Annotated in this window: 54 protein-coding genes (2 of these 54 cut by a window edge); 24 read left to right on the forward strand and 30 right to left on the reverse strand. The window is 60.0% G+C overall.

Annotated elements, in window-relative coordinates:
- The 3 genes in view from AB4Z20_RS08810 to AB4Z20_RS08820 are tightly spaced (each overlapping or abutting the next) and all read right to left on the reverse strand, a layout consistent with a single transcriptional unit that may run on beyond the window.
- Positions 1-186, reverse strand: partial view of an aromatic ring-hydroxylating dioxygenase subunit alpha gene (locus AB4Z20_RS08810; protein ID WP_320388925.1) — the start only. 900 nt of this gene lie to the left of the window's left edge; 186 of the gene's 1,086 nt are visible here — the first part of the coding sequence; the start codon lies at positions 184-186; the stop codon falls past the left edge of the window.
- Positions 171-1,772 carry a GH3 family domain-containing protein gene (locus AB4Z20_RS08815; RefSeq protein WP_442089741.1) on the reverse strand — a complete coding sequence of 534 codons (1,602 nt, stop codon included), beginning with the start codon at positions 1,770-1,772 and terminating at the stop codon, positions 171-173. Before AB4Z20_RS08815 ends, AB4Z20_RS08810 begins: the two co-directional genes overlap by 16 nt.
- Positions 1,772-2,701: a fatty acid desaturase family protein gene (locus AB4Z20_RS08820; protein WP_442089742.1), complete on the reverse strand. Its 930-nt coding sequence runs from the start codon at positions 2,699-2,701 to the stop codon at positions 1,772-1,774. Before AB4Z20_RS08820 ends, AB4Z20_RS08815 begins: the two co-directional genes overlap by 1 nt.
- A gap of 89 nt (positions 2,702-2,790) precedes the next feature.
- Here AB4Z20_RS08820 and AB4Z20_RS08825 point away from each other — a divergent pair, with 89 nt between their 5' ends.
- Positions 2,791-3,669 carry a metal-dependent hydrolase gene (locus tag AB4Z20_RS08825; RefSeq protein WP_442089743.1) on the forward strand — a complete coding sequence of 293 codons (879 nt, stop codon included), beginning with the start codon at positions 2,791-2,793 and terminating at the stop codon, positions 3,667-3,669.
- Positions 3,666-4,592 (forward strand): hypothetical protein, encoded by a 927-nt coding sequence (locus tag AB4Z20_RS08830; protein WP_442089744.1) that lies wholly within the window; start codon positions 3,666-3,668, stop codon positions 4,590-4,592. Before AB4Z20_RS08825 ends, AB4Z20_RS08830 begins: the two co-directional genes overlap by 4 nt.
- Here the strand turns inward: AB4Z20_RS08830 and AB4Z20_RS08835 are convergent.
- Positions 4,580-5,695 (reverse strand): hypothetical protein, encoded by a 1,116-nt coding sequence (locus AB4Z20_RS08835; protein ID WP_442089745.1) that lies wholly within the window; start codon positions 5,693-5,695, stop codon positions 4,580-4,582. The two genes, AB4Z20_RS08830 and AB4Z20_RS08835, sit on opposite strands and share 13 nt — an antisense overlap.
- Entirely contained in the window at positions 5,689-6,354 is a 666-nt protein-coding gene (locus AB4Z20_RS08840) for a hypothetical protein (RefSeq protein WP_442089768.1), read from the reverse strand. The genes AB4Z20_RS08835 and AB4Z20_RS08840 overlap by 7 nt, the downstream gene beginning before the upstream one ends.
- Before the next feature lie 171 nt (positions 6,355-6,525).
- Here AB4Z20_RS08840 and AB4Z20_RS08845 point away from each other — a divergent pair, with 171 nt between their 5' ends.
- The 4 genes from AB4Z20_RS08845 to AB4Z20_RS08860 all read left to right on the forward strand — a co-directional run bounded on the left by AB4Z20_RS08845 (position 6,526) and on the right by AB4Z20_RS08860 (position 10,731).
- Positions 6,526-7,986: a fatty acid desaturase gene (locus AB4Z20_RS08845; protein ID WP_442089746.1), complete on the forward strand. Its 1,461-nt coding sequence runs from the start codon at positions 6,526-6,528 to the stop codon at positions 7,984-7,986.
- A 900-nt stretch (positions 7,987-8,886) separates the two neighbouring features.
- Complete coding sequence (locus tag AB4Z20_RS08850; protein WP_320390537.1) at positions 8,887-9,201, forward strand: type II toxin-antitoxin system RelE/ParE family toxin; 315 nt, start codon at positions 8,887-8,889, stop codon at positions 9,199-9,201.
- Between the two features lies 1 nt (position 9,202).
- On the forward strand, positions 9,203-9,697 hold the full coding sequence (locus AB4Z20_RS08855; protein WP_442089747.1) for an addiction module antidote protein: 495 nt from the start codon (positions 9,203-9,205) through the stop codon (positions 9,695-9,697).
- Positions 9,698-10,479: 782 nt separating this feature from the next.
- The gene (locus AB4Z20_RS08860; RefSeq protein WP_442089748.1) at positions 10,480-10,731 is read left to right on the forward strand and encodes a hypothetical protein; all 252 of its coding nucleotides are present in this window, start codon (positions 10,480-10,482) and stop codon (positions 10,729-10,731) included.
- Positions 10,732-10,791: 60 nt separating this feature from the next.
- Here the strand turns inward: AB4Z20_RS08860 and AB4Z20_RS08865 are convergent, their stop codons facing one another.
- Together AB4Z20_RS08865 and AB4Z20_RS08870 are read right to left on the reverse strand one after the other, a co-directional pair.
- Positions 10,792-13,491, reverse strand: a complete 2,700-nt coding sequence (locus AB4Z20_RS08865) for a bifunctional diguanylate cyclase/phosphodiesterase (RefSeq protein WP_442089749.1) — start codon at positions 13,489-13,491, stop codon at positions 10,792-10,794.
- A gap of 114 nt (positions 13,492-13,605) precedes the next feature.
- A complete protein-coding gene (locus AB4Z20_RS08870) occupies positions 13,606-14,355 on the reverse strand; it encodes a substrate-binding periplasmic protein (RefSeq protein WP_320388937.1) in 750 nt (249 codons plus the stop codon).
- 217 nt (positions 14,356-14,572) lie between these two features.
- On the opposite strand from AB4Z20_RS08870, the gene AB4Z20_RS08875 reads away from it, so the two are divergent.
- The 4 genes from AB4Z20_RS08875 (at position 14,573) to AB4Z20_RS08890 (ending at position 17,540) form a co-directional block, all read left to right on the forward strand.
- Complete coding sequence (locus tag AB4Z20_RS08875) at positions 14,573-15,373, forward strand: DUF6630 family protein (RefSeq protein ID WP_253476067.1); 801 nt, start codon at positions 14,573-14,575, stop codon at positions 15,371-15,373.
- Between the two features lie 161 nt (positions 15,374-15,534).
- Positions 15,535-15,687 carry a hypothetical protein gene (locus AB4Z20_RS08880; protein ID WP_320388939.1) on the forward strand — a complete coding sequence of 51 codons (153 nt, stop codon included), beginning with the start codon at positions 15,535-15,537 and terminating at the stop codon, positions 15,685-15,687.
- 39 nt (positions 15,688-15,726) lie between these two features.
- Positions 15,727-16,374, forward strand: a complete 648-nt coding sequence (locus AB4Z20_RS08885) for a VOC family protein (protein ID WP_442089751.1) — start codon at positions 15,727-15,729, stop codon at positions 16,372-16,374.
- 212 nt (positions 16,375-16,586) lie between these two features.
- Positions 16,587-17,540: an alpha/beta fold hydrolase gene (locus AB4Z20_RS08890; protein ID WP_253476076.1), complete on the forward strand. Its 954-nt coding sequence runs from the start codon at positions 16,587-16,589 to the stop codon at positions 17,538-17,540.
- 263 nt (positions 17,541-17,803) lie between these two features.
- Here AB4Z20_RS08890 and AB4Z20_RS08895 read toward each other — a convergent pair whose 3' ends face one another.
- From AB4Z20_RS08895 to gabT, 3 genes are all read right to left on the reverse strand, one after another.
- The gene (locus AB4Z20_RS08895; protein ID WP_003203167.1) at positions 17,804-18,292 is read right to left on the reverse strand and encodes an Lrp/AsnC family transcriptional regulator; all 489 of its coding nucleotides are present in this window, start codon (positions 18,290-18,292) and stop codon (positions 17,804-17,806) included.
- Between the two features lie 45 nt (positions 18,293-18,337).
- The gene (locus AB4Z20_RS08900; protein ID WP_018601222.1) at positions 18,338-18,994 is read right to left on the reverse strand and encodes a hypothetical protein; all 657 of its coding nucleotides are present in this window, start codon (positions 18,992-18,994) and stop codon (positions 18,338-18,340) included.
- A gap of 87 nt (positions 18,995-19,081) precedes the next feature.
- On the reverse strand, positions 19,082-20,374 hold the full coding sequence (gene gabT / locus AB4Z20_RS08905) for a 4-aminobutyrate--2-oxoglutarate transaminase (RefSeq protein WP_253476082.1): 1,293 nt from the start codon (positions 20,372-20,374) through the stop codon (positions 19,082-19,084).
- Positions 20,375-20,662: 288 nt separating this feature from the next.
- On the opposite strand from gabT, the gene AB4Z20_RS08910 reads away from it, so the two are divergent.
- From AB4Z20_RS08910 to AB4Z20_RS08930, 5 genes are all read left to right on the forward strand, one after another.
- Entirely contained in the window at positions 20,663-21,589 is a 927-nt protein-coding gene (locus tag AB4Z20_RS08910; RefSeq protein WP_258688695.1) for a 2-hydroxyacid dehydrogenase, read from the forward strand.
- A gap of 131 nt (positions 21,590-21,720) precedes the next feature.
- The gene (locus AB4Z20_RS08915) at positions 21,721-22,827 is read left to right on the forward strand and encodes a hypothetical protein (RefSeq protein WP_258688697.1); all 1,107 of its coding nucleotides are present in this window, start codon (positions 21,721-21,723) and stop codon (positions 22,825-22,827) included.
- Positions 22,824-23,912, forward strand: coding sequence for a DUF6161 domain-containing protein (locus AB4Z20_RS08920; protein WP_053177693.1), 1,089 nt, complete (start codon positions 22,824-22,826; stop codon positions 23,910-23,912). The genes AB4Z20_RS08915 and AB4Z20_RS08920 overlap by 4 nt, the downstream gene beginning before the upstream one ends.
- A gap of 260 nt (positions 23,913-24,172) precedes the next feature.
- Entirely contained in the window at positions 24,173-25,030 is an 858-nt protein-coding gene (locus AB4Z20_RS08925) for a GNAT family N-acetyltransferase (protein WP_258688701.1), read from the forward strand.
- Positions 25,031-25,073: 43 nt separating this feature from the next.
- Positions 25,074-25,781 carry a cupin domain-containing protein gene (locus tag AB4Z20_RS08930; protein ID WP_258688704.1) on the forward strand — a complete coding sequence of 236 codons (708 nt, stop codon included), beginning with the start codon at positions 25,074-25,076 and terminating at the stop codon, positions 25,779-25,781.
- Between the two features lie 269 nt (positions 25,782-26,050).
- On the opposite strand, the gene AB4Z20_RS08935 is transcribed toward AB4Z20_RS08930, so the two are convergent.
- The 13 genes from AB4Z20_RS08935 to AB4Z20_RS08995 form a co-directional block, all read right to left on the reverse strand.
- Entirely contained in the window at positions 26,051-27,130 is a 1,080-nt protein-coding gene (locus AB4Z20_RS08935) for a tartrate dehydrogenase (protein WP_253476096.1), read from the reverse strand.
- 40 nt (positions 27,131-27,170) lie between these two features.
- Positions 27,171-28,628 carry an NAD-dependent succinate-semialdehyde dehydrogenase gene (locus AB4Z20_RS08940; RefSeq protein WP_253476099.1) on the reverse strand — a complete coding sequence of 486 codons (1,458 nt, stop codon included), beginning with the start codon at positions 28,626-28,628 and terminating at the stop codon, positions 27,171-27,173.
- Positions 28,629-29,034: 406 nt separating this feature from the next.
- Entirely contained in the window at positions 29,035-30,192 is a 1,158-nt protein-coding gene (argE, locus tag AB4Z20_RS08945) for an acetylornithine deacetylase (protein ID WP_024617427.1), read from the reverse strand.
- Positions 30,189-31,343 carry an NAD(P)/FAD-dependent oxidoreductase gene (locus tag AB4Z20_RS08950; RefSeq protein ID WP_258688707.1) on the reverse strand — a complete coding sequence of 385 codons (1,155 nt, stop codon included), beginning with the start codon at positions 31,341-31,343 and terminating at the stop codon, positions 30,189-30,191. The genes argE and AB4Z20_RS08950 overlap by 4 nt, the downstream gene beginning before the upstream one ends.
- Positions 31,340-32,716, reverse strand: a complete 1,377-nt coding sequence (locus AB4Z20_RS08955) for an FAD/NAD(P)-dependent oxidoreductase (RefSeq protein ID WP_258688709.1) — start codon at positions 32,714-32,716, stop codon at positions 31,340-31,342. Before AB4Z20_RS08955 ends, AB4Z20_RS08950 begins: the two co-directional genes overlap by 4 nt.
- Positions 32,698-33,006 carry a (2Fe-2S)-binding protein gene (locus tag AB4Z20_RS08960; RefSeq protein ID WP_258688710.1) on the reverse strand — a complete coding sequence of 103 codons (309 nt, stop codon included), beginning with the start codon at positions 33,004-33,006 and terminating at the stop codon, positions 32,698-32,700. Before AB4Z20_RS08960 ends, AB4Z20_RS08955 begins: the two co-directional genes overlap by 19 nt.
- Positions 33,003-34,847, reverse strand: coding sequence for an ABC transporter ATP-binding protein (locus AB4Z20_RS08965; RefSeq protein WP_214511900.1), 1,845 nt, complete (start codon positions 34,845-34,847; stop codon positions 33,003-33,005). Before AB4Z20_RS08965 ends, AB4Z20_RS08960 begins: the two co-directional genes overlap by 4 nt.
- 1 nt (position 34,848) lies before the next feature.
- Positions 34,849-35,724, reverse strand: a complete 876-nt coding sequence (locus AB4Z20_RS08970; RefSeq protein ID WP_442089752.1) for an ABC transporter permease — start codon at positions 35,722-35,724, stop codon at positions 34,849-34,851.
- Positions 35,721-36,677 carry an ABC transporter permease gene (locus AB4Z20_RS08975; protein WP_003203201.1) on the reverse strand — a complete coding sequence of 319 codons (957 nt, stop codon included), beginning with the start codon at positions 36,675-36,677 and terminating at the stop codon, positions 35,721-35,723. The genes AB4Z20_RS08970 and AB4Z20_RS08975 overlap by 4 nt, the downstream gene beginning before the upstream one ends.
- Positions 36,678-36,720: 43 nt before the next feature.
- On the reverse strand, positions 36,721-38,364 hold the full coding sequence (locus tag AB4Z20_RS08980) for an ABC transporter substrate-binding protein (protein WP_442089753.1): 1,644 nt from the start codon (positions 38,362-38,364) through the stop codon (positions 36,721-36,723).
- Between the two features lie 85 nt (positions 38,365-38,449).
- Entirely contained in the window at positions 38,450-39,724 is a 1,275-nt protein-coding gene (locus tag AB4Z20_RS08985; protein WP_442089754.1) for an NAD(P)/FAD-dependent oxidoreductase, read from the reverse strand.
- Positions 39,725-39,760: 36 nt separating this feature from the next.
- A complete protein-coding gene (locus AB4Z20_RS08990; protein WP_003203206.1) occupies positions 39,761-40,429 on the reverse strand; it encodes a haloacid dehalogenase type II in 669 nt (222 codons plus the stop codon).
- Positions 40,430-41,018: 589 nt separating this feature from the next.
- The gene (locus tag AB4Z20_RS08995; RefSeq protein WP_442089755.1) at positions 41,019-41,903 is read right to left on the reverse strand and encodes a LysR family transcriptional regulator; all 885 of its coding nucleotides are present in this window, start codon (positions 41,901-41,903) and stop codon (positions 41,019-41,021) included.
- Positions 41,904-41,998: 95 nt separating this feature from the next.
- Between AB4Z20_RS08995 and AB4Z20_RS09000 the strand changes: the two genes are divergently transcribed.
- The 4 genes from AB4Z20_RS09000 to AB4Z20_RS09015 all read left to right on the forward strand — a co-directional run bounded on the left by AB4Z20_RS09000 (position 41,999) and on the right by AB4Z20_RS09015 (position 46,530).
- Positions 41,999-43,135, forward strand: a complete 1,137-nt coding sequence (locus tag AB4Z20_RS09000) for a DSD1 family PLP-dependent enzyme (protein ID WP_442089756.1) — start codon at positions 41,999-42,001, stop codon at positions 43,133-43,135.
- A complete protein-coding gene (locus AB4Z20_RS09005) occupies positions 43,125-43,529 on the forward strand; it encodes a RidA family protein (RefSeq protein WP_258688720.1) in 405 nt (134 codons plus the stop codon). The genes AB4Z20_RS09000 and AB4Z20_RS09005 overlap by 11 nt, the downstream gene beginning before the upstream one ends.
- A 166-nt stretch (positions 43,530-43,695) precedes the next feature.
- Entirely contained in the window at positions 43,696-44,877 is a 1,182-nt protein-coding gene (locus AB4Z20_RS09010) for an NAD(P)/FAD-dependent oxidoreductase (protein WP_258688721.1), read from the forward strand.
- Positions 44,878-45,081: 204 nt separating this feature from the next.
- Positions 45,082-46,530, forward strand: coding sequence for an aldehyde dehydrogenase family protein (locus AB4Z20_RS09015; protein ID WP_442089757.1), 1,449 nt, complete (start codon positions 45,082-45,084; stop codon positions 46,528-46,530).
- Positions 46,531-46,535: 5 nt separating this feature from the next.
- Here AB4Z20_RS09015 and AB4Z20_RS09020 read toward each other — a convergent pair whose 3' ends face one another.
- The 3 genes from AB4Z20_RS09020 to AB4Z20_RS09030 form a co-directional block, all read right to left on the reverse strand.
- On the reverse strand, positions 46,536-46,928 hold the full coding sequence (locus AB4Z20_RS09020; protein WP_442089758.1) for a GFA family protein: 393 nt from the start codon (positions 46,926-46,928) through the stop codon (positions 46,536-46,538).
- A gap of 74 nt (positions 46,929-47,002) precedes the next feature.
- On the reverse strand, positions 47,003-47,737 hold the full coding sequence (locus AB4Z20_RS09025; RefSeq protein ID WP_253476135.1) for a CPBP family intramembrane glutamic endopeptidase: 735 nt from the start codon (positions 47,735-47,737) through the stop codon (positions 47,003-47,005).
- Positions 47,734-48,663 (reverse strand): LysR family transcriptional regulator, encoded by a 930-nt coding sequence (locus AB4Z20_RS09030; RefSeq protein ID WP_253476137.1) that lies wholly within the window; start codon positions 48,661-48,663, stop codon positions 47,734-47,736. Before AB4Z20_RS09030 ends, AB4Z20_RS09025 begins: the two co-directional genes overlap by 4 nt.
- Positions 48,664-48,795: 132 nt before the next feature.
- On the opposite strand from AB4Z20_RS09030, the gene AB4Z20_RS09035 reads away from it, so the two are divergent.
- Positions 48,796-49,197: a RidA family protein gene (locus tag AB4Z20_RS09035; protein WP_253476139.1), complete on the forward strand. Its 402-nt coding sequence runs from the start codon at positions 48,796-48,798 to the stop codon at positions 49,195-49,197.
- Positions 49,198-49,414: 217 nt separating this feature from the next.
- Here the strand turns inward: AB4Z20_RS09035 and AB4Z20_RS09040 are convergent, their stop codons facing one another.
- From AB4Z20_RS09040 to AB4Z20_RS09055, 4 genes are all read right to left on the reverse strand, one after another.
- Complete coding sequence (locus AB4Z20_RS09040; RefSeq protein WP_253476141.1) at positions 49,415-49,894, reverse strand: VOC family protein; 480 nt, start codon at positions 49,892-49,894, stop codon at positions 49,415-49,417.
- A 69-nt stretch (positions 49,895-49,963) separates the two neighbouring features.
- Entirely contained in the window at positions 49,964-51,265 is a 1,302-nt protein-coding gene (locus AB4Z20_RS09045) for an Nramp family divalent metal transporter (protein WP_442089759.1), read from the reverse strand.
- A gap of 153 nt (positions 51,266-51,418) precedes the next feature.
- Positions 51,419-51,655 carry a hypothetical protein gene (locus AB4Z20_RS09050; RefSeq protein WP_253476145.1) on the reverse strand — a complete coding sequence of 79 codons (237 nt, stop codon included), beginning with the start codon at positions 51,653-51,655 and terminating at the stop codon, positions 51,419-51,421.
- Entirely contained in the window at positions 51,648-52,436 is a 789-nt protein-coding gene (locus AB4Z20_RS09055) for an MlaA family lipoprotein (protein WP_442089760.1), read from the reverse strand. The genes AB4Z20_RS09050 and AB4Z20_RS09055 overlap by 8 nt, the downstream gene beginning before the upstream one ends.
- A 380-nt stretch (positions 52,437-52,816) precedes the next feature.
- Here AB4Z20_RS09055 and AB4Z20_RS09060 point away from each other — a divergent pair, with 380 nt between their 5' ends.
- The 4 genes from AB4Z20_RS09060 to kefC all read left to right on the forward strand — a co-directional run.
- Complete coding sequence (locus AB4Z20_RS09060; protein ID WP_253476149.1) at positions 52,817-53,527, forward strand: response regulator; 711 nt, start codon at positions 52,817-52,819, stop codon at positions 53,525-53,527.
- Positions 53,524-54,870: a sensor histidine kinase gene (locus AB4Z20_RS09065; protein ID WP_442089761.1), complete on the forward strand. Its 1,347-nt coding sequence runs from the start codon at positions 53,524-53,526 to the stop codon at positions 54,868-54,870. Before AB4Z20_RS09060 ends, AB4Z20_RS09065 begins: the two co-directional genes overlap by 4 nt.
- 309 nt (positions 54,871-55,179) lie before the next feature.
- The gene (kefF, locus tag AB4Z20_RS09070) at positions 55,180-55,701 is read left to right on the forward strand and encodes a glutathione-regulated potassium-efflux system oxidoreductase KefF (protein ID WP_253476153.1); all 522 of its coding nucleotides are present in this window, start codon (positions 55,180-55,182) and stop codon (positions 55,699-55,701) included.
- A gap of 1 nt (position 55,702) precedes the next feature.
- Positions 55,703-57,022: the 5' portion of a glutathione-regulated potassium-efflux system protein KefC gene (gene kefC, locus AB4Z20_RS09075; RefSeq protein WP_253476155.1), read on the forward strand. 507 nt of this gene lie beyond the right edge of the window; the window shows 1,320 of its 1,827 coding nt (coding positions 1-1,320); it begins with the start codon at positions 55,703-55,705; the stop codon falls past the right edge of the window.

Below are 57,022 nucleotides of genomic sequence, written 5' to 3' on the forward strand. Positions count from 1 at the left end.
CACGCATTGGTCCAGCAACGCCGCTACCTGCCCATCACCCTGACGAAAAAGCACCAGGTTCAGTCCGAGGATTTTTGCCCTGTAAGGTGTGTTCTTACGCAGCTCTTTCTGAGCGCAAGCCACATACCATTGTTCGAGGGTTGCATCGCAAGGGGTCTCGAAGGTGGTATTTAAAGATGCCGACATGAGCTTTCCGTTAGCGCGAGAATGGCATCGGCTGTCTCGAGCCGATTGATAAGTGGGCGCGGTTTGACGTCACCGGCGCGGATACCGCTTAACTCCGCCGCCTGTTGCAGTACTTGAGCCAGCACATCAGCGCTGCCTTTGAGCAAGCGAACCCGAAGAGGCCCCAACTGCCCAAGCCTGCGTGCCTGATTGTAATGAAAGGCGTTGGACAGCTCCGACTCGACCGCCAGCGCCAGTGCGCTTGCATCCAGGTCTTCAGGTGTCGCCACCAGCGCGAGGTAATGCGGTGGCATCGCCGAAGCATTGGGGATCAGGCAAGCAGCCCCTGTCGTGGTGATGCAACGGTCAAATATGCTCTGCACGATGTGCTCATCAAGCTTTTCTCCGACCAGATCACTGGTCACCGCAGTACGCCCCACAAACTCTACACGCGGAGTAGCCCCCAGCATTCCGACGACTCGGACTCGGTCGCCCAATGCGTAGCGATACAAACCGCCACCGGTTGTCAGCAGCACTTGCGCGCTTTCGCCCATGCGCAGGGAGTGGGCATTGCGTAGCGAACCGTCTTCGCAGAGAAACTCGAGATAATGGCTGCCAATCGCCAAGGGACACCCCGGCCCGTCACCAAATGGCACGCTCACCACACCTTCGGTGGCAAAAAGACCTTTGGGTAACCATTGCACCTGAGGGAAGCGCGCCGCCAATTGCCTGTAGTAGTTGCGGCTGGGGCCATCCATCCAGCAACTGACGGCTGCCAGCCGTGGCCATAACTCGGTGCAGACACCTTGGGATCGCGCGCGACGCAACGCAGACCTGCGGGCGGCGGGAAGCGCATCGCCCAGCCACGCAAACGTCTGCTCATGCTCAGCGGTTTCGCCATCGAAAATTGGCTGTAACAGACTGGTCAAGAACGTAGGGCTCCAGACACTGATAAAACTCAAATCAGCGTCTGCCACCAACGCCAGGAGGGTCTGTCTACGCCAGTTGGACAGATCGCCGGCAAACTCCGGAATCAACAACGTCCCGGCCAGTCCGGCAATGTTGCTGCCGCTCAAGTACTCCAGGTCACTGGCTGAACCAACGGAAATACCATTAGGCCCCGTCACCGGCACTTGCAAGGGGGGTGACATTGACCAGTAGCCTGAGCCATGGCTGATCCCGGGGACTTGACGGTGCATATCCGCCAGCCAGACGCCTAAAGCACTGTGCATTTCAGAGAGAAAGTCGCGTGTATAAGGAATCGCTTTGTGCAGCGCACTGCTACCGCTTGTACGTTCAAAGAACAGTGGCGGACGAGATGTCAAAATCGGTTCCGATTCCTGTTGCGCTCGCTGTATCCAGGGATGCAGTTGCGAGTAAGCGTGAATCGGGACGTTGTCGCGAAACTGCGTTGAATCAGCGATACGCGCAAAGTGGTGGGCACGCCCGAACGCACAATCACTGTTGGCCTTTAGCAATCGCTGCAATAGGCGTTCTTGCGTCAGTTCTGGTTGCTCAAGTTGCTCGTGCCACCGATCAAGCGTGGGTTGGGCACTGTCTATAAAACGTTTCCACAGCGCGCGTCTGACGCCATTGTTGGCACTCATCAGAAGTAGGTCTTGTCGAGTTGCGTCACGTCATCCGGTAAACGCTGGGGCGGCAAGAAAACCTGTAGCCAGCCAAACCACAATGGCCGGGTTTCCTTCAGGTTCGAGGCCCGGTGCATCTGCTGCCAATGCAGTTGTGATTGACGATGATGGGTGAGGTTGTAGTTGAAGTTCAAAAATGCCCAGCGGACCAGGCGCGGCGCCCTCATGTTGTAGGCCCCCTCCACCACGTCCAACGGTGTGCGCATGTGGTAGACCCACTGCAGCGAAGACCAGGAAAAAGCAAAAGCGATGTAGGTAGCCAGGACGACAGGCCACTTCCATCCCAACACTATCCCGGCCGATAACCACACCGCGACACTGGCGATCACCTCCAGCCGGATACGGCTGAAATCGCTTTTTGAAAAGTCCTTGAAGGCGGCCGCATACGTATTGACCTCTGCGGTTTGCGACCACCGGCCAGTGATACGTGCCGGCAGCAACGGCAACAAAAGACTGCCGATAAATGCTGCGAACCAGATCCCCCCCAGAATCGCGAAATAGTATTCGACGCGCTTGCGCAGCAACGATTCGTCTGCGCTGGCAAAATCAGCCAGCTCTGCTCGGGTGCGATTACGCGTGTGGTGCCCCAGATGGTTGATATGGATGAGCGTGGCCGATGCACCAAACAGGGTTGAAGCCCACCACATGACGAAGTAATTCAACTTTTTTTGACTATGGGCCAGCCCATGAAAGGCCTCGTGCATCATCGAAAAGACCCCTTGCATGACCAGGCAAAAAGGCATCAGCACAAGCCACTTGGGCCAACCCGCATCCGTGTGTGACAACCAGGTCAGCGTCGCCCCCCAAACCAATGTCTGCAGCATCAGTACACACAGATTGGCCAAGTCGTAACGACTAGAGGATGAAATGTCACCGGAACTGCGCATTAAGAGGCCCCATGGAAAGTCGGATATCCATTTACACGATCAGTGACAAAAGAGATAGCCTATAGTTTTTCAGGGCCGCACCCGCTGATATGTCGTATCTCAAAGCCCTCTTGTCCTGGTGCTCGGCGGCAAAACCACCTGCCGCAAAAATTCTCCGCCGCAACGTACGCTTTGCTCTCGATGGGGGTGTTCCCCATTATTGGTACCGTGACTGGCCTCACGTCACGCGTTTTTTTGATGGCCTGTCGATCATGTTTCCACTCGGCGAAAAGCTGTTCATTGATAGCGTCACGCACTTTCGGACCGAGATAGAAACCGATCTGTCGCTCTGCAACGCGGTTGAAGCGTTTGTTTATCAGGAGGCGGCGCATATTCGTGAGCACAGGCTGTATAACCAGCTACTCGCGGCACAAGGCGCGCCTGTTGAGGCACTGGAAAAACTGCTGCTGCGCCGACAAGAGGTTGGCAATCGATTTACGCCAGCGACTCGTCTGGCGATGACCGCCAGCCTGGAGCATTTCACGGCCATTCTCTCTGATCAGCTTTTGCGAAATCCCGCTGTTCTCAACGGTGCCGATTCGAGGATGGCCATGCTCTGGCGTTGGCATGCCATAGAAGAAACCGAACACAAGGCCGTCGCCTACGACGTGTTGTGCCTGGTTGTGCGCAATCCACTTTGGCGATACCTGATGCGATGCGGGGTCATGCTGATAATGACCGCGTACTTCGCCGTCGATGTGCTGTATTTCATTTACCAACTTGCAGGGACTGATGGGCAACGCCGTAACTGGCGAGGGTGGGCGCGCTTGCAATGGTGGTTGTTTGTGAATCCTGGCCCGCTGACCCGTGCATTTCCGAGCTGGCTGGCGTGGTTCATCCCTGGTTTTCACCCCGATAAGCTCGACAACAGTGAAGCCTTGGAAGCGGCCCGCCGAAGACTGGATGAATTCGCTGAGCCCAAGCCATGAGCCCATCCTTGCCGGGAAAAAAAACCTGGATACCAGAAGGCTTTGACGATTGGCCACTTCACTTTCCAGCAACGCAATTGGCGAGACCTGCCGCACACCTTGATTGGACAGAGCAATTTATCGCGTGCTGGCATGCCCCCGTGCCACGTCTTCCTCGAAGTACGTTGGTGGTGCTGGTTGCCGGGCTGTTTTCCGAATGGTTGCCACGTTGTTTTCAAGGTTGCGCCCAGACGTTACGGCGCTCGAACTATCAGGTCCTGCGAATGCCCGTGCGTTCTTCGCGTGGGGTGATGGCTCAAGGAACGTCTATCAACAAGGTACTGACTGCCGAACTCAAGCCAGGCCAGCGATTTGTTGTGTTGGCGCACAGTAAGGGGGGGCTCGATGCACTTGCAGCCATCCTGCAGAACAGCGTCTTGAGTGAGGCGTGCGACGGCGTGGCGTTGGTGCAACCGCCGGCAGGCCCGTCGACGGTCATGGATGAGGTGCTGGGTTGCAGCACGTGGCAACCGGCCCAACGATATCCTCTGGATCACCTTCGTCGAGTGTTTGCAAAAATGCCGTGGGTGGCCGACGGCACACGAGACATCAGCCGCCTGCGCGACCCGCACGTTGCTCGCATGCTCAATCATCTGGGCCCTGACCTGCATTGCGCGCATGTCGTCAGTTGGAGCTGCGCGCCCAGCTCTGGTTTTGACACGCATCACGCACGCCTCAATGCACTGCGACCCGGCTGGGCGCATGACGGTCAGTTTTACCTCGACCATCAGCGACTCGATGGCATGCCGCAGATTTGCCTGCCTCACCTCGATCACGGCCAACCTGTTTTGGGCGGTGGTGGATTTGACGCGACCCGTTTCTGGTTGGCGCTGTTGAACGTCTTGCACCAGACCAAGCCCGGCCGGGGCAATCAGACGAGATAGATCTCAAACCCCGGAATACGCGCCGCATCCACCGGTGCCAGTGCTGACGCACTGCCGACGCAGGGCGCCGTATACAGGTCCATGGGAATGGTGACGCTACGATAACGGTTCATGGCGGCCCAAAGCGGGTCATTGTCATACAAGCACATTTGCATCAACGCGTACTGACCGCGAACGCGCACCCAAGCGGCATCCAGCAGCGCAGCGAAAATGTGCGGGTCTCGCTGCCGCACCTGTAAATGAGTCAGGTAGATGTCCTGCAGTGCCTCGCCAGGTGCAGCGATTGCAGGGCGCCCCAAGACTGGCGCACAGGCGTTGAAAGCCAGGCGAAGCGCCTGGTGTGACAAGGGCAGCTTTTCCAGCACCACCCGCTTGATACGCCCGGCGTCCCAAGGGGCCACACAACCGAGCACATTGTTACGGGCGTCCAAGGCCAGGAGAAATGACTCGATACCGAAGTCCGGCCAGGTGTCCAGGCGTCGCGAAAACTGCGCCTCACTAAAAATGCAACCAAAGGGCTGGCCTGCCGACTCGCTGTCGAGAAACGCTCGCAGTGCATCCGTATGGGCCGGCTGGGCTCGAACGATGCGGACGCTTTCCAGCGTTCTTGGCGCGCTGCTCCATCCCCGCTGACCATACACGGAGACATTGCTATAGCCACGCCAGTGCGAAAGCATCAGCGGATTGGCTCGCCGTCCTCCCAGAAGCGAGTGAGCCGCAAGCCTATTGCCACGAATGACACAGCAATAAGCGTGCTGCGCACCGGTTTCATGGGCCAACGCTTCGAGCCGCACTTTGACCTCGGCCATCCACGACTTTGACAAGCGCCGGTCGGGCACCAGCCGCAGGTCCCCCAGATAGGCCACCGGCTCGATACCGCCATTAAGGTAGCCATCGCGGACCACCAGGCTGGCGATGCCTTTCAGTTCGCCCACCTCGCTTTCCGCTATCCAGGTTCGATGGTCCATGGCGTGACAACGATGCAGCGCGAAATAGTCCGGCCCACGGTCAAACCGCATCGGCAAGCCACCCTGCATCGCCCGTTGCGCCTGAAAGTCGAGTAATTTCAGGTTGTCCGCGGCGCTTGCCTGGCGGATCAGCATGGCGATGGTTGAGCGCCAGCAAACAAGCGCAGCACCATCGGCCGTAAATTATTGGGGTGCAGCTCGCACAAACAGACCAACTCATCACCCGATGCGTAAAAAGGATTTCTTTCCAGAAAATACAATACGTTTGCCAGACGCAGGTGAGGCGCAGGAACCTGTGCCAACTCCGCGCTCAGCCGACCTTGTGGAACCTTGAAGGACAGAACACCCGTTTTCCGATCATAGGCCTCACCAAAACGATCGATCGCCAAGTGGTCCATCAGCGCCTGGACGCCAGAATCCGTCATGGCCCCGACTCGGGGTGAATAGTTCAACGCCATGGCGCCTAAATAACGGTACGTTCGGTGACCCTTGCAGATCAGAAACCAATAGAGAGGGATTTCAGGCTGCTCCTGCCAGATTTCCCCCGCCAGTCGCATCCAGGCGAAGGCCAGTTGCTGGCTCCCCCAGTGTTCACGATCAATGATGGTATCGCCCGAAAAAATCACCCTGATCGGTTTGCCAGACCAGGTTTTTTCATAAAGTTTGAGCGTGGTAAATCCAACGATTACTTCACCCGCATCCCGTAATACGATGCAGTGGGTTTTTTCCTTGAAATCCTGATCGAACCTTGCTCGCGAGGTGTCGTCGTAGGACGCAGCATAAATCTCGAACATCCGATCAATTTCATTCAGATGCAGATGGGCGCATTCAATGGAGGTTGCACTCAAACTCATGGAGACCTTCAGCATCGCAAGCAAGGGGGGACGGATATTGGCCAGATCAATCGGCCAATGCAACGTAGACTTCCATTCATCGCCCTCCTCGTTTACCCAGGCCTCTTGATCATGTCATCCACTGTCGCACACCATCCTGTCAATGCCTCAAGGGTGACCCGCCCCGTCAGTTGGCTGCTGGCCTACACCGTAGTGACGGGGGTCCTGTATTTTCTCGTCACGCACTTCCCGATGGGGCCGGTACGGGTTATTCAACCCGGCAGTATCGATGCGCACGTTGCGCAACTGCCCTACACACTCCCCTTGTACCTTAGCTATCTATTGATCATGCCCGCGCTGGTGTTTCTAGGGCGTCGCCGCGACTGGCTGCTAGCGGTTTTTTTTGCCGGGACCCTGGCCTCTGGAACCTGCCTGGTGAGCCACCTGTTCTGGCCAACCCTTATAGAGCGCCCGGAGAGCCCGTCGCAGTGGCTAACGTGGTTCTACAGCATTGACTCCCCGCTAGCGGCGTCACCCAGTGGACATGTGGCGTTGCCGGTGGCCATCAGCGTTGTGCTGGGTTATCTGCGTGTCCGCCAGGTATGGATCTTCGCGCTGTGGAGCCTGATGCTGGCAATCACCGTGTTGACGACAGGCCAGCATGTACTGCTCGATGTGGTCTATGGAGCAGCCATTGGCGCAGCAGCAGGTTTGATAACAATCACGCTGAGTCGCCTCAAGGTGGATTTGCGCACCCTGGCGGCCATCCTGCTTGAATGGTTGTGCATCATCGTGACGTTGCGCATTGCGCTGTATGCCGCGGACTGGCGTTTCTATTGCCTGGCGTTTGTCATCATTGCCGCGCGCCAACATGCACTGTTCATTCTTTACCACGACGCGACTCACTATCACCTGACGCGTCATCGCGGTATCAATGACTTTTTGATCAACGTGGCCATCGGTGTTCCGGGTACGGTGCCCATTGAATTCTATCGGCCACTGCACCTTGAGCATCATCAGCACACGGGATCAACGAAAGACCCGGAGCGGCGCTTTCTTTATCACCAGCAGCCGTGGAAATTCCGACCCCTGTCCGGGAAATTATTGCTCAGGCAATTGCTGGGGGATCTGTTCGTTATCAATACGCTGCGCAATCTGCGTGCTTACAGAGATGCGGGCGGGGCATCACCGAAGATGACCCGGTCGATCGCCGCTGCGGGGATTATCTGGCTCGCCCTCTTGTCGTTCATCGCCTGGCAAACCAGCGTCCAGACCATGATGCTTATCTTGCTGTTATGGTTTTTGCCACTCGCCACTTTGGGAACGCTACTACAGAAAATCCGTAGCATCGCCGAACACAGTGGCGGGCCTGATGTAACCCCAGGCTGGCCGCAATGGACTTACGCATGGAAAGTGGGATGTGTCGGCAGGTTTTTCATTTGGCCTTATCACATCAATCTGCATCTGCATCATCATCGCAGCGCCAACCATCCATGGCATGCTCTTCCAGGCCTGCTGAGTGCCGACGAGCGTCTAATGGACTCGCGTACGCTGCTTTCCCTGCTCTGGTCTGGGTCGAAGCAAAAAAGCTGATTCAACCCTCTTTCGATTGTTTAATGCTCGGTGTCGCCTTTCGGAATTCCCACGCGAACATAGCTGTGCAACAGCAGCCCGATCAGCACTTGCGCCCCGTCTCATGGTCTACCGCAAGCCACCAATGGCACCACCTGCACACATCCACCCCGGAGACACCCTCACATGAGAATGGCTGCCATGTTTGTACTCACCTGGATTGGCTTCACCTCAGCCGGTGCATTTGCCGGTGATCGGAACCAGGACTATCGAGAGGCAAACAGGCGCCACTGGGAACACCAGCGCGAAATGGATAGAGCACAAGACAGGAAACACCGCGAGCGCCATGAGGAGAGGGAGCGGGACGAGCGCAAGCATTATGAAGAAATGGAGCGGGACGAGGCCAGGCGTAGAGAGCAGTACTATCGAGAGCGGTAGAAAGCCTCCCCTCAGGGTCAAACCACAATTGATAACCATGGCCTGACCCTGATTTTGTGCCGATTTTTGTGACCCCGATTTTGATTATCCGCCTGCCTCGCCCCCCCCCCGAAATCAGTCGATACGCCTTTTCCTCGCACAGCTATCACAATTCCTACAAAAGCGTGGGAATCCCTCACCTTGTACGCCAGCGTCGGTGAAATCTATAGTCGTTCCCGTCGCCCCAAATGGCGATCAGGTTTGACGACCTGCGGATCCGATCAGCCATTAATCTGATCGGAGCAACCCCATGGAAAAATACGCCCCCATCACCAGCATCGACTGCACTCCCACTTCACTGCTTATCGATACTCAAACCCCCAGCGAGTAGTGGTTACTGCCAGCCAGGGCGACACCATCAGCTTCATGACCGATGAAAGACACCCTTTACCTGCATTCAACCTCGCACCCGTCAGGAGTAGCCATATGGCTACAATTGGGACTATGATCAATAAGAAAATAAACGAGATCCACCAGACGTCCTATTTTGAGGATTGGCTCGACAGTGTGAAGGATGCTCAAGGGAAATCGGCCATCTTGGCCCGTCTGGATCGCGCCGCAGACGGCAACTTTGGTGATTGCGAACCCGTTGGCGATGGGGTGAGCGAAATGCGTGTTTTTATTGGACCGGGGTACAGAATTTACTTTGTGCGCTCGGGGATCGCAGAGTATTTGATGCTCAGTGGAAGCGATAAAACAGATCAAAAACGAGGTATTAAGAAAGCCAAAGCGATCCTTGATGCCCTGAGAGGTAAATGACATGAGCGAGAAATTCAACCCTGAGGATATGCCGGTCCTTAACCTAAACACGACGGGTACGACTCGTTATGAGGCTTCGCGCTTTCTCGATAGCCCGGAGGCTATAGCGGCATATTTGGCTGAAAGTATGAAAGCTGATGATACGGAAAGTCTTATTCATGCTTTGGCCGAAGTCGCAAAAGCCAAAGGTGTTAATAAAGTCGCCAAGGATGCCGGGGTTAATCGCGAAAGCCTTTATAAGGTGCTGAAATCAGGTGCAAAAACGCGGTTTGAAACTATCAAGAAACTGATGACCGCGATCGGTGTAGAACTCACCGTACAACCGATTGCAACATTAGCAGCGGCTTCCAAAGCAACTGCTCCAAGGGCTCGCAAACCATCGGTAGCGGCGGCCAAACCTACCGCGAAATCCGCTGCAAAAAAACCAGTGGCAGCAGCGGCTAAACCAAGCGCAAAACCTGCTGCGAGAAAGGTAAAAGCCGCTGTGCAGCAGTAAGTCGCCGTTGGCTTCATGGATTCCAGACAAACACGAATTGGCCAAGCCCCCCTGCCCCTGTTGATCCCTTCCACGCTCGCGGTCAGCACAGAGAACCTGGAGCCTTTTCACATGAAACTACGCGCCCCACAGGCATATCACCTTGAACTCTTTGACGAAGGACCCTACCGGCTTTCTCTGGACGGGGTGAAATGCACCTTTTCTAAACCCGCAAGCACACATCAGCATCCAAAGCTGTACACACTAAGTGGAAAAATCTGAGACACAGGTTGGTTCTGAGCATATGGACTGCCAAACATGAAGGAGCGCCCACGACTCTAAGAGATTTGGAGACAGTTGAGGCTGAAGTCGCATTTCTCTGCAGGCAGCAATCGGGTCAATGGCCGGAATTCCAGCACGAAATCCACTTCTACCCTTCGTTTTGCGTCCATAGGGAAGCAGCCCAGGAGATTTACGCCCATGCCATCCTGCGAAGCTCCTGACGCGAACGTCCGTTGAGCCCTCGCGTCCCCCCTTAATAGCCGTGATCTGACCCGATCTTCCCCACCCCGCCTCCCTCAATGGACTTACCGGAAACATCTGTGCAACGCCTGCGCCAGGCCAACAGCCACCGGCCGATAAGCAAGCCACCCTTCACGTACCAAAGCACCGATCGCGGCGGATGCCCTGTCCGACATCAACCCCGGTGTGTTGAGGAGCATTGAGCAACTGCACATGCCGGCCCCGGCCAAGACGCTGACTTACATTGAGTTGGCAGGCACCGCCAGTCATTCCCAAGAGAGTTGGCCGGAGCGTTGGGCAAGGAACCGAAAACCTTCGACTGCACCGTCGACAGTGAAGGGCCAGCCAAACGACTGAACCCAGCCTTGAGCGGTAACGCCAAGGCGTTGAGCTGCCGTGAACAGCGCCCAAGCTCAACAGTCGTGCCGCTGAAGCACTATTACTACTTGGTTGACTATGGTTTCTTCTATCACGCCAGTACTGACAAAAATGACTCGGTATCCATCGACATGCATGTGCAGAGCGTGAAGTGAGTGAAGGTCTGCGGGACCGGCTTTCGCCGGTTCCGCGGAAAATCGGGCGGACGGTCACCCTCACACAGTCCAACCGTTGCTGTATTCACGAATAAACGTAGCCAGTTGTTCTTCTTGCATCGGCTTGGCAATGAGGTATCCCTGCACTTCATCACATTCCAACTGTTGCAAGCATGCAAGCGTCGCTTCGTCTTCGACGCCTTCGGCTATCGTGCGAAGGTTAAGTGCGTGAGCCATCTGGATGATTGCACGCACGATTGTTTTGTCATTGGTGTTCTGACACAGGTCGCGCACGAAGGCCTGGTCAATCTTCAACTTGTCGACGTCAAAGCGCTGGAGATAAGCCAAGCTGGAGTAACCGGTGCCGAAATCGTCCACGGAAACCATCACGCCAAGCTGCTTAAGACGCTGGACGGTGTTAAGCACTTGTTCAGTGTTGCGAATGAGCACCGACTCCGTAAGTTCAAGTTCGAGAAAGTTGGGATCAAACCCAGACTCGATCAAAGCACGTCGGATCGTCCCTTCAACGTCGCTGTGACTGAATTGCACGGCCGACAGGTTGAACGCAATTCGTACAGGTGCAATACCCGCTTCTCGCCACACTTGCCCCTGTCGGCAGCATTCGCTTATGACCCATTCACCGATGGGCACGATAAGACCACTTTGCTCAGCGATCTGAATAAACTGCCCGGGGAGCACCAACCCTTGCTCGGGATGCCGCCAGCGCAGCAACGCTTCGACCCCCTGTACAAGACCACTTCGAAGGTCAATTTGCGGTTGATAATGTAATTCGAATTCACCCTTTGCCAGGGCCCTGCGCAATCCAACCTCCGTACGAAGGCTGGCCGTCGCTTCGCGGTCAAGCCCATCGTCGAAAAAACGACACGAGCCTCGACCGTCACCTTTGGCCCGAGACATCGCGGCGGCGGCCTTGCGTAAAATCGTCTCGAAATCCTCACCATCCTCCGGATACAGGGCTACCCCCATCGTCGCAGACGTATAAATTTCCTCACCCTGGATATTCATGACGCAGGACACGCTGGACTTAAGCTCATGCAGAACCGCCTGAATTTGCGCCAGGCCATCCATACCGATCAGCAGCAGGAGGAACTCATCGCCACCCTGGCGACTTACCGTGTCGGAGTCACGTACACATTCTGTCAGGCGCTTGGCGACGACTCGGAGCACGGCGTCACCTGCGGCATGTCCAAGCGACTCGTTGATGGTCTTGAAGTTGTTCAGGTTGAGCATGACGAATACCAACCTAGGACATTGGTCCCCCCCGGATCCTTTGGCATGTTCAAAGCGGTCGCGCAACAGCGACCAGTTCGGCAGCCCCGTCAACGCGTCCCTTGAGGCGAGGTACTCCACCTTGGCTTCAGCGTCCTTGCGCCGAGTGATGTCCATCGCCATCGTCAGGTAACCGGTGACCGCACCACTTGCATCACGCAGCGGCGCCTGTGTAGCGCTGATATTGACGGGATGCCGGTCGCGGTGCGAACGCGTTATTTCCCGGTCTACCACGGTTTCACCCGTGAACGTCTTATGGTGGGGATAGGCGATCTCTGCGGCCATGTCGGGAAGCAGGTTCTCTAGCGTTTGCCCCACGAGTGCGTCGGCGGGCCATCCCAGCAGTTTCTCCGCGGCCTCATTTACCAACGTGATAACGCCTTCAATGTCACGCGTCACGACAGCAATAGGCGACTCATCAATAATGACTTGGTTAAATCGATGCTCAGCGTCCCTGACCTGATAGGCAGCTTGCTCAGCGTTCATGGCGTCGAGTTGCCTACACCACGCCCGGTAGGTCAGATACCACAACAGCAAGGTAAACAAAGTAAATAGCGCAACGGAGCCAACGATCATGCGCCGCTCGGCAACCCAGGGGGCGAGATAGGCTTCAAGCCCGACCCCCACCAGAATGCAAATCGGCTGCGTCGCCATGCAGCGATACCCATAAGAGCGCAATACTCCATCTTGCGGCGCGACATTGACGAAGGTTCCAGACAGCCGGGAAATTCGTCGAGCAACAAACATTGGAGCATCTTTGCGAACGATTAGAGGTTCTCCCGGGGCAATGACCCCTTCGGGGTACCGCGTAATAAACCTCAAACTCTGGTCATTAAAGATGGCGAAAATATCAGTTGATCCGTTGGACAGCGTCGCAAAGCGTTCGTTTAGCGAACTGATTGGAAGGACAAGCGTCACAATGCCGGCAAACTCGCCTTGCGGTGTACGGATGGCTCTGGCAAAGACAATGTCCCATGTTTTGCTTATACGGCCCAAAACCGGATGGCTGATGACCATGCCCTTCTTAGGATCATCACGTAATTGCTGAAAGTAATCACGGTCGGTAACAAAAACCTGGGATTCCCCACTGGCACCGAAGACAATCTCGCCGACCGCGTTCACCACCCGCATACCTGACATCGATGGAAGCACGAAGAGGTGTTGGCTCAAGACCGGTTCGACGAGCTCAGGGCGCAGTTCTCCGAATGTCTCTTGGCGCTCGATTTCATGAGCCACTGCGCTCAGCGTTCGGTCGATACTCTCAAGTCGGCCATTAAAGTCTGAATGGAGCAGCAGCGACAGGTTGTCTGCCTGAATGGAGGCCTTCGCCTCGAACTGCTTGCGAGTTACATCCAACCATCTCCATGCGCCAGCCCATACGATCAAATCGAGAAATAACAGACCCAGTATCAGCAGTACGCCGGCACGATTTATGCTCAAGATCATCCCCACTGCCAGTTGATTTATCATTGTTCACCGGACTGATTCGGCTCGCTCGATAAAACAAACCAGGTCATCTCCAGTTAGCAATCACTCAAGCAAAAACACTCCGTGCAAAGTGGCACGAGGCCTACCCCTTTTCCCTCACCGCCCAACCGCCCCCTCATACCGCCGCTGAATCCGCTCCAACTCCCCTGAACGCCGCAACTTCTCCAACGCACTTGCCCACGCCGCCACCACTTCATCCTCACTGTCAGGGCTGAAGGCGATGTACAACGATGAGCGATACAGTTCGATAGGGATCCGTCGCAGGGTGCCCGGCGCGATGTTCAACTGACGGCTGTAATAAGCCACGCCAGCATCGGTGTCACCGATGATGATGTCGGTGCGTCTGGCAAGCAGCATGCGGTAAAGCAGCTTGCTCTCGGTGGCGCTTTTATCCAGGTTGTTGAAGCCCAGCGACTGCAACATCTGCGGCACCAGGCCGGCGTGGCGGGTGGTGATCTGCGGGGCATGCAGCAGTTGTTCCAGGGAGTTCACCGGCGGCGTACTGGCCAGTTGATAGGGGTGAATGGATTCCTCCACGATCGGTCCGACCCATTTGTATAACGGCTCGCGCTCCGGTGTGCGGAACAGGGAGTACATGATGGTCTTGGGCCGCGTCTTCAGTACCTGGGTGGCTCGCATACTCGGCTGCAACAGGACCTCGAAGTCATTCCCGGTGAGCGCCATGATGGCCCGGACGATCTCGGTGGTCATGCCGGTGAGCTGATTGTTTTCCTGATAGTTGTACGGCGCCCACTCTTCGGTGATGACTTGATACTCCTCGGCCCCGGCATCAACCGTGCCGAGCAATAGGCAGAGCAGCGCTGCAGCCGGTGTCGAATGTCTCACGTGTTCTCCCGCCGGATTGTTCGGTGTTTGTGCATGGATGGAGCCTGATTCAAAGGGGGCAAGGTAAGCATAGACCCAAACACACGCCCGACAGTTGAAGCAGTCCACATTCCGCCCCTTAGCAACCCCCAGGCCTTGGTGTACGATCAGCGCGAACCGGATATCGGCCAACGTACACGGCGCTTCCCTTTCGCCCTTCTCCCTGTGACCCGCCCACATGAATCCGATCGACCCACTGTCGTTTCAACGCATCATCACCGCCCATGGCCACGTCGAAGGCGCGGCGTATTTCGATGCTGAGGAAAGCCTCGCCCATGAGGTGTTTGCTGACCGCATCGTTTTCCAGACCAACTACCTGGATTACCGCAGCTATGAGGTCGATCTCGCCGAGGGCCGCGTACGCGTGCGCAAGACGCGGCTGGATAACTACTCGCGCGGCCATAAGGCACAGGTGATCGATGACGACATGGATGACGAGGACTGGGCCGAGCTGGGCAGTCTGTGGCAGCGCTTGAGCCACGACCTGGACACCCAGGGGCAAGGGCCGCAGCCCGATTTGGCCGATACCCTGGCCGATCTGTTTGATTGTTTGTTCGACGAGGCGCGCGCGCAGGCGCTCATTCAAAACATGCCGGCGCCTACCGGGCAATGGGATTGGGCTTGGACGCAGGTCGAGTCAGCGCTCACCGAGGCCAATCAGTTGGCGGGGTTCGAATGGAAGGAGTGGTCGTCCTACGGGATCGATGCCGTCAATGCCCTCGCCCCGCTGCGACAGTTGGGCATTGAAATCCCTGCGCCGGAGCGTAAAGCCATCGATGCCATCAACCGCGCCAACAATTGGGAGCGTGCGCTCCTGCAGTATTTCAACGCACAGCTGGAGGCTCATGACTTGAAGCTGTTGGCCATCGGCACGCACTTCGATGAATACCAGGCCTTCGCCTGCCTGCCCATGAACGGCCTGGGCCTGATCAATGCCTTGGAGATCATGGGAAGGCTGGGCATCGTCTACAAATATTAAGCGACTGACGCCACGCGCTTTCGGTCCGCTTTTACCAGCCCATAAAGGGCTGCCCCTCCTTTGAGCCTCGAAGTGACGACATGACAAACTGTGATCAATGCGGATCCGTCCTCCCTTACGACACCGCTGCTTGCCCGCGATGCGCCGGGGAAATTCGGCACATGGTAGAGGCGAACGCGCCAAGGTCCCTGCCGTCGAAAGGGCAGAAAATCCTGAAATGGGTGCTGATCGGCATTGTGGTCGCGGTGCTGGCAGCAGTGGCGGCGGTCATGTGGATCTTGCACTCGCTGGGGCCGATGCCTTCTTTTGGTTGATGGCTACAGATACTTCCCAATCCACGGATGGATGAACACATGAAAACCACCCTTGATCACCTCGTCATCGTGGCAACGGACCTCGATACCGGCTGCGCGTTCGTGACTGACGCGCTGGGCGTCGACCTTCAGCCGGGTGGCGCCCATTCACGCATGGGCACCCATAACAGGCTGCTGTACCTTGGCCCCGGGCTCTACCTCGAAGTGATTGCCGTGGACCCGTCCGCCATACGTCCGGACCGGGCACGCTGGTTCGGCCTTGATCAATTGGCCCCCCATTCGCCGGCACGCCTGGCGACCTGGGTGACACGCACTGATGATATCCATACCGCTCGTGATGCCTGCCCTGGCCTTGTCGGGGATGTCGAACCCATGACGAGAGGAACATTGAATTGGCAAATAACCATACCGGCTGATGGAAGCCTTCCCATGGATGGATCAGTCCCCACCCTCATTCAATGGGCGCCTGGGCTTCATCCGGCGGACACGCTCCAGGACAAGGGTTGTGCGCTATTGGCACTGGATGTCTTTCATACGGATCCGGAAAAGATCAAAGCGATCCTGACGGCCATGAATTTTTCTGGCCCGATTCATCTTCACGCACTGCAAGCGCCTTCGGCTCCCTATCTGCTTGCGCATATTCAAACGCCAAATGGGTTGAAGACACTGCCGCTTTTACACGTGTGACCGTTTGGGGCGGCTTCGCCACCCAGCGGGAGCAAGCTCCCTCGCCACGCATATTCACTTCGTAACCGAAGCGAAACGCAGCTATCCGATTTTCCCATAGTTGCTATCGATACCAGCGCCGTTCTCGTCCTCGGCCTCTCTCTCTAATCTGCCCACCAACGCGATCGACGACGATCGCCGCAGATCAAACCGACCTTATGGAGAGAGAAACGATGAACACCTTCAACCGCACCCTCGCTGTCACCACCCTGGCATTGGCCACCCTCAGCGCCGAAGCCGCGTCGCCTGTCCAGGCCGCTGCCAGCGCGTCTGCTGTCGGCAGCGTGGTCCAGTCCGCCAGCTACATCACCACCAAGGATGGCGTGCAGCTGTATTACAAGGACTGGGGCCCGCGCGATGGTCAGGTCGTGACCTTCAGCCACGGCTGGCCACTGGACTCCGACAGCTGGGAAGGCCAGATGATGTTCCTCGCCTCGAAGGGTTATCGCGTGGTGGCTCACGATCGTCGCGGCCACGGTCGCTCCAGCCAGCCTTGGGAAGGCAACGACATGGATCACTACGCCGATGACCTGGCGGCAGTGATTGAAGCGCTGGACCTGAAGGATGTCACGCTGGTGGGCTTCTCGACGGGGGGCGGTGAAGTGGCTCGCTACATCGGCCGTCACGGCACCGCTCGAGTGAAGAAAGCCGTGCTGGTGTCCTCTGTCCCGCCGTTGATGCTCAAGACCGACACCAACCCCGGTGGCTTGCCTATCGAGGTGTTCGATGGCCTGCGCAAGGCGTCCCTGGAGAACCGCTCGCAGCTGTACCTGGACATTGCCTCCGGCCCGTTCTACGGCTACAACCGCAAGGGCGCCAAGCCATCCCAAGGGCTGATCCAGTCGTTCTGGGTGCAGGGCATGCAGGGTGGCAGCAAGAATACCTATGACTCGATCGCGGCATTCTCGGCGACCGACTTCCGCGGCGATTTGAAGAAGTTCGATGTGCCGACGCTGGTGATCCACGGCGATGACGACCAGATCGTGCCTATCGACGCTTCAGGCCGGGCCTCGGCGGCGCTGATCAAGGGCGCTCGACTGATCGTCTACCCTGGTGCACCGCACGGCTTGACCGAGACGCACAAGGATCGCCTCAATCAGGATCTGCTGACCTTCCTCAAGGAATAAAAGCCCAGATCTCTTGTGGGAGCGAGCTTGCTCGCGATGGCGGTGGATCAGCTTGCCTCAATGCTGAATCTACCGACGCCATCGCGAGCAAGCTCGCTCCCACTGGGGGTTTGGGGTGGATTCGGCGCTTGTGTGCACTCAAGATCAATTGTGGGAGCGAGCTTGCTCGCGATGGCGGTGGGTCAGCTTGCCTCAATGCTGAATCTACCGACGCCATCGCGAGCAAGCTCGCTCCCACAGTTGTTTCAGGATGGATCACGAATTCAATGCCGCAACAACTTACGCAATGGAATCTCATCCTTGCGCACCGGTGACTTGATGACGATGTAGCTGAAGTACTTGGAAATGCCGATGTTCTTGTCCAGCAGGCTTTCCATCACGTCCTGATAGTCCTGGATGCTGCGGGTCATGAAGCGCACCAGGTAGTCGTAGCCGCCGCTGATGAGGTGGCATTCGAGTACTTCATCCACCAGCCGGATGTTGGATTCGAACTTGGCGAAGTCCTCACGCTTGTGGTCGCTGAGGGTGACTTCGGTGAAGACCGTCACCGAATCGGTAATCTTGGCCAGGTTCAGATGGGCCTTGTAGCTGGAAATGTAGCCCAACGACTCCAGTCGTTTGACCCGCTGAAGGCACGGGCTGGCGGACAAGCCCACGGCATCGGCCAGGCTGACGTTGGTCATGCGGCCATCTTTTTGAAGCTCTACCAAAATGCTGATGTCGATCCGGTCCAGTTTCGCTAAACCTTCCATCGCATACCTCTTGCCTGCCGTTTGTAAGACAATCTTCTAACAAAATCAGCGTCGTAAGGACAGCTGATGCTGAGCGACCAGATCAGCCATGCTGTTGATGCAATAGTCCGCCGCACAGGGCGCGGGAGACATATCGGCGTTGCGGCAGATCAGGCAGACAGCCCCAACCGACCGTGGGCGGGCGCCGGGACGGGTCACCTGGAGAATAGACTCGGCGCTCAGGCCATTGGCCGCCAGCCAATCGTGATCCTGCAACGGGTCGCTCGCCAGCGAAATAAAATCATCAGGCTCGATGCCCAGGCGCTCGCACAACACGCCCCGGTCCTCGGCATCGCGATCCCCTTGCACCAACAACCGATAGAACTTGCGCAGGTAGAGCATCGCACCCGGCGCATCCTCGAACAGCGTCCAACCGGCAGCCGAGCGGGCGAAGCTCATGCCCTCCTCCCAACTGACCTTGAGCTTCCAGCGCTCGGCCAATTGACGGTGGGCGAAACACAGCAAGCCGCTGAAGCCCAATTCGCCGAAACGCGGATATAAGGCTTGCAGCACTTCGTCAAAATCGGCGAGCACCTGTGCTTTGTCCAACGGCTCGCCATGGTTTTCCAGCAGCGGCTGCAACGCCGTCCAGACGCCGGAGTCCCGATCCACCAGGACCTCATCGCAATCGATCAACAACGCCCGATATTCAGTCAGCCTCATCTGTAAAGCCTCCGATGATGTCCCATCGATCAACGCTCCATTAATCGCCACTGACGCTTGCCCGGGCAAACGTCATGAACGCAGGCATCAGCCGAGGACGCGTGCCAAGGCGCCGTCGAGAATCTGCAACGCTTCGTCGATCTGCGCTTCGCTGGTCACCAGCGGCGCCAGGAAGCGCAAGACGTTGCGGTACACCCCGCACTTGATCACCAGCAAACCGCCGGCCCGGGCTTCGTCGATCAGGCGTTGGTTCAGGTCGGCGTCCGGGGTGCGCGCGTCGTCATGCTTGATCAGTTCGATCGCCAGCATGAAGCCGCTGCCGCGCACGTCGCCGATCTGCGGGTAACGGGTTTGCAGGTGCAGCAGGCCCTGGCGCAAGCGCTTACCCAGGACTTCACCACGGGCCAGCAGCTGTTCTTGCTCGTACGCCTCGATCACCGCCAGCGCCGCCGCGCACGACAGCGCATTACCGCCGTACGTACCGCCCAGGCCACCCGGCAGTGGAGCGTCCATGATCTCGGCCTTGCCGACCACACCCGACAACGGCAAGCCACCGGCGAGGCTCTTGGCGACCGTGACCAGGTCCGGCTGGATGCCGGCGTGCTGGAAACCGAACCATTTACCGGTGCGACCGAAACCGGTCTGGATTTCATCGAGAATCAACACAATGCCATGCTTTTGCGTCAATGCGCGCAGGCCCTGCAAAAACTCGGCGGGGGCCGACAGGAAACCGCCATCGCCCTGCACCGGCTCGATGATGATGGCCGCGACCCGCTCAGGTGCCACTTGGGTGGCCAACAGCTCGTCCAGCGCCTGGAGCGCCATTGCGCTGGTGACGCCGCGATAGGCATTCGGATACGGCGTGTGGAAGACCTCCGGGGCGAACGGGCCGAAGTTCTGTTTGTACGGCTGGCTCATGCCGGTCAGCGTGGTGCCGAGCAAGGTCCGGCCATGGAACCCGCCGCGAAAGGCAATCACGGCCGAGCGGTTGGTGTGGGCCCGGGCGATCTTCACGGCGTTTTCCACCGCTTCGGCACCCGAGGTGAAAAATGCCGCTTTATAGGCGTGCTGGCCGCCGATCATTTCGCACAGGCGCTGGGCCAGGTCCAGGTAGGGCTTGTAGGCCACGACCTGGAAACAGGCATGGGAGATCTTCTGCAACTGGGCCTGCACGGCCGCGATGACCTTGGGGTGATTGTGGCCGATGTTCAACACACCGATGCCGCCGACGAAGTCCAGGTAACGCTTGCCGTCCACGTCCCATAATTCCGAGCCCTGGGCCCGATCGATCACCAACGGGTGCGCGGTGACCAAACCACGTGGCACGAATTGATCACGCTGACGGAGCAAACTTGGGGTTTCTTCGACTTTACTGTTCATTGGCATTTCCCATCGTGAGCCTCGCACCCAGGAAGCGGCTGCGGTGTGTTCACAGGTTAAGCGTTCGACGCGATTGTCTAAGCCGAACTTGGTCGTTGAGAAATTCGGATCGACTGTTTACACCCCGGCAAACAGCAGAATCCTCCAGAGGCATTCCAGCCCCATGGAATCTGCCGCAAGAGGCACCTTGCAACGCAGTGCGATGCTGCTACGCCGGCCCTTTCGACAGATCCTGCTCTGGCGTTGAGGCATGCTAGGGGCTCCTTGATTTCAGGCGAGAAGTGACCCATGGCCCTGCTCTATAAAGCTGACCCGGTACGCGGCGAACACTGGCGGCGCCTGTTCGCCGAACACGCGCCGGACATTGAATGGCGTGCCTGGCCAGACATCGGCGACCCGCGGGATATCCAGTATCTGGCGGCCTGGCAAGCGCCGGACGACGTCGAAACGCTGTTGCCGAATCTGCAGGTGCTGTTCGCCTTGTCGGCCGGCGTGGATCAACTCGACCTTGGCCGCTTGCCAACGACGCTGCCAGTGGTGCGCTTGCTCGACCCCGGCATCAGCCAGGGCATGTGCGAGTACGCCAGTTTCGCCGTGCTCAGCCTGCACCGGGACATGTTGCGCTATCGCCAGCAACAGGCCGAACGCTGCTGGCAAGCGCACCGGCTGATGCCCGCCGGGCAACGCCGGGTGGGCGTCATGGGCCTGGGTTTGCAGGCACGGCAGATACTCGCCAGCTTGAAGACCTTTGGTTTTGCCTTGTCGGGCTGGGCCCGCAGCGAACATGACATTGATGGGGTCGCGTGCTTTGCTGGCGACGAGCAACTGCCGGCGTTTCTCGGTCAATGCGACATCGTGCTGTGCGTCCTGCCGTTGACCGAGCAGACCCGAGGGATCCTCAACCGCCAGCTGTTCCAACACCTGCCCAAGGGCGCAGCGTTGGTCAACATGGGCCGGGGTGGACACCTGGTGGAAGCGGACCTGCTTGAAGCCCTTGCCGACGGCCAGCTCAGCGCCGCGGTGCTGGACGTGCTGGAGCAGGAACCGGCGCCGATGGATCATCCCTTCTGGCACCATCCACAGATACTGTTGACGCCGCACATCGCGGCGATGACCCAGCCTGAAAGTGCCTCTGGCGTGTTGCTGGAGAACATCCGCCGGCATCAACGGGGAGAATCGATGCTGGGCCTGGTTGATCGTGAGCGCAGCTATTGAACGCTCGAATAGCATGCTCCCCGTCACACCTCATCATGCGGTGTCGTGCTGCTGTCTTTTTATAAAACAGCAGCTATGACGCTTACCAGGTGATAGCATTTGGCCTTCAACTATCTGAAGGATCAGCATGCATGAAGCAGAACGTAAGGACACAACGACTGGATAAGCTTCATAAGCTTGTGACTGCCTACACCGCCGAAGCTCATGAGGAAAAACTGCTACCTGCCGATCACCCTGCACTCGCCTGGTTCACCCCATTCAAATACCTGAATCCAGTTAGCTGGGCACTTGCCCCAAATAAAATCCCCTACGTAGCGGCCACTGCGTTGGTTGACAGTTATTCCTGCCTGCCGCGAAGACCAGACATGGCGTTTACCTATCTGTGGACGGCTACCAACAGTTGCTACAACGATCTCTATATGAAGTCATCTGCCCATGCGGAAAGCTTGGGAGACTCGAAAGCCATTGAGAAATCCCTGATTGAAATCAACAAGATCATGCAGTCCCAAATCGCCTTGCCAACCGCCTCCACGCAGGGTCCCGATTTCAGCACCCCTCAAGAAATAATATTGGATTTCGCCCACCGCCTACCTGACAAGACACTGCATTTCGTCGCGTCTTACATCCTCAAGGGTATGGCTATCGAAAAACACAATGAGTTCGTCATAAAAAAAGCAAACAAAACCGGAAAAAAAGCAGACACCATCAGAAAAATTCATATCTCATCATCATACAAATCGTTTAAAACCAAGTTCAAGGCAATGTTCAATCATTTCTACTGGACCTACGGTGAGGCCTATTCCGCCCTATGTACGATTACCGAGAATCCGGACAAAACGGATGTAAGCTTCGGAATAGTCGAAAACGAAAAATCTCGAAAAATCACCCATGCGCTTGGAAAAGAGATAAAAACAATACTCATCAAGATACCTGCCATCGACCAATTCGATGACCTCGGCAAGCCCACCGTAAAAACCCCGGCCCTCTATTCAGACACCCAGAGACTAGAATTTCTCGTGTTTTGCCTTCTCTACGCCACCAGAAACAATAACGCGCACGGAAATGTAGCATCCAGGGTCGGCAGTATATTTTCAGACAGTCAAAGCATCGTTGCCGCTACTTGGATTTTTTTGTTTGGCTATTTCTACCTTTCATTGATTCTCCTGTGCTTAGGTTCTATTGAACCCGATGACCTGCATATTCATTCACTCAACGCCTCCTTATTAGATAAAAAATGACTAAACCCGAATTCAAGGCATTAAGCGGTGAGATTTTCGACTTTGAAAATCTCACCGACAGAAATGACTTCATGCAGAATGAAGTGAGCTTTTGGAAGCCAAAACTCAAAAGTCTCAAAAAACACGACACATCGAATGTTCACCAGGCCCTGACGAATATAGCGGCCTGCGTGGAGATTTTTGAATATCACATCGCCATGGAAGAGCAATATTTTCTCGACGAAGAAGCGCCAGAAGAGGAGCTTTCGGACGTCTGGATCTATAGCAACTCACCCGCCACGATCAAATGGCTGGAGATTTATTCGAATGAACCCGCTATTGCCGGAGGTTTCTACGATGCAATTTTTCTAGGCAAAAGTGATAACCCAGGCTCATTTAACGACTTCAGCGGATACCTGGCCGCGTATGAATTCAAACTTCCCCTGCAAAACTCTTTCGCACAGCGTTCCACTTCAGAAGCGGCGGTGATACGTGGAATTCACTCAAACTTCTTCAAGATCAAATACAGGCTCGTAAAAAAAGCAAGAAAAGAAATGAACCTGTTTGCCCAATGGCAAAAGCAGGAAGAGGAGGCCTGGGCAACGCGCCTTGAGACGCTAGAGTCAACATATAAAGAGAAGCTTCGGCTGGAAGGCCCCGCGACCTATTGGGCAAAAAAAGCCAGTGAACACCAGACACGTGGTTATATCTGGACAGGCGTACTCAGCGTCACCTTGTTTTTCTCCGTCATCGGCCTATGGACATCCTTCAATCTATGGCTGAGTGGTGACCGCACACCGATTGCCCTCAATCAGATCGAGGGTGCGCTCATTTTCGTAACCCTTATCTCAACGTTGGCCTTTACCGTCAAAACACTCTCAAAGCTGGTTTTCAGCGCATTCCACCTTCAACGCGATGCAGAAGAACGAGAGCAGCTTACCCACTTGTATCTGACATTGAGCAAAGACACCCAAGTAGACGAGGAATCGAGAAAAATAATCCTCCAGTCGCTGTTCAGCCGCTCGGAGACAGGACTTATCTCTAATGAATCCGGACCAACCATGCCCGGACTGACGGACCTGCTGTCTGCTTTCAAAAAAGGCTGACAGCCACTGAAAGGTTATTCGCGCAGCACCTGCATACTTATCTATCGCGCTTTCGCGTCGGCCCAAGCCTGAAATCCGGCCCGGTATTTACTGCTGGCCGAGCAGCTGATTTGAGCAAGAAATGTGGTCGGCAAAGCCGTTGCTGACGGAACATACCGAATCAATTGGCGGCCCTTGCCAGGCCTCGTTGCAGGTGAGATACACACGCTTTCAGCGGATAAAACCGTCCGATCAAGCGCCTCTTTCAATGGTGATCTGCCATGTCCATTTCGCAACGCCCTACTTACTTCTATCGCGCCATGACCGCCACCGACGTGCCTGCGGCCCATGCCTTGTCCGTGCAGTTGAAATGGCCCCATCGCCTGGAAGACTGGGCGATGTTGCAACGCGTCGCCCAAGGGTTTGTCGTGGAAGACCAGGGTCGTTTGATTGGAACGGCGTTCACCTGCGCCCAGGGGGACTACGCCACCATCGGCCTGGTGATTGTCGACGATGAGTATCAGGGCCAGGGGATCGGTCGCAAACTGATGGAACTGGCGATCGAGGCTTGCGGCTCGCGGACCGCCGTGCTCAATGCGACGCTGGCCGGTGCCCCGCTGTATGCCAGCCAGGGCTTCGTTGATTTTGGGCATATCCAGCAGCATCAAGGGCAAGCGCTGGTGCCGGCCCTGCAAGCACTGGCCGCCGGCGAGCACTGCCGCGAGCTGGGCGAAGCCGATCATGCCGAGCTGATCAAACTGGCCAATGCCGGGAGCGGGCTGGAGCGGAGCGCTGTGCTCAATGATCTGTTCGAGGTCGTTGAACATTCAGTGGGTATCGAGCGCGACGGTCACTTGTGCGCCTTCGCCCTGCTGCGCCCCTTCGGCCGTGGGCGCTGCATTGGCCCGCTCATCGCCCAGAGCCTGGAACAGGCCCAGCACTTGATCGCCGTGCTGCTGGCTCAAGTGCCGGACGCATTCGTTCGCATCGACATCCCTTCAAACAGCGGCCTGGCCCCTTGGCTGGAAAAGGCCGGGCTCAAGCAGGTCGACACCGTCGCCCAAATGGCACGGGGCACGCCTCCGCAAGCGACCGGCGCAGTTCGGCAATTTGCGCCGGTGACCCAGGCCATTGGCTGAAAACCCCGCACTCCCCTCAACGCTTCCCTGGAGAATCATCTTCATGCTCGAACCCACTGCAGTGCTGTTGGCACACGCCGATGGCCGCCTTGCCTCAACCCCGTTCACCCCGGGTTCGCTGGGCGCCAAGGATCCGTTCGACCGCCTCATCGCCTATGACGGGGCGGATGGCATGGCTGCCGGCGTGGTCCGGGCGAGCGGGCTGTTCAGCGTCGATGCATACCCCTTCAGTGAGACGCTTGTGGTGCATGCCGGCGCAGTGACGCTGCGCAGCCAGGGACAGACGCTGCAGCTCAAGCCAGGTGAAAGCGCGGTGATCGGGCGGGGGACGGCGCTTGAGGTCGAGGCGCAATCTGGCTCGCTCTGGGCCTTCTGTGCCGATACCCAGCGTATCGAAGCGCACCTTCCCGGGCTGACGGCACTCCCCGCCCACACCCTGCTCTCGCCTTCCGCAGCCCCGGATGACGAGATCCTGCTCAGCCCGCCGCCGCAATGTAGCTCGCACAATTTGTTTGTCGAGCAAGCGAGCAACCTGCGCATCGGTATCTGGGACTCGACGCCCTACACTCGCAAGTCACGACCGCACAAACTGCATGAGCTGATGCACCTGCTCGAAGGCAGCGTCACCTTGCAGGCAGCCGATGGCAGCGACTTGACGGTCAACACCGGCGATACCGTATTCGTCCCGCTGAATGCACCGTGTGCCTGGAAAAGCAGCGTTTATGTGCGCAAGGTGTACGTCGTCAAATAATCCGGTGTATGGCAGCTCCACCGCTATCGCGAGCAAGCTTTGCTCCCACAACGGGTTGCGGGTGGATGTGAATCTTGCCGCCAACCGAGGGCCCCATGTGGGAGCGAGCTTGCTCGCGATGGCGGCGGCACAGCCAACATCATCGCAAGCTGATCCACCGCTATCAGAGCAAGCTCGCTCCCACAAGGGGTTGTGGTGGGGGGTGGCAGATCAGCCAAAAAAAGCCCGCAGTGTGAGCGGGCAAAAGGTGTCGCAGGTTGGATCAAGCCTCAGAGCGCGGCGGCGATGGCCTGGCCAACATCCTGGGTCGAGCCTTGCCCACCCAGGTCGGGGGTGATGGGGCCTTCGGCGATGACTTGTTCGATGGCCTTGAGAATCCCATCGTGGGCCGCGCGGTAGCGTTCATCGCCGTTACCCAAGAAGTCGAGCATCAAGGCGCCGGACCAGATCATCGCGATCGGGTTGGCGATGTTCTGCCCATAGATATCGGGCGCTGAGCCATGCACCGGTTCGAACAGCGACGGGTAGCGGCGCTCCGGATCGAGGTTGGCCGACGGTGCGATGCCGATGGTGCCGGCGCAGGCCGGGCCCAGGTCAGAGAGGATGTCGCCGAACAGGTTCGACGCCACCACCACATCAAACCGGTCAGGCTGCAAAACAAAGCGAGCGCACAGGATGTCGATGTGTTGCTTGTCCCACTTCACGTCCGGGTACTGCTCGGCCATCAATGCCGTGCGCTCGTCCCAATACGGCATGCTGATGGAAATGCCGTTGGACTTGGTCGCCGCGGTCAAGCGTTTGCGCGGTCGGGTCTGGGCCAGGTCGAAAGCGAACTTCAGGATCCGGTCGACCCCACGCCGGGTGAACACCGACTCCTGCAGCACGAACTCATGCTCGGTGCCTTCGAACATCTTGCCGCCGATGGAAGAGTATTCCCCCTCGGTGTTCTCGCGGATCACCACGAAGTCGATGTCCCCCGCCTTGCGCCCGGCCAACGGACACGGCACCCCCGGAAACAGCCGCACCGGGCGGATGTTCACGTACTGGTCGAAGTCGCGACGGAACTTGAGCAACGAGCCCCACAGGGAAATATGATCCGGCACCTTGTCCGGCCAACCCACAGCACCGAAGTAGATCGCGTCGAAGCCCTTGAGTTGTTCGAACCAGTCGGCGGGCATCATCTGCCCGTGCTCCAGGTAGTAATCGCAATGGGCCCAATCGAGCACCTCAATGTCCAGCGACAACTGCCACTTTTTCGCGGCTTGCTCCAGTACTCGCAGCCCTTCAGGCAAGACTTCCTTGCCGATGCCATCGCCGGCAATGGCAGCGATTCGAAATGGTTTGCTCATCAATCGTGGCTCCCGGGTGTCTGTTCAAATGACGGTCGCATCACAGCCCACCGATGTGGAAGGCTTTGACTTCAAGGTATTCGTCCAGGCCGTACTTACTGCCTTCGCGCCCCAGGCCCGACTGCTTGATGCCGCCGAAGGGCGCGACTTCCATGGAGATAAGCCCGGTATTGAGCCCGACCATGCCGAACTCCAGTGCCTCGCCGAAACGCCATGAGCGGCGCAGGTCCTGGGTGAAGTAATAAGCCCCCAGGCCATACGGCGTGGCATTGGCCAGGGCTAGGGCCTGCTCTTCAGTAGTAAAGCGCATCAGCGGAGCCACCGGGCCGAAGGTTTCCTCGTTGGCAAGCAACATCCCGGCATGGGCCTCGCCCAATACCGTTGGCTGGACAAACTGACTGTCGCCCTCGGGAACACCGCCACAGAGCAGGCGCGCGCCCTGGCTCAACGCATCGTCGATGTGCCGGGCGACTTTGTTCACCGCCGCGAGGTTGATCAGCGGGCCGATCATCACGTCAGCCTCCAGCCCATTGCCGACCTTGAGCTTGCCCACCTCTTCCACCAGCCGTGCGGCGAAGCGTTCGTAGATACCGTCCTGCACCAGGATGCGGTTGGCGCAGACGCAGGTCTGGCCGGCGTTGCGAAACTTGCTGAGCATGATGCCGGCGACGGCTTGCTCCAGGTCCGCATCGTCAAACACGATGAACGGCGCGTTGCCGCCCAGCTCCAGGCTCAAGCGCTTGATGTGCTCGGCGCTCTGGCGCATCAACAGGCGCCCGACCGCCGTCGAACCGGTAAAGGAAATCTTGCGCACCGTCGGGTTGCCGGTCAGTTCTTCGCCGATACCGGCAGGCATACCCGTCACGACATTGAACACCCCGGCCGGAATCCCGACCCGCTCGGCCAACACCGCCAGGGCCAAGGCCGACAAGGGGGTTAGGTCCGAGGGTTTGACGATGACCGGGCAGCCGGCCGCCAAGGCCGGTGCGCACTTGCGGGTGATCATCGCATTGGGGAAATTCCACGGGGTGATCGCGGCACAGACACCCACCGGCTGCTTGAGCGTGAGCAGGCGTCGGTCGCCGCTGGGCGCCGGGATGGTCTCGCCATAGACCCGCCGGGCCTCTTCGGCAAACCATTTGGCGAAACCGGCCCCGTAGCGGATTTCGCCTTTGGCTTCGTTCAGCGGTTTGCCCTGTTCACAGGTCATGATCAGCGCGAGGTCGTCGAGGTTGTCCATCATGGCTTGATACCAGCGCTCCAACAGCGCTGCCCTTTCGGCCGCCGGACGCGCGCGCCACGCTGGCCAGGCGCGCTCGGCGGCCTCGATGGCACGCCGGGTTTCCACGCCGTGCATAGCCGGCACCCGGGCGAGCACCTGGCCGGTGGCCGGGTCGATGACGTCAAGGGTGGCGGCGTTGTCGGCGCCGATCCACTGACCGTCGACGTAAGCGAGTTCTGCCAACAGGCAGGGGTCTTTCAATCGATTCTTGAGCATGGTCGCGTCCTGTTCCGAGGTGATTCCAGTCTAAGGAGATGCCACGGGGCAGGATGCTGAAAGCGGGGTTTGGGCAGTGTTGGATGCTGAAGTTTCGAGGTGGGACGGCAGGCTCTACCGAGGCCCCAGGCTAAACACCGAACACTGAACATGAACATGAACATGAACATGAACATGAGCATGAGCATGAGCATGAGCATGAACATGAACATGAACATTGAACACTGTGGGAGCAAAGCTTGCTCGCGATGGCGGTGGATCAGGCGACATCGATCAAGACCGTGTCATCGTTCATCGCGAGCAAGGTGTGCTCCCACAGGTGTGTTCCCATAGATGTGTTCCCACAGGTGTGCTCCTACAGGTGTGTTCCCATAGGTGTGTTCCCACCTTTTGTTTTGTGCAGGGCTTAGATTTTCAGGGAGCCGAGCAACCCTTCCAGAAACCGCTCCCCCGCGTCCATCTGGCTGATCTCGATGAACTCGTCAGGCTTGTGCGCCTGTTCGATCGAGCCTGGGCCGCAGACCACCACGGGTACGTCCAGGCGCTGCTTGAACAGGCCGCCCTCGGTGCCGAAGGAGACCTTGGCGGTGCCGGTGTCCGGGGTGGCAAAGTTTTTCAGGAAGCGCACGGCTTCGACGCTCGGATGGGTGTCGAGGCCCGGATAGACGTTGAGGGTTTCGATCTCGATGTCCGCGACGCTGGAGAGTTTTTTCGCCTCGCGCACGATCACCTCGGCGCGCTCGCGCAGTTGCTCCAGGAACAGGTCCAGATCGTCGTCCGGCAAGTTGCGCACTTCGAAATCCAGGGTGCACAGGTTCGGCACGATGTTCAGTGCCTTGCCGCCGACAATCTGCCCGACATGCACGGTGCTGTAGGGCACGTCGTAATCCGCATCCTGGGCGCCTTGCTCCTGCAATTGCTGCTGGCTCTGGCGCAACGCCGCGATGAAATCGCAGGCGACGTGAATCGCATTGACCGAGCGCGGTGCCAGCGATGAGTGCGCTTCCAGGCCGCGACAGTAGGTGCGATAGGAACCCTTGCCCTTGTGGCCGAGCACGAACTGCATGTTGGTCGGCTCGCCGATCACGCACAAAAATGGCCGCACCGGTGCCAGGTGCAGCACGTCGAGCAAGCGCCGCACCCCCACGCAACCGATCTCTTCGTCGTGGGAAAGCGCCAGTTGCAATGGCCGGTTCAACGAATGGTCGGCGGCATCGAGCATGGCGTCGATGGCCAGCGCAATGAAACCTTTCATGTCACAACTGCCGCGCCCGTAGACCCGCCCATCGCGCACGGTCGCCTGGAACGCCGGAACGGTCCAGGCCTGCCCCGCCGCCGGCACCACGTCGGTGTGGCCGGACAGCAGGACCCCGGGCAACTCGCTCGGGCCGGTGCTGGCGAACAGGTTGGCCTTCTTGCCGCTCTCATCCTTGACGATCAGCGACTCGATGCCCTTGCTCAGCAACAGCTCGCGCACGTACTCGATCAGGGCCAGGTTCGATTCTGAAGAGACCGTTTCAAACGCCAGCAGGCGTTCGAAAATGGCTAGCACGCGGGGTTTCATGAGGCCTTGCTCCGTTGTTCGGCACAAAGGGCGAACCGGCGGATGGAAAACGGCTCGATGAAGGTTCGAGTGCTGCCGGTGCTGATCAGTTCAGCCATGACATCGCCAACGCCCGGACCGAGCTGGAAGCCATGGCCGCTGAAGCCGAACGCATAGTACAAGCCATCGACGTTGCCACTGGGCCCCATCACCGGCAGGGAATCGGGCAGGTAGCCTTCGATGCCGCTCCACACGCGGATGATGTTGAGATTGCCGACGCCCGGCAGCAGCCGACGCATCTGGTCCAGTTGGTTGAGGATGCTGCGCGGCTCGACATAGGCCCGGCGGTTGAGCATGTCCGGCTTGCTGCGATAGCCGCCGCCGATGATGATATTGCCCCGGGGAATCTGGCGGAAATAGATCACTTCTTCAGGAATCTTGGTGTACACGCCGATCACCGTCGGCAAGGCGTACGGCACCGGTTCGGTGACGGCCATCTGCGGGCCGTTGGTCTCCAGCGGCACCGGCTCGCCGAACTGCGCCGAGAGCTTCTGGCCCCAAGCGCCTGCGGTAATCAACAGTTGCGCGGCGCTGAACTGGCGACCATCGGTGGTGCTGATGCTGAACCCGTCACCGACCTTCTGCACCTCGGCCACTTCGCAGCGCTCCTCGATGCGTGCCCCGAGCCGCCGCGCCGCCCGAGCAAATGCCGGGGCTGCCAGACGCGGGTTGGCGTGACCGTCGTGAGGTGCATAGGAGCCGCCCTTGACGTCCTTGCCGAGAAACGGAAATCGCGCGTGCAGCTCGCTGCCGCGATAGATCTTCAAGTCCAGTTGCGCCGCTTCGGGGGCGGCCGCATAAGCCTCGAGTTCGGGAATTTCATCCTCGCGATAACACACGCGCATGTGCCCGCTGGCGATGAACTCCAGGTCGTCGTCGATCAGCTCCGGCAGACGCTTCCATAGCGCCCACGAGCGGTTGGCCAGTTCCAGTTGCCCGAGAAAACGCCCTTGGCGCCGCACGTTGCCGAAGTTGACGCCGCTGGCGTACTGGCCGATCTGGTCACGCTCGAGCAGGATCACCGACTGCCCCCTCTGGCGCAGGAAAAACGCTGCCGCCGAGCCCATCAGGCCGCCGCCGACAATTACCACATCGGCTTTATTTTCCGTCATGGCGTCACCTCCCGAGTGAGCATCGACAGTGGTTTGACCGGCGCCTGACCACGCTGGCGGCCCACCTCCTGCACCTGGACACCCGCTGCTGCTGCAATCACTTCGGCCCCGGCCTGGGAGCAATAACGTCCCTGGCAGCGGCCCATGCCGACCCGGCTGAACGCCTTGGCCCGATTGACTTCACAGGCACCCTTTTCGCTGACCGTGCGGCGTAGTTCGCCGGCGCTGATCATCTCGCAGCGGCAGACGATGGCCTCGTCCGGCAAGGCCTTGGCTTGCGCCGCTGGCCAGGGAAACGCCTGGGCCAGGCCGAGGCGAAACGCGTCCATCACCTTGAGCGCCTGGCGCTGTTCGGCGACGAGCGCGGCGTCTACCGGCTGCTGCAGATCGCTCAACAACGCCAAGGCGACCAGGCGCCCGGCATGCTCGGCGGCATCGGCGCCACGGATCTTCGAACCATCACCAGCGGCGTAGACACCGCTGACCGAGGTCCGTCCCTCTTCGTCCGTGTCCAGCAGCCATTGGCTGGAGGCCTCGTCAAAGCGCAGGCGGCAGCCCGCCAGGTCGGCCAGTTGGGTTTCCGGGCGCAAGTGATAACCCAGCGCCACCGCATCGCACGCCACCGTCAAGGTTTCCCCGCTCGCGGTACGAACCAGCACGCCACTGACACCGGCGCTCGCTTCTCCCAGAATCTGCAGCGGCGAAATACCCAGGTGCACGGCAATCTTCGCCCGATACAACTGCGCCAACAGCTTCATGCCGGTGAACAGCAAGCCCGGGCGCGCCATGAGTTTGGGCAAGGCCTTGATGCGCTGGCCCAGCGGCGATGTGTCCAGCACCGCCGCGACATTGGCGCCGGCCTTGAGGTATTGGCTGGCGACCAGATACAGCAACGGCCCGCTGCCCATGAACACCACCCGGTGGCCGATGGAAACCGCCTGGGCCTTCAACGCGATCTGCGCGCCGCCGAGGCTGTAGGTACCGCCCAACTGCCAGCCCTCGATGGGCATCAGGCGGTCGGTGGCGCCGGTGCAGAGGATCAGCGCGTCGTAATCCACCGTCGTATGCTGGCCCTGGCTGACGCAGCACAACTGCCCGGGTGTCAGGTTCCACACCAGGGTGTCCGGACGGTAGTCGATCTGCGGGCGCAAGCGGTCGAAGCTTTCGTGCAGGTCACGGGCCTTGTCCGCTTCGGTGCCGTACAGCGTGGCGTAGGTGCGGGTGAACCCTTCGGGCTGACGCCGGTAGATCTGCCCGCCATCGCGACGGTTTTCGTCGATCAGGGTCGGCTTGAAGCCCGCTGCGACCAGGGCCTGCGCGCAACGGATACCCGCCGGTCCAGCGCCTACAATGACTATCCGCGCAGCGGCCATATCGCCTCCGGTTGTTGAGTAATGATGTCCAGCCCTTCGCGTACTTCATTGGAGCAGGCTCGCAGGCGTTCGCCGCTGCGGGTCCAGACCCAGCAATCCTGGCAGGCGCCCATCAGGCAGAAACCGGCTCGGCTGCCCGGATCGAATTCCGACTGGCGCAACGCCGGGCCGTGGGTCAGCAATGCGACCATCAACGTGTCGCCCTGCAACGCCTCGACCGGGACGCCATCCACTTTCAATTTGACGACGAGTCGGCCCTGTTCGGCCAACCTCACGAAACGCGCGTTCATGCGTAAGCTCCCACGATCATGCTGTTTGAATCCTGTTGGCGCTTGAGCAGCTCGGCACTGTCGTGATGACAGAGCACCTCGCTGCCGCCGTCGATGATCCGCCGGGGCGGCGCGGTGTGGTTGCACAGGCCGTCGACCCGCACCGGGCAGCGATTGAGGAAGGTGCACAGCTCCGGCACCTCGGCGCGCGCGCCCAACGCCGGCAGCGTGCCGCACGTCGTGGTGCCACAACTTTCCAGCCAGCCCTGGCGCAACTCCGGCACCGAGTGGATCAACAGGTCGGTGTAGGGATGGAACGGCGCCTGGGCGAACGATTGCCGGCTGCCCTCTTGAACCTTGTGGCCGCTGTACATCACCACGATATCGTCGCACAGCGCCCGCACCGTGGAGATGTCGTGGCTGATGAACAGGTAGGACACCCCCAGTTGCTGGCGCAGGTCGCGCAGCAGTTCAAGGATCGCCGCGCCGACCACCGTGTCCAGCGCCGAGGTCACTTCATCGCACAGGATCAGGTCCGGCTTGGCCGCCAGTGCCCGGGCCAGGTTGACCCGCTGTTTCTGTCCGCCGGAGAGTTCGCTCGGGCGGCGCTCGGCCATGTCCCGTGGCAGACGCACCAGGTCGAGCAATTCGCCGATACGCTCACGCAGCGCCGCGCCCTTGAGGCCGAAATACATCTTCAACGGCCGGCTCAGGATGGTGCTGATGCTGTGCATCGGGTTGAGCGCGGTGTCGGCATTCTGGAACACCATCTGGATGCGTCGGAACTGTTCGTCCGTGCGTTCGGACAGGCTGCCACCCAGTGGCTGGCCGTCAAATGTCAGCCCGCCCAGGGCCGGGGTCAACAGCCCGGCCACCACCCGCGCCAAGGTCGATTTGCCCGAGCCTGACTCACCGATCACCCCGATGGCCTGGCCCCTGCGCACGGTCAGGTCGATGTCTTCGAGCACCCGGATCGCCGGCATGCCGTGCTGGTTCTTGTTGCCGTAGCCGGCGGTCAGGCCCTTGATGGTCAACAGCGGCGTGTCTTCGGCTACGCCGCACGGCGGGCGAATCGTCGTGTCTGGCCGTGCCGCCGCCAGCAGGCTGCGGGTGTAGGCGTGAGCCGGGCCCTTGAGCAGCGGCGCGGTGGCGCTCTGTTCGAAGATCTGCCCGCCGTTGAGCACCACGATCTGGTCGGCCATCTGCGCCACGACAGCCAGGTCGTGGGAGACGTAGACCGCCGTCGCGCCACGTTCACGCACCACCCGCTTGAAGGCGCGCAGCACGTCGATCTGGGTCGTCACATCGAGGGCCGTGGTCGGCTCATCGAGCACCACCAGCAGCGGATCGCTGATCAGCGCCATGGCCGCCATCACCCGCTGCAATTGCCCGCCAGACACTTGATGGGGATAGCGTTGACCGATGCCTTCGGGGTTGGGCAGCGCCAGGTCGCGGAACAGTTCGATGGCCTTGGCTTCGAGCACGGCCCGGCTGCCCAGGCCATGGATCAACGCCCCTTCCACCACTTGGTCGATGAGTTTCTTGGCCGGGTTGAACGCCGCCGCGGCGCTTTGGGCAATGTACGACACCCGATTGCCGCGCAGGCCTTGCAGCTCGCGCTCACTCAAGGCGAGCATGTCGTGCTCGCCAATCTGCACCACGCCGCCAGCCAGGCGACAACCGCGTCGGGCATAACCGAGCAGTGCCAGGGCGATGGTGGTCTTGCCCGAACCGGACTCGCCGATCAGCGCCAGCACTTCACCTTTCTCCAGGGAGAAACTCACACCCTTGACGATCTCCACCTCGCTGCGCTCGCCACAGGCGACCACGCGCAGGTTCTCGACTCGGATCAATTGGCTCATATCAATGGCCTCCCGTACGTCGGTTGCGCCGCGAAGACAAGCGGTCGATAAACAGATTGACGCCAATGGTCAGGGTGCCGATGGCCAGGGCTGGAATCACGATGGCCGGCGCGCCTTGGTTGAGGCCGCCAATGTTTTCCCGCACCAGCGAGCCCAGGTCGGCATCCGGCGGCTGCACACCCAGGCCGAGGAAGCTCATGCCGCTGAGCAGCAGGACGATGAAACCGAAACGCAGGCCCAGGTCGGTCAGCACCGGGTTGAGCATGTTCGGCAGGATTTCCACACAGGCGATGTACAGCCGGCGTTCGCCACGGGTGCGGGCCACTTGCACGTATTCCAGGGCCTCGATGTTCACCGCCATGCTGCGGGCGATACGAAACGCCCCCGGGGTGAAACTGAGCACCGCCGTGCAGATCAGCAGGGTCACCGACGAGCCGAACGCCGAGACCATGATCAGCGCGAGCATCTTGCTCGGGATTGAAATGAAGGCGTCCATCAGGCGGCTGATCAGCTCGTCCAGCCACTTCGGCGAAACCACCGACAGCAGCGCGCAACCGGTGCCCAGCCCACTGGCCAGTACTGCCGCCACCAACGCCAGGCCCACCGTGAAGCGCGCGCCCACGAGAATGCGGCTGAGCATGTCGCGACCCAAGTAATCGGTGCCCAACGGATACGTGGCGCTGAGGTTGTCGAAGACGTTGTCGGAGACCACTTCCCCCACCGGGTGCGGCGCCAGCCATGGCCCGAAGATCGCCACCAGCAACCAGATCACGCACATCGCGGCGCCGATCAGGCCGAGCCAGGGGGTTTTGCGCGACACGTTGCCCAAGGCCAGTTCGGGCGCCGCAGGCGGGGATTTCACAATGAGATTGTTCATTGGTTTCTCAGCCTCGGATTGGACAGGATCGCGCACAGGTCAGCCACCAGCACCAACACCAGGTACGCCGTACAAAACAGCATGGTGCAGGCCTGGACCAACGCCATGTCGCGGTTGGTCACGGCATCGACCATCAGGCTGGCGATGCCGGGATAGTTGAAGATCGTCTCGACGATCACCACCCCACCCAACAGGTAGGACAGGCTCAGGGCGATGGCATTGGCAATCGGCCCGATGGCATTGGGCAAGGCATGGCGCAGCACCACCCGCACCGGGCTCACGCCCTTGAGACGGGCCATTTCCACGTAGGGGCTGTCGAGTTGATCGATCACCGCCGCCCGGGTCATGCGCGCCATCTGCGCAACGATGACGCAGCACAGGGTCATCACCGGCAAGGCGTAGGTGCGCATGAATTGCAGCGGCGAAGTGATCTCGCTGGAATAGGACAGCGCCGAAAGCCAGCCCAGGTTCACCGCGAAAATCAGCACGGCAAGGGTGGCGACCAGGAACTCCGGCACCGCCACCATCGTCAGGGTGAAGAAGCTCAGGAAGCCGTCGATGCGCCCCCCTCGCCCCATCGCCGAGCCGATGCCCAGGATCAACGCCACCGGCACCGACACCAGCGCCGTGGCCGCCGCCAGCATCAGCGTGTTGGGGACCCGGCCAGCCATCAACTCGCTGACCGGCGTGGCGTTGGAGATCGACACGCCCATGTCACCGCTGAGCAGGCTCATCAACCAGTGCAGGTAGCGCAACACACCCGGTTGGTCCAGGCCCATCTTCACCCGCAGCGCCGCCACTTGCTCAGGCGTGGCGAACTGTCCAAGGGACTGTTGCGCCGCGTCTCCCGGCAACACCGCCGTAATGGCGAACACCACCATCGATACGATCAACAGGGTCACGACCGCAGCGCCCAGGCGCCGGCCGATCAACCAAAGTGTGTTGCTATTCATCGCCCTACCCCTTGTGCCATGTCACGCCGCCAGACCACACGCATCAAGCGTCAAGCCAGACTTGCTCAGCGAACATATAGCCCATGAAACCGCCCAGCGGGTTGGTGCCATAACCTTTGACGCGTTGGTCGACGCCATCGATGTTGCTGATGAACACCGGGATGCCGATGCCGCTGTGGTCATGCACCAGGGTCTGCATGTCGGCATACATCTGCCCGCGCTTGGCCTCATCGGTTTCACCGCGAGCCTGGATCAGCAACTGGTCGAACTGCGGGTTTTTCCAGCCGGATTCGTTCCACGGTGCCGTGGACTGGAAGAACTGCGAGAACAACATGTCGGCGTTAGGCCGCGGGTTGATGTTGCCGAAGCTCAGCGGGTGCTTGGCCCAGTGGTTGGACCAGTAGCCGTCGCTCGGCAGCCGATTGACGTTGAGCTTGAGCCCGGCCTCCTTGGCCGATTGCTGCAGCAGCACGGCAACGTCGACCGAACCGGTGGCGGCTGGCGAGCACATCACCGGCATGCTGATGCTTTCCATGCCGGCCTTCTTCAGCAGGAAACGAGCCTTCTCCGGATCGTAGGTCCGTTGCGGCAGGTCGGCGTTGTAGAAACGGGAGCCGGGTGCAATCGGGTGGTCGTTACCGACCCTGGCAAACCCACGGAAGATCGCCGACTTGACCTGTTCGCGGTCCAGCAGCAGTTTCATCGCCTCGGTGAACTCCGGGCTCTGGCCGGGCATCTGGTCCTGGCGAATGATCAGGTCGGTGTAGTTGCCCGACGGCGAGTCCACCACGCGATGGGTGGTGCTGTCCTTGATGCGCGTGGTCGAGCGCGGGTTGACCTCGTTGATGATCTGCACGTCGCCCGACAGCAACGCGTTGACCCGTGACGGCTCGTCACCGATGCCGATGAATTCGATTTCGTCCAGGTACGGCAGGCCAGGCTTCCAGTAGTTGGTATTGCGCGCACCGATGGAACGCACCCCAGGCTTGAATTCCTTGACCTTGAACGGACCGGTGCCGATGCCCTGGTTGAAGTCGCTGGTGCCCTCGGGGACGATCAACAGGTGGGACACGGCAAGGATCGACGGCAGCTCGGCATTCGGGCCGCTCAGGCGGATCTGCACTTCATGGGTGCCGGTGGCCTTGACCTCGGCAAACTGCTCGGCCAGCGGCAAGACCTTGGAACCGGTGATCGGGTCTTTGTGACGCATCAGGGAAAACACCACGTCGGCGGCGGTGAGGCCCTTGCCGTTGTGGAAGGTCACTTCCTTGCGCAGGGTAATCACCCAGAGCGTGGCGTCGGTGGTGTCCATGCGTTCGGCCAGTTCCAGTTGCGGCACCATGTGGCTGTCGAAACGCGTCAGGCCGTTGTAGAACATGTAGTGACGCACGTAGTCCGTGGACGATGAGCCTTTGGCCGGGTCCAGGGTATCGGCGGTGGAACTGGAGATACCGGCGACCCGGATACGCCCGCCGGGCTTGCCTTTGCCGGGGGTTGCCGACTCATCGGCAAGCAGCTTGCCGGCGGCGCCGAACAGGCTGCCGGCACCCGCCGCGGCCACCCCGGCCAGCCCGAGCATCTGCAATGCATGGCGGCGCGACATGCCGCGGTTGAGCCCTTCGAAAACACGCAGACTTTCTGTACCGGTGATCAACTGGTCTTTGATGCCGTTTTTAGTGTCACTCATGTCAGTTCTACCTTTCGGAAAATGATAGGGCTCGATTACGTGCGTTAACGCAACGTGGTTGAAACGCCAAACAACGCGGTGAAACTCAGTGCAGGTAGTCCTGCAAGCGGTAATACGCGCCGACCAGCGGCAAAAACCAAGGCTTGCCGAAGTGCCCGGGAATGGCCGGCCAGTCCAGTTCGCGCCAAGGGTTGGCCTCGACCTTGCCGGCCATGACCTCGGCCATCACCTGCCCCATGTGCACCGACATCTGCACGCCGTGGCCGCTGTAGCCCATGGAGTGATAAACCCCGCCATGCTGGCCGGCCCGGGGCAGGCGATCGGAGGTCATGTCCACCAGGCCGCCCCAGCAATAGTCGATCCGAGTGTTCGCCAATTGCGGGAACATCTGCACCATCGCCGCTTGCAGCACCTTGCCGCTCTTGGCGTCGGACACGCTGTCGGACATGGCGAACCGCGCACGGCCGCCAAACAGCAGGCGGTTGTCCGGGGTCAGGCGAAAGTAGTTACCGATCATGCGGCTGGTGACATAGGAGCGCCGGGCCGGCAGCAAGCTGTCGATCAGCGCCTGGGGCAGGACCTCGGTGGCGATCACGAAACTGCCCACCGGCACGATCCGCCGCCGATACCAGCCCAGGCCACCCTGCTGACAGGTACCGGTCGCCAGCAGGATCTGCGAGGCTTGCAGCGCCCCTTTGCTGGTGTTGACTCGATAACCGCCGGCACTGGCCTTCCAGTCTTGCACCGCCACGCCCTGGAAGATCAACGCACCGTGACGGGCGGCCGCTTGCGCCAGGCCGACGCCGAAACGCCCGACATGCATCTGCACGCCATTGCGCTGCAGCAGGCCACCGTGAAACTGCGCCGAATTGACTTCCTCCCGCGTCTCCTGGGCCGAGAGCAGCTCGACCTCGGCATCGACTTCCTTGCGGATCAATTCACAGGTACGCGCCAACCCTTCGTAGTGCATCGGCTTGGCAGCCAGCTTGAGCTTGCCGTTGCGCTTGAGGTCGCAAGCAATCTGCTCTTGCTCCACCAGCGTCACGACGCTCTGCACGGCGCTTTCATAGGCTTGGTAATACGCCCGAGCCTTGTCGGCGCCGAGGCTGGCGGTGAGCGCCGCGTAGTCCTGGGCCACGCCGGTACTGCAATGCCCGCCGTTGCGCCCTGACGCCTCGCCAATCACCCTGCCCGCTTCCAGCACCGCCACGCTGGCCCCCTTCAAGGCCAGGGCCCGCGCCGCCGCCAGACCGGTGAAGCCGCCACCGACGATGGCGACATCGACCTGCCCGGGCAATCCGCCGAGCTGAGCACCGGTGAACGCCGGTGCGGTGTCGAGCCAATAGGACTCACTGCCCATGTCTAACCCCTTTCGCCTGCATGCGTGCGTCGAGACTCAGAGCCCGACCAGCGCGGGCAACCCGCCGATGTCCGGGATCTGGTGGTAGCCAAAGGCAGCGTTGGCCGGGTGTTCATGACCGCGGGCGACGAAGGCTTTGTGCTTGATCTTCATGTCGTGGGCCGACATCAGGTCGTAGCGGAAGCTCGACGACACATGCAGGACGTCTTCCGGTCCGCAGCCAAGGTTATCGAGCATGAATTCGAAGGCGGCCAGGCGCGGCTTGTAGGCCTGGGCCTGCTGGGCCGTGAAGACTTTATGGAAAGGTGCGCCGAGCTTGTCGACGTTGGACATGATCTGCTCGTCCATCGCGTTGGAAAAAATCACCAGGGGGATCTTGTCGGCGATTTTCGACAGGCCCGCCGGTACATCGGCGTGGGGGCCCCAGGTTGGCACGGCGTCGTAATAGAGCTGGCCTTCGCCACGATATTCGACGCCCCAACGCTTGCAGACCCGCATCAGGGAGGTCTTGATGATTTCATCATAGGGCCGCCAGTCCCCCATCACCTGGTCCAGGCGATAAGCGGAGAAATCCTTGACGAACTGGTCCATCTGCCCGGCATCGACACGGTCGGCGAACAGCTCGCGGGTCATGGTGCCCATCTGGAAATTGGTCAACGTGCCGTAGCAGTCGAAGGTGATGTACTTGGGTCGAAGAAAGCTCATGAGTGCGGTCCTGGATTGTTGTTGAAGGCTCGACGAGGCGAACGATGGCGCCTTTCGTGAGGCATCGGTGCAACGCTGCATCACGTTTTCATTACAACACCATGAGACCGTGGATAAATCGTTAAAAATACCGGCCGCTTGGTACAAACCACCGTTTTGCGGGGCTCGCTCAGCAGACTTTGCGGGATGCTCCAGGCGCGGGCGTCGCGCCGTGTTTCTTTGGGTTTGCGGGCAGTTATGGTGCGCCAAACGGCTCTGCAAAGAGTTGTTTTCGGCAGAATCTACGCTTGGCGCAGCAGCTTCAGCATCCGCGGTGAATGGGCTGGCGTCATCGCGAGCAGGCTCGCTCCCACAGGGGGGTGGTGGTGGACACAGGTTCAAGGAACGCCGCCGATCCATTGTGGGAGCGAGCTTGCTCGCGAAAGCGGTGGGTCTGCTTGCAGGTGTGGTGAATGGGCTGGCGTCATCGCGAGCAAGCTCGCTCCCACAGGAGGGTTGGTGGTGGACACAGGTCCGAGGAACGCCGCCGATCCATTGTGGGAGCGAGCTTGCTCGCGATGGCGGTGGGTCGGTAGGAGCAGTGGCCCATTCAGACCTTCAGTTCGGCCTCCAGGAAACCCACCAACGCCTGCACCCGCGCGCTACGCAGTTTGCGCGAGGGCACCAGGAGGTTGATTGGGGCGCTGTCGAATTGCCAATCGGCGAGCACCCGTACCAGGCGGCCGTCGGCGATGGCTTTGCTGACGTCCCATTGCGAGCGCAGCACCAGCCCCAGGCCCTGTTCGGCCCAGCGTCGGGCCACGCTGCCATCGTTGCTCAACAACGCAGGCTTGATCCGCAGGGTCTTGCGCCCGTGCGCATTGCGCAGGTGCCACAGGGTGACATCTTCATCGTTTTCACGAATACAGATGCAGCGATGCTCGGCGAGTTGCTCCGGCGCTAGCGGTGTGCCGTTCTGCTCCAGGTAAGCGGGACTCGCGCACAGCCATCGGTCATTTTGCGTGAGGGGCCGGGCGACCCACTGGCTGTCGCTCAGGTGACCGATGTGAATCACCGCATCGCTGTCATGACGGTCAGGCCAGGGCGTTTCCCGTAGATCCAGATGCAGGCACAGCTGCGGATGCAACCTGGCAAAACGGGCCAGCAGCGGCGCGAGGCGTTGACGTCCATAGCCGAACGGTGCCGCCAGCCTGAGGGTGCCTGCCAGTTGATCGTCTTGCTGCCTGAACGATTCGGGAAGCGCTTCCAGCTGTTCCAGCAACAGCGCACTCTGGCGCGAGAAACGCTCGCCGTCGGCGGTCAGGCTCAGCCGCCGGGCGTCGCGATTGGCCAAGGTCAGGCCCAGGAGTGTCTCCAATTTGCGCAAGCGCATGGACAGCGCCGGTGGCGAGACATTGAGGGCCCTGGCAGCTGCGCTCAACGATTCGCAGCGTGCCAGCGTCACGGCCATGCGCAGGTCTTCGAGGCTGATCATTCAGTTCAACTTAATGATTGATGACAGCGCATTGAACCACGGCTTTACGATGACTGAGTAGAGTCGAGCCTGTCTTTCACCCGCGAGCCTCGTTCATGCCAGTCTCAATTGCTTCCCTCGATACCCCGGTCGCGCTCATCGATGTACCGCGGATGCAGCGCAATATCCAACGCATGCAACACCGCATGGACGCCTTGGGGGTGCGTTTGCGCCCGCACATCAAGACCAGCAAATGCCTGCCGGTGGTTCAGGCGCAGCTTGCAGCAGGCGCCAGCGCCATCACCGTGTCGACCCTCAAGGAAGCCGAGCATTGCTTCGCCGCCGGCATCCGCGACATCTTTTATGCCGTGTCCATGGCGCCCGGCAAACTGGCCCAGGCCCTGACGCTGCGGCGCAAGGGCTGTCGCTTGAGCATCTTGACCGACAGCCTGGCGGCGACGCAGGCCATCGTCGATTTCGGCAGGCAGCACGACGAACGTTTCGAGGTCTGGATCGAGATCGATTGCGATGGTCATCGCTCCGGCGTGCGCGTTGAAGACGATGCACTTGTCGACATCGCCCGGCGACTCAGCGAAGGCGACATGCAGCTTTGCGGCGTCATGACCCACGCCGGGTCCAGCTACGAGCTCGACACACCCCAAGCGCTGCAAGCCTTGGCCGAACAAGAACGCCATCTCTGCGTCAGCGCCGCCCAACGCATCCGTGCAGACGGGCTGGCCTGCCCCGAGGTCAGCATCGGCTCCACACCCACGGCACTTTCGGCGCAAAGCCTGGAAGGCGTCACTGAAGTGCGCGCCGGCGTCTATGTGTTCTTCGACCTGGTGATGCACAACATCGGTGTTTGCCAGGCGGATGAGCTGGCCCTGAGCGTGCTGACCACCGTGATCGGCCATCAGCCGGACAAAGGCTGGATCATCACCGATGCCGGCTGGATGGCCATGAGTCGTGATCGGGGTACACAGCGCCAGCAGCGGGATTTCGGCTATGGGCAAGTGTGCAGCGAAGCCGGCGACTGGATCGAGGGCGCCCTGCTCTCCAGCGCCAACCAGGAGCACGGCATCGTCACCCTTTCCAGCCCCGGGGACATCGATATCACCGAGCGGTTTCCCATCGGCAGTCGCCTGCGCATCCTGCCCAACCACGCCTGCGCCACCGGTGCGCAATTCCCTGATTACCGCGCCTGCGATGCCTCGGGCGCGGTGCACACCTGGAGTCGTCTGCATGGCTGGTGAAATCGAGTTGATTCACACAACCCAGGCGGCCGCTGCGGGTGGACATTACGCCCAGGCGGTCTTGCACCAGGGCGTCTTGTACGTGTCCGGGCAACTGCCGGTACGCGCCGATGGCAGCCACAGCGTCGACCAACCGTTCGAAGTGCAAGCCGCCATCGTCCTGGACAACCTGATGGCGATTCTCGGCGCGGCGGGCCGCAGCCCCAGCGACCTGTTGAAAGTGACGGTCTATGTCGCCGGCATCGAACACTGGCCGGCTTTCGACCGGATCTACGCCCGCTATCTCGGCGAACACCGGCCTGCGCGCGCGGTGGTGCCCGTCCCGGCCTTGCACCATGGGTACCTGATCGAAATCGAAGCGCTGGCCCGTGCGCGCCCCTTCCCAACGGTATAGATAAACCTGTGGCGAGGGAGCTTGCTCCCGCTTGAGTGCGAAGCGCTCAGCGCTTTTTTGGGGCCGCTGCGCGACCCAGCGGGAGCAAGCTCCCTCGCCACAGGGGGGGTTGGGCCAGGTCTTGTATTGCAATTGAACCGCTGTCGAGGATTTTCGAGGGAATATCATGAAGCCAGAAAAAAGCGACGTCTTGATTATCGGCGGCGGCATCATGGGGTCGGCGTCGGCGTTTTTCCTGCGCCAGCGTGGGCACTCGGTGACCCTGCTGGAACGCGACCTGATCGGCCAATACGCCAGTGGCGTGAATTTCGGCAACGTGCGGCGCCAAGGGCGATTCCTCGGCCAACTGGAGTTGTCGAATCGCTCGTACGGGTTGTGGAAACGGCTCCCCGAGTTGATCGGCGATGACCTGGAGTTCATCCCCAGCGGCCATATGCGCGTCTGTTATCGCGAGGACGAAATCGCCGAGCTTGAAGCCTACGCCGCCGCCCCCGAAGCCCGCGAATTGGACTTGCAAATCATCACCGGCAAGGCGTTGCACGCACGTTTCCCGTTCCTCGGCGCGCAGGTCAAGGGCGGCTCGTACGCCCCTCACGACGGCCACGCCAACCCACGCCTGGCCGCCCCGGCATTTGCCCGCGCGGCGACACGGGCCGGGGCCAGCATCCGCGAGCGAACAGAGGTCGCCGCGGTACAAAAGGTGAATGACCAATTCCACGTGACCACCACCGACGGCCAGCTATTCATTGCAGAGCAACTGCTGATCACGGCGGGGGCGTGGGGGGCGAAGCTGTCCGAACAATTCGACGAAGCGGTACCGTTGGAAGCCAATGGCCCACAGATGTCGGTCACCGAACCTGTGCCCTACGCCTTGCCGACCGTGATCGGCGTGTTCACCAAGATAAAGGAAGAGGTGATTTATTTCCGGCAGATCCCCCGAGGCAACCTCATCATCGGCGGCGGCAACCGCTGCAAACCGGACATGATCAACCGTCGCGCCTACTTCAAGCCCGAGAGCCTGCTCAACCAGATGCAGCAGATGAGCCGCCTGCTGCCCGGGGTGGCGAACCTCAACATCATCCGGGTGTGGAGCGGCATCGAAAGCTATACGCCAGACTCGCTGCCGATCATGGGCCCAAGCGGCAAGGTCAAGGGCTTGTTCTATGCCTTTGGGTTCTGCGGGCATGGCTTCCAGCTCGGCCCCGGCGTCGGCGACGTCATGGCCGAGCTGATCAGCACCGGCAGCACTGGCACCCTGATCAGCCCTTTTGATATTCGCAGGTTTACCGAACCGACCGCCCTGACAATGCCTCAGATGAGCACGCCTGGCACTGGCAGACTCATTTGATACAAGCGACTGGGCGTCCTTTTTGCCCTGGACGGATGCTGCCACTTTTTTCGCGAAGTTAACCCGGCAGATACAGCAGATTCTTCTTTGCCAGGCTTGAGAACGGCATATCCCATCCGGGCCGCTTTGTTAGTTTATCGAGAAGATAACGGCTTCAGGATCTGTCGCCGGCAGTGCTATCACCGCTCTATGGGAGCCCGTTGGATGACCACCCCTTTTTTGAACACCCCGCCTACGTCCCAGCAGTTCTATATCAACGGTGACTGGCAGTCTCCGGCATACCCGGCCACGCTGCCCGTGGTCAATCCCGCCACCGAGCAAGTCATTGCCGAGGTCGCCCGAGGGTCCGGCGAAGACGTTGACCGCGCCGTCGCCGCGGCTCGCGCAGCATTTCCCGACTGGTCGGCGACCCCGGTGGAAGCACGCGTGGCGATCCTGGGAAAGATCCATGCGCTGATCCTTGAACGCAAAGAAGAACTGGCCCAGGCGCTCTCGCTGGAGATGGGCGCGGCCATCGGCTTCGCACGGGCCATGCAAGTGCCGCTCGCCGCCGAACACGTTCGGGTGGCCCGCGATGTGCTGTCCACTTACACCTTCCAGAAGATTGAGCATGGCACGGCCATTCAACGCGAACCCATTGGCGTGTGCGGCCTCATTACGCCGTGGAACTGGCCGCTGTATCAAATCACCGCCAAAGTCGCCCCGGCGATTGCCGCCGGTTGCACGGTGGTGTTGAAACCCAGCGAACTGTCGCCCCTGAGCGCTCTTCTCTTCGCACAATTGGTGCATGACGCAGGCCTGCCTGCCGGCGTCTTCAACCTGGTGAACGGCAGCGGTGCCGAGGTCGGCGCGGCCATGGCGGCGCATCCCGACATCGACCTGATCTCCATCACCGGCTCGAACCGCGCCGGCGCACTGGTGGCCCAGGCCGCCGCCCCTACGGTCAAGCGCGTTACCCAAGAGTTGGGCGGCAAGTCCCCGAACGTGCTGTTGCCCGACGCCGACTTCGCCAAGGCCGTGCCGCCGGGCGTGATGTCGGCATTTCGCAATGTCGGCCAATCGTGCAGCGCACCGACCCGAATGATCGTGCCAAGGAACCGCCTGGCGGAAGTCGAGGCATTGGCTGCCGCCACCGCCAACGCGATCATCGTGGGCGATCCACAATTGGAAGCAACCGTGCTCGGTCCCATCGCCAACGAGGCCCAGTTCAATCGCGTGCAAGCCATGATCGAAGTGGGCATGAATGAAGGTGCCAAGCTTGTCTGCGGTGGCCCAGGGCGCCCGGAGGGCCTTGAACAAGGCTTCTACACCCGCCCCACGGTTTTCTCGCAGGTCGACAGCGCCATGCGCATCGCCCAGGAAGAAATCTTCGGCCCGGTGCTGTGCATCATTGCCTATGACACGGTGGATGAAGCCGTCGCCATCGCCAACGACACCGTCTATGGGCTGGGCGCGCATGTCCAGGGCCAGGACCTTGAGCTTGCGCGCGCCGTTGCGTCGCGTATCCGCGCAGGGCAAGTGCTGCTGAACTACCCGGCGTGGAACCCGATGGCACCGTTCGGTGGCTACAAGCGTTCGGGCAATGGCCGTGAGTATGGGGTTCACGGGTTTGAGGAGTATCTGGAGATCAAGGCGATTGTCGGCTTCGAATGACCGCCCTACTCCTCGGTCCGCCCGGTGCCCTCGCGATCGTGCGCGTAATGTCGAGTGAACGGAAACGCCGGCAGCCAGGCCTCACGGCGCACGGTCCAGCTTTCGTAGGTGGGCATCAGTTGATCGGGGGCGTCCAGCGTGCCGAGGTGCACTTCTATTTCGTCACCCGAGCGGGCGAACAGCGACGAGCCGCAGCGGGGACAGAAAAAGCGTCCGGCGTAGTCCCGTGCTTCACCTTCGATCGTCACGGCATCCTGAGGAAACACGGCGGCAGCGTAGAAGAGCGCGCCGTGATGTTTGCGACAGTCGAGGCAGTGACAGAGGCCTACGCGATACGGACGGCCTGAGGCTTGGATACGAACGTTGCCGCACAGGCATCCGCCGGTGAATCGGTCCATGGTGGGGCTCCTCTGTCGTTGAGCGATCGAGATACAACCTTCGACCGCTTCTACCTGTTTCTGGTTTAACTCATTCAACCCACCATCGGCACCGCAATCAGCAATATCGCCGTCCCATGGGTAGCGGTCGATGCCACGACGCCGTAGCGCATACAAATGAGCCCGCAGGCCAGGCCCTCTATCAGCGTAAACAGCAACACGGGCCAACCGAGTTGGGTAACGCTCAAGGCGAGAAAAGCATGCAACGCAGAAAACGCCACGGCACTGATCAGCGCTGCTCGCAGGGCGCTGACATGCAGTTCGAGGTAACCCTGCAAGAAGCCACGAAACAGCACTTCTTCCAGCGCGTTAGCGCCATAGGCCAGCACCGCCATGCCGAGTAGCCAGGGCCAATAACCTGGAATCACCGTTTCAGCCCCTTGATAAAGCCGCAACGGCAAACCGATCAGGCAGCCCACGGCGATGCCCAGGACCAGGCCAACCAGTCGATTGCCTTTGAATAGCACCACCAGTTGCCACAAGTCTGGCAACAGGCGCGCGCTCAACGCGACCAACAGCAGCGACGAAACACCCAACATCGCCAGCACGAACGGGTTGGCCAGAAAACCAATCTGCAGATCGCCGTTCAGGGACCACATGTGCAAGGGCGTCATGGCGTCGCGCATCAACACGAATGCCAATAGCACAATCACGATACGCAACGCTGTCTGGGTCTTGGGCGTCAACGCGAACCAGAGGCCGAAGAGTGCCAGGCCCGGCAGCAGATACAGGGTGTAGTCCAGCAGTACAACCAGTCCTTCGGCGATCATTGCGCTCTTCCCTTGGCGTCAACCGGCGCATGTTGCGCCATCAGTTCCACGACCCAATCGATGAACACCCGCAACTTGGCGCTGATGTGCCGGTTCGGGGGATAGGCCACATACAGCGGCATCGGCTCGAGGTGCCAGTCTTCGAACAGCGGCACCAACCCGCCCTGCGCCTCATGAGGCCTGGACATGTACTTGGGCAGCCAGAGCACGCCCAGCCCAGCCAAACCGGCCGCGAGGTAGGCGTTGCCGTCGTCGATGGCCAGCGCGTAGCGCCCTTTGACGTGAAGCAGCTCACCGTCACGGCGCATGGCGTAGGGCAAGGATTTGCCGGTGCGGGCCCACAGGAAACCCACGGTGCGGTGGTGCGAGCCTTCCAATTCTCGCGGATGCGCGGGCAGGCCAAATCGTGCCAGGTAACTCGGGGCGGCGAAAACGCCGAGGGCGAGATCGCCAACGCGTCGGGCGACCAGCGACTGATCCCTCAACTCACCGCCGCGCACCACGCAATCGACGTTTTCATCGAGCATGTCGACGATGCGATCACTGACGCCCATGTCGATCTGGATGTCCGGGTATCGCGCGTAGAACGTTGGCAAGGCCGGTATCAGGATCATCGAAGCCAGCGGGCTCGGCACGTCCACCCGCAGTCGCCCGCGAGGTAACGCCTGGGCGCCGGACACGCTGGTCTCGGCATCGTCCATGTCGGCCAGCAGCCGGATCACCCGCTCGTAATAAACCGCGCCGTCGGCGGTGACGTTGACCTTGCGCGTGGTGCGGTTGAGCAGTTTGACCCGCAACCGTGCTTCGAGCTGCTGCACCAGTTGGGTCACGGTGGTCTTGCTCATGTGCAGGGTTTCAGCCGCCTTGGTGAAGCTGCCCGCCTCCACGACTCGAACGAACGCTTGCATCGCATCAAAACGATCCATTTGTGCCTCGGCTGTCGATCCGATTGTTTGGATTCTACAAACAGTGATCGCCAAGGTTGCTCGTTTATCGCCAGGACACAAGCCCCTAGAGTGAGTTCATCGTTTGGAACCCACTCTTTGATGGAGGTACTCATGACACAGCGCGACGTGGTTTTCCCGCCTGGACGCCAGGCACTCTATGAGCGCAATCGCTATTCGCCGGCGATTCGGTCCAATGGTTTTCTGTTCGTCTCGGGACAGGTTGGTAGCACCGAAAACGGTTCGCCAGAGCCCGACCTGGAAGCTCAGGTTCGGCTGGCGTTCAACAACCTGAAGGCGATTCTTGCTGCCGCCGATTGCAGTTTTGATGATGTGGTGGACGTCACGGTGTTCATGGTCGACCCCGAATCGATCTTCGAACGGGTCTGGAGCGTCGTGCCCGAGTTCTGGGGCAACGCACCGCATCCGACGCTGACGGCGGTGGGCGTGACATGGCTGTATGGGTTTCAGTTCGAGATCAAGGTGATTGCCAAGTTGCCTGAAACCACCCTATAGGTCAGCTTGCATCAATGTGGCTGTGCCGCCGCCATCGCGAGCAGGCTCGCTCCCACAGGGGGACCTGTGCTGGTCGGGAATTCGAAGTCACCACAAATCAAATGTGGGAGCGAGCTTGCTCGCGATGGCGCCGGATCAGCTTGCATCAATGTGGCTGTGCCGCCGTCATCGCGAGCAAGCTCGCTCCCACAGGGGAATGATGGTGGTGATTCGCCGGCTAGCCTTTTACCGCGGCCTCAATCGCGGCAATGTCGATCTTGGTCATCGTCATCATGGCCTCGAAGGCACGCTTGGCGGCGGCTTTGTCGGCACTGGCGACCGCTTCAAGCAACACGCGAGGACTGATCTGCCACGACAACCCCCACTTGTCCTTGCACCAGCCGCAGACGCTCGCCTCGCCGCCGTTGTCGATGATCGCGTTCCACAAACGGTCTGTTTCGGCCTGGTCTTCAGTTGCGATCTGAAATGAAAAAGCCTCGCTGTGCTTGAACGCCGACCCGCCGTTGAGGCCGACGCAAGGGATGCCGATCACCGTGAATTCCACGGTGATCACGTCGCCCTGCTTGCCCGACGGATAATCGCCCGGGGCATGATGAATAGCGCTCACCGCACTGTCAGGAAAGGTTTTTGCGTAGAACTCCGCCGCTTCCTGGGCGTTGCCGTCGTACCAGAGGCAGATCCTGTTTTTATTGTTCATTCCGGTTCTCCGAAAGGGACTGGACGATAAAGTCTAGCAGCCCCTCCGAAAGTTACAGATGACCGGCCCTCAGGTGAACAGATCAACCCCCAACTGGAACGCAACCCACAATGCCAGGCCTGTGGCAAACATCAACGCGATGTTCTCGAACAGGTTATTGCGGTTTTCCTTGCCCAGCAGGGACTTCTGGTTGGACATGATCAGCAGGCCCAGGGAAATCACCGGCAAGCCGATGATGTTCAGCGCATTGACGCCGATGGTCAACGTGACGAAGTCCGGCATGCCCGGGAGCGACCAGATCAATGGTGTCACGAGGATGAACAGCATGAACCATTTGTGCATCGGGTCACGGTGGAACTCTTTGCCGTAACGCTCCCGGCGCTCGGGCCGTACGTGCTGGAAGGCGTCGGTGATGAGCATCGGAAACGCCGTGGTCTTGCCGGAGATGCTGGCGAACAGCGTGGCAAACACACCGATAAAGAACACGTACCAACCGATCGAACCGAAGAATATTTCCAGGGCCTTGCCCAAATCGCCCAGGGTTTTGACCTCGATACCGTTGGGTCGCAGGATTTCCGCACCGACGATCCAGATGGCCAGGTTGATGATGATCCCGACAAACACCGCAAACAGCAGGTCGTTACGCTGGATACGCTTGTGTTCTGGCCCCACCCAGCCCTTCTGGCGCATGACATACGGATGAACGAAGTTGGCGATGGAACCGGCCACCGCACCGATCACCGAGACGGCCACCAGCAACGCGCCGTGCACCCCTTCATCGGGCGGGATACTGAAGCCGATGGTGCCTCTGACGATGCCGGCGACATCCGGGCCGGACATCACCGCCAGGGCCAGGAACGCCAGCGTCATGATCGCCAGCAGCCCTTTCATCACGCCTTCGATCATCGAATAGATATTGCGCCCGACGAGCATCCACACCGCCAACACCACTGCCACCGAACACAGCAATGGATAGTCGACCTTGAGCAACATGGCCAAGGCTTCGCCAGCCCCCTTGATCATGTAGGCGTTCATCAGGTGCCCCATGAGCAACGCATACACCAACAGGAACCAGGCGAAAAACGGATTGAGCTGGGCATAACCTTGCAGGATGGTCATGCCCTGGTTATTGCAGAGCTGGAAGCGCGCGATGATGTTGACGATCAGGTAACGCAGCAGCAGAGAGACCGCCAGTACCCACATCATCGCGTAGCCATAATTCGCGCCGGCCACGGATGAAGTGATCAAATCGCCGGCACCCAGCCAGGAAAGGACCGCGATGATGCCGGGGCCGAGAAGCTTGAGCAGGCGTACGAAACGGCCTTGCGTGGACGCCGCAGCCTGGCCTTCAGCGGAAGGAATGCTCGTCATGGATGGAATCTCCGTTATTTTTTTTGTGAGAAACGGCCACAGTCGAACATATTAGATACGACGTCGTACAACCATTATTAATGCGTAATTATGTAGAAATGTTTCATGGCATCCGCTCTCAAGATGCCGTTGTAGTCCAGGAGCAAATTGCCACTAACCCCTCACCTGTTCGCCGTTATCGACCATCCAGCGCACCATCCGCGCCAACGGCACCCGATGCTGCTGGATGGCGCACCAACTGACGTGCTCATGGCGATACAACTCGACATAACGGTTGAGCAGCACATGGCGACCGTCCTCGGCCAAGCGCAATTCAACTTCACGACAGTGCAATACATCCGGCTCGAACGAGCGCATTCGCCGATGCAGGACCAACACCTCGCTACTCATCAGCAGCGGCTCCGTCCTGGCATTGCGGATGGTCCTGCACCACCGCCCCCAACTTCCCTTGCGCGACAAAATCAGCACGCTGCTGCGCCGTTGCATCGCGTAGCGCCGCGTAGTAATCCGCTTGGGTCTGCAACTGGTCGGTCAGTGGCAATGCCTCGGCACGGCCATCGACAACGCCGCCGACGGTGTTGATCGTACCCAGGGTGTCGACGGTGCTGCTGTTGTCGCCGAACGGGTCGACGGCAAAACTCAGCACTTTGCCCGTCGCGTCCCTCAGGTTGGCGCTGCCCAGCAACGGCAGTTCCACGATAGGTCCGGGGGCGACGTTCCAGACGCCGAAGGTCTGGCCGAAATCGGCCTTGTGGCGCTCGATGCCCAGCTTGCCCGAGACGTCGATCAGCCCGACGATGCCCGCCGTGGTGTTGATGACGAACCGCCCCAGTGTGTTGACCGAACGCTGGGCATTGCCTTGCAGCAGGTCGTTGATGAACACCTTGGGCTCACCGAAGTTCGCCACGAAGTTGTGGACGCCAGCCTGGAACATCTCCGGCAACTTGAGATAACCACGGGCCACTGGGGCCAGCGCGTAGTCATCCACGGTTCGGTTGAAGGCGAAGATGCCACGATTGACCGGTTGTGCGGGATCGTGAACGGTATAGGCCGCGCTTTCACACGACCCCGGCGTTGCCGCCGGCGTGCTGGAGCAACCGCTGGCGAGTGCCGCCAGTACAACCACGACGGTGGATCGAACAAACAACGGGGCGGGTTTGGTGATCGGCATACAGGGTGATCTCGGCGAGGAATGGAGGCGATACCGATCAGCTAACGAAACGGTGCCGGACACAGCTCTTGTGAAGAGGAGGACGCTTGCTGTGGGAGCAAGGCTTGCCCGCGATGCAGGCGACGCGAACTTTCAAATATCGAGGCGCCTGTTTCGCGAGCAAGCTTTGCTCCCACAGAAATCCCCTCGCCACAGGTTTTGTGCAGGGCTGACTCGTTTTCAACTGACTGACATCGAGGGCCATCCTGCCGCCGTTTTTTTGCCCGCAGATTTCCAGAATATTGCCCGAGCGCAACTTTATTGCCGGATTGAAATATATGACGCAGGCCCTGGATTGACCCTAGTATCGCCTCCTGTATTCATTACCCTGCGTGCCCACCGTGAGCCATTTATTACTGGTGGACGATGACCTCGAAGTCCTCGCCCTCTTGCGCAAGTTCCTCGAACAACATGGCTACAGCGTGGATGTCGCCGCCGACGGCAACGCCTTGTGGCAGGCGGTGGAACGGCGGGTGCCGGACCTCATCATCCTCGACGTCATGCTGCCGGGCGACAACGGCCTGGTGCTCTGCCAGCGACTGCGGGCCGAGCACACGGTCGGCATCATCATGCTCACCGCCATGGGCGAATTGAGTGATCGCGTCGTCGGCCTGGAGCTGGGGGCGGACGATTACCTGACCAAGCCCTTCGACGCCCGGGAGCTGTTGGCCCGGGTGCGTGCCGTGCTGCGGCGCACCGGTGAAGCCAGGGACACGCTGAACGACGCCTCCCGACCAATCCTGGAGTTCGAGAACTGGCAACTGGACGTTACCCGGCGCGAACTGCGCTCACCGGACAAGGTCATGATCCCGTTGTCGGCCGGAGAGTTCGAACTGCTGCTGGTGTTCGCCGAACACTCGCGCCGGGTGCTGACGCGCCAGCAGTTGCTGGACCTGGCCCGCGGCGAAACCTTCGAAGCGTTTGACCGCAGCATCGATGTCCAGGTCAGCCGCCTGCGGCGCAAGTTGGAGACCGACATCACCGGTACGTCGATGATCCGTACCGTGCGCAACAGCGGCTACCTGTTCAGCCCACACGTGGTGAAGCGATGAAACCCTCGCGCTCGCGCGCTCAGCGCCCACGGGACACGGTAGCGCGCTGGATCGCCCTGACCACCATGATCGCCATGCTGACCTTGTTGGCCCTCAATGAGCTGTTCAGCCTGCTGGCCGGTGCCTGGGCGCGCCCTCCCCTGATGGAAACCGGCCTGATGGAAAAGGCCACCGCCATCACCCGCATCATTGACTCTGTCGCCCCCGAACAACGCCCCGCGATTGCCAAGGCCGCCAGCGACCAGGCATTCAACGCACAATGGCTGCAACGGCATGAAGACGCGCGGTTGCCGGTGATCGACAAGCCGGAGTTCAGTGAAGGTTCGGTGTTACTGCGCCAGCAGTTGGGCCGGCCGGACGCCAGGATCGAAGCCTACGAACCGAACGATTGGCCAGCCGATCAACCCGACGCACGCTACGCGGCGATCATCGAATTGGCCGACCATTCGTGGGTAATTTTCTCTGTGCCCTCGCGCAGTTGGGGGCTGGAGGAATGGGCGCGCAACGGGATCATCATCGCCCTGATCCTGCTCTCGACGTTGATCGTCGCGCTGATCGCCACACGGCACCTGGCCGCCCCGCTGGAACGTTTTGCCGAAGGCGCCCGGCGCTTCGGCGTCGACCACCAGGCGCCACCGATTCCGGTCATCGGCCCCCACGAAATCCGCCAGGCGATCCTCGCTTTCAATGCCATGCAGGCCCAGCTCAAGCATTTTCTACAGGACCGCACGCAGATGCTCGCCGCCATCTCCCATGACTTGCGCGGGCCGCTCACCCGCATGCGCCTGCGCGGGGAGTTCATCGAGGATGCCGAACAACAATCGCGCTTGTTCAGGGACGTGGACGAAATGCAGGTGATGGTCAACTCAGCCCTGGAGTTCTTCCGCGACGATGCCCGCCTTGAACACGCCACCGCGTTCGACCTGGCTGAGTTGCTGCACACCATCGTCGATGACCTCAAGGACGCCGGCACCGAGGTCGAGTTCGAAGGTGCCCAGCGCTTGGTTTATGTCGGACGTCCCATTGGCATCAAGCGCGCCTTGGTCAACCTGATCGACAACGCGATCAAATATGGCGGCGCGCCCACTGTTCGACTCGAGGCCGACGCCAATCGTGTGGACATTTGCATTCTGGATCGCGGACCCGGCATCGCCGCGCAACACCTTGAGCAGGTCTTCACGCCGTTCTTTCGCATCGAAGGCTCTCGCAACAAGCACACCGGCGGCGTCGGGCTGGGCCTGTCGGCGGCCCGGGCGACGGTGCTGGAACATGGCGGCACGCTGACCCTGAGGAATCGACGCGGTGGCGGGTTGGAGGCCAGGGTCTCGCTGCCGCTTGACTGAAGCCTCGATGTATCGATCAGCTCTAAACAATCAGCGCCTTCCTCGGTAGGATGTCCGGCCTTTGCGACCTGGACCCTGCCCCCAGGAAGGCGCTCTTGTTTGTATCGCCCGACTCAATGCCATCGTTCGCGCATTGTAGGAGCTGCCGAGCGAAGCGAGGCTGCGATCTTTTGATCTTTCGCTTGAGATTCAAGTGCCTGGGGAAAGATCGCAGCCTCGCTTCGCTCGGCAGCTCCTACAGCGCCCCCTAGCGGGAGCAAGCTTCCTCGACAGACAGGAATCGACGGAGCCAAACCAAGGAATTCACCGATGATTCTTATCATTTATGCGCACCCCTACCCCGACAAATCGCGGGTCAACCAGCAGATGCTCAAGCGAGTGTCGACCAACCCGGACGTGGTCATGCGTTCGCTCTATGATCTTTACCCCAACTTCGATATCGACGTCGAGGCGGAACAGCGAGCGGTGGAACAAGCAGAGCTGGTCGTCCTCCAGCACCCGATGTACTGGTACAGCACGCCGCCCCTGTTGAAACTGTGGATCGATAAGGTGTTCACCCACGGCTGGGCCTACGGTAAAGACGCCGTCGCCCTCAAAGGCAAGCGCTTGTTGTGGGCTGTCACCACCGGTGGCGATCACGCGCATTTTGCGATCGGCGACTACCCCGATTTTTCGGCGCTGGCCCAACCTCTCCACGCCACGGCCATTTACTGCGGCATGCGCTGGCTGGAACCGGTGGTCGTGCATGGCGCCTATGCCGCCGACCCTGAGGCCCAACACGCACAAATCGAACACTATGGCGCTCGCCTGGCCGCCTGGAAGGAAGATTGAAATGGAGACGCACAGCCTGATTGAAATGCTGATCTACCTGGCCTCGGCGACGTTGATCGTGCCGATTGCCGTTCGGTTTGGCCTGGGCCCGGTGTTGGGTTACCTGCTGGCCGGGTGCATCATCGGCCCATGGGGGCTGAAGCTGATTACCGATGTGAAGGCCATTCTGGAATTCGCTGAAATCGGCGTGGTGCTGATGCTGTTCATCATCGGCCTTGAGCTCGACCCCAAGCGGCTCTGGGCCCTGCGCAAGATGGTGTTCGGTGGCGGTGCCCTGCAGATGCTCGCCTGTGGCGCTGCCATTGGCTTGTTCTGCACGGCCCTTGGCCTGAACTGGACGGCAGCGCTGCTGGTCGGCCTGACCCTGAGCCTGTCCTCCACGGCCATCGCCATGCAGGCCATGAGCGAACGCAACCTGACCGCCACCGCCGTCGGCCGCAGCAGCTTTGCCGTGCTGCTGTTCCAGGACATCGCGGCGATTCCGCTGGTGGCGATGATTCCGTTGTTGTCGGCCCACGGCGACACGCCTTCGGGCACGGCGCTGTTGCTATCGATTGGCAAAATCGTCGCCGCCATCGCCATCGTCGTGCTGTTGGGACGCTACGTGACGCGACCGCTGCTGCGCTTCGCAGCGCGGTCAGGCTTGCGCGAGATTTTCAGTGCCGTCGCACTTTTCCTGGTGTTCGGCTTCGGCTTCCTGTTGGAAGAAGCCGGCTTGTCGATGGCCATGGGCGCGTTCCTCGCCGGGGTCCTGCTGGCCAGCTCCGAATACCGCCATGCGCTGGAAAGCGACATTGAACCGTTCAAAGGCCTGCTGTTGGGTCTGTTCTTCATCGGTGTCGGCATGTCGATTGATTTCGGCACCCTGATCAACGCACCGCTGAAAGTCATCACCCTGACCCTGGGTTTCATCCTGATCAAGCTGCTGGTGATCAAGATGGCAGGCCGGTTCCTCAACGTCCCCGCCGGTCAGCGCTCCTGGCAGGCGGTGTTGCTGGGCCAGGGCAGCGAATTCGCCTTCGTGGTGTTTGGCGCGGCGACCGTGGCCGGCATCTTGACCGATCAATGGGGCAAGAGCCTGACCCTGGCGGTGGCCCTGTCCATGTGCCTGACGCCCTTGCTGATCGTGTTGCTGGATCGGTTCGAGTCCGTCGCCAAGAAAAACAAACGCGAATCCGACCTCGTCGACCAGCAGAATCCACGGGTGATCATCGCCGGGTTCGGGCGTTTCGGGCAGATCGCCGGACGGCTGTTGATGTCTTGCGGCGTCGAGGTGGTGGTATTGGATCACGACCCGGACAACATCGAGACGCTGCGTAAA

The organism is Pseudomonas sp. KB_12 (assembly GCF_052114545.1).
GTDB classification, from domain to species: domain Bacteria; phylum Pseudomonadota; class Gammaproteobacteria; order Pseudomonadales; family Pseudomonadaceae; genus Aquipseudomonas; species Aquipseudomonas brassicacearum.

Coding starts and splice junctions, on each gene's coding strand:
- AB4Z20_RS08815 (WP_442089741.1), bottom strand. CDS start 1,772: ATGAGTGCCAACAATGGCGTCAGACGCGCGCTGTGGAAACGTTTTATA.
- AB4Z20_RS08820 (WP_442089742.1), bottom strand. CDS start 2,701: ATGCGCAGTTCCGGTGACATTTCATCCTCTAGTCGTTACGACTTGGCC.
- AB4Z20_RS08825 (WP_442089743.1), top strand. CDS start 2,791: ATGTCGTATCTCAAAGCCCTCTTGTCCTGGTGCTCGGCGGCAAAACCA.
- AB4Z20_RS08830 (WP_442089744.1), top strand. CDS start 3,666: ATGAGCCCATCCTTGCCGGGAAAAAAAACCTGGATACCAGAAGGCTTT.
- AB4Z20_RS08835 (WP_442089745.1), bottom strand. CDS start 5,695: ATGCTGATCCGCCAGGCAAGCGCCGCGGACAACCTGAAATTACTCGAC.
- AB4Z20_RS08840 (WP_442089768.1), bottom strand. CDS start 6,354: ATGTTCGAGATTTATGCTGCGTCCTACGACGACACCTCGCGAGCAAGG.
- AB4Z20_RS08845 (WP_442089746.1), top strand. CDS start 6,526: ATGTCATCCACTGTCGCACACCATCCTGTCAATGCCTCAAGGGTGACC.
- AB4Z20_RS08850 (WP_320390537.1), top strand. CDS start 8,887: ATGATCAATAAGAAAATAAACGAGATCCACCAGACGTCCTATTTTGAG.
- AB4Z20_RS08855 (WP_442089747.1), top strand. CDS start 9,203: ATGAGCGAGAAATTCAACCCTGAGGATATGCCGGTCCTTAACCTAAAC.
- AB4Z20_RS08865 (WP_442089749.1), bottom strand. CDS start 13,491: ATGATAAATCAACTGGCAGTGGGGATGATCTTGAGCATAAATCGTGCC.
- AB4Z20_RS08875 (WP_253476067.1), top strand. CDS start 14,573: ATGAATCCGATCGACCCACTGTCGTTTCAACGCATCATCACCGCCCAT.
- AB4Z20_RS08880 (WP_320388939.1), top strand. CDS start 15,535: ATGGTAGAGGCGAACGCGCCAAGGTCCCTGCCGTCGAAAGGGCAGAAA.
- AB4Z20_RS08885 (WP_442089751.1), top strand. CDS start 15,727: ATGAAAACCACCCTTGATCACCTCGTCATCGTGGCAACGGACCTCGAT.
- AB4Z20_RS08890 (WP_253476076.1), top strand. CDS start 16,587: ATGAACACCTTCAACCGCACCCTCGCTGTCACCACCCTGGCATTGGCC.
- AB4Z20_RS08895 (WP_003203167.1), bottom strand. CDS start 18,292: ATGGAAGGTTTAGCGAAACTGGACCGGATCGACATCAGCATTTTGGTA.
- AB4Z20_RS08900 (WP_018601222.1), bottom strand. CDS start 18,994: ATGAGGCTGACTGAATATCGGGCGTTGTTGATCGATTGCGATGAGGTC.
- gabT (WP_253476082.1), bottom strand. CDS start 20,374: ATGAACAGTAAAGTCGAAGAAACCCCAAGTTTGCTCCGTCAGCGTGAT.
- AB4Z20_RS08910 (WP_258688695.1), top strand. CDS start 20,663: ATGGCCCTGCTCTATAAAGCTGACCCGGTACGCGGCGAACACTGGCGG.
- AB4Z20_RS08915 (WP_258688697.1), top strand. CDS start 21,721: ATGAAGCAGAACGTAAGGACACAACGACTGGATAAGCTTCATAAGCTT.
- AB4Z20_RS08920 (WP_053177693.1), top strand. CDS start 22,824: ATGACTAAACCCGAATTCAAGGCATTAAGCGGTGAGATTTTCGACTTT.
- AB4Z20_RS08925 (WP_258688701.1), top strand. CDS start 24,173: ATGTCCATTTCGCAACGCCCTACTTACTTCTATCGCGCCATGACCGCC.
- AB4Z20_RS08930 (WP_258688704.1), top strand. CDS start 25,074: ATGCTCGAACCCACTGCAGTGCTGTTGGCACACGCCGATGGCCGCCTT.
- AB4Z20_RS08935 (WP_253476096.1), bottom strand. CDS start 27,130: ATGAGCAAACCATTTCGAATCGCTGCCATTGCCGGCGATGGCATCGGC.
- AB4Z20_RS08940 (WP_253476099.1), bottom strand. CDS start 28,628: ATGCTCAAGAATCGATTGAAAGACCCCTGCCTGTTGGCAGAACTCGCT.
- argE (WP_024617427.1), bottom strand. CDS start 30,192: ATGAAACCCCGCGTGCTAGCCATTTTCGAACGCCTGCTGGCGTTTGAA.
- AB4Z20_RS08950 (WP_258688707.1), bottom strand. CDS start 31,343: ATGACGGAAAATAAAGCCGATGTGGTAATTGTCGGCGGCGGCCTGATG.
- AB4Z20_RS08955 (WP_258688709.1), bottom strand. CDS start 32,716: ATGGCCGCTGCGCGGATAGTCATTGTAGGCGCTGGACCGGCGGGTATC.
- AB4Z20_RS08960 (WP_258688710.1), bottom strand. CDS start 33,006: ATGAACGCGCGTTTCGTGAGGTTGGCCGAACAGGGCCGACTCGTCGTC.
- AB4Z20_RS08965 (WP_214511900.1), bottom strand. CDS start 34,847: ATGAGCCAATTGATCCGAGTCGAGAACCTGCGCGTGGTCGCCTGTGGC.
- AB4Z20_RS08970 (WP_442089752.1), bottom strand. CDS start 35,724: ATGAACAATCTCATTGTGAAATCCCCGCCTGCGGCGCCCGAACTGGCC.
- AB4Z20_RS08975 (WP_003203201.1), bottom strand. CDS start 36,677: ATGAATAGCAACACACTTTGGTTGATCGGCCGGCGCCTGGGCGCTGCG.
- AB4Z20_RS08980 (WP_442089753.1), bottom strand. CDS start 38,364: ATGAGTGACACTAAAAACGGCATCAAAGACCAGTTGATCACCGGTACA.
- AB4Z20_RS08985 (WP_442089754.1), bottom strand. CDS start 39,724: ATGGGCAGTGAGTCCTATTGGCTCGACACCGCACCGGCGTTCACCGGT.
- AB4Z20_RS08990 (WP_003203206.1), bottom strand. CDS start 40,429: ATGAGCTTTCTTCGACCCAAGTACATCACCTTCGACTGCTACGGCACG.
- AB4Z20_RS08995 (WP_442089755.1), bottom strand. CDS start 41,903: ATGATCAGCCTCGAAGACCTGCGCATGGCCGTGACGCTGGCACGCTGC.
- AB4Z20_RS09000 (WP_442089756.1), top strand. CDS start 41,999: ATGCCAGTCTCAATTGCTTCCCTCGATACCCCGGTCGCGCTCATCGAT.
- AB4Z20_RS09005 (WP_258688720.1), top strand. CDS start 43,125: ATGGCTGGTGAAATCGAGTTGATTCACACAACCCAGGCGGCCGCTGCG.
- AB4Z20_RS09010 (WP_258688721.1), top strand. CDS start 43,696: ATGAAGCCAGAAAAAAGCGACGTCTTGATTATCGGCGGCGGCATCATG.
- AB4Z20_RS09015 (WP_442089757.1), top strand. CDS start 45,082: ATGACCACCCCTTTTTTGAACACCCCGCCTACGTCCCAGCAGTTCTAT.
- AB4Z20_RS09020 (WP_442089758.1), bottom strand. CDS start 46,928: ATGGACCGATTCACCGGCGGATGCCTGTGCGGCAACGTTCGTATCCAA.
- AB4Z20_RS09025 (WP_253476135.1), bottom strand. CDS start 47,737: ATGATCGCCGAAGGACTGGTTGTACTGCTGGACTACACCCTGTATCTG.
- AB4Z20_RS09030 (WP_253476137.1), bottom strand. CDS start 48,663: ATGGATCGTTTTGATGCGATGCAAGCGTTCGTTCGAGTCGTGGAGGCG.
- AB4Z20_RS09035 (WP_253476139.1), top strand. CDS start 48,796: ATGACACAGCGCGACGTGGTTTTCCCGCCTGGACGCCAGGCACTCTAT.
- AB4Z20_RS09040 (WP_253476141.1), bottom strand. CDS start 49,894: ATGAACAATAAAAACAGGATCTGCCTCTGGTACGACGGCAACGCCCAG.
- AB4Z20_RS09045 (WP_442089759.1), bottom strand. CDS start 51,265: ATGACGAGCATTCCTTCCGCTGAAGGCCAGGCTGCGGCGTCCACGCAA.
- AB4Z20_RS09050 (WP_253476145.1), bottom strand. CDS start 51,655: ATGAGTAGCGAGGTGTTGGTCCTGCATCGGCGAATGCGCTCGTTCGAG.
- AB4Z20_RS09055 (WP_442089760.1), bottom strand. CDS start 52,436: ATGCCGATCACCAAACCCGCCCCGTTGTTTGTTCGATCCACCGTCGTG.
- AB4Z20_RS09065 (WP_442089761.1), top strand. CDS start 53,524: ATGAAACCCTCGCGCTCGCGCGCTCAGCGCCCACGGGACACGGTAGCG.
- kefF (WP_253476153.1), top strand. CDS start 55,180: ATGATTCTTATCATTTATGCGCACCCCTACCCCGACAAATCGCGGGTC.